The sequence below is a fragment of the Citrobacter sp. wls706 genome (assembly GCF_005281305.1).
Classification (GTDB): Bacteria; Pseudomonadota; Gammaproteobacteria; order Enterobacterales; family Enterobacteriaceae; genus Citrobacter; species Citrobacter werkmanii.
In genome coordinates this window covers 337,534-381,807 of sequence record NZ_SZXG01000031.1, presented here as the reverse complement: position 1 = coordinate 381,807, position 44,274 = coordinate 337,534, and the positions used below count along the sequence as shown (strand labels likewise).

At 52.3% G+C, this 44,274-nt stretch carries 40 protein-coding genes and 2 tRNA genes; 20 read left to right on the top strand and 22 right to left on the bottom strand.

Annotation, left to right across the window (positions count from 1 at the left end; genetic code table 11):
* The first annotated feature begins 91 nt into the window (after positions 1 to 91).
* From FDW92_RS12455 to FDW92_RS12430, 6 genes are all read left to right on the top strand, one after another.
* Positions 92 to 1,876, top strand: coding sequence for a diguanylate cyclase (locus tag FDW92_RS12455; RefSeq protein WP_042308687.1), 1,785 nt, complete (start codon positions 92 to 94; stop codon positions 1,874 to 1,876).
* 218 nt (positions 1,877 to 2,094) lie between these two features.
* Complete coding sequence (gene trpS / locus FDW92_RS12450) at positions 2,095 to 3,099, top strand: tryptophan--tRNA ligase (RefSeq protein WP_042308689.1); 1,005 nt, start codon at positions 2,095 to 2,097, stop codon at positions 3,097 to 3,099.
* Between the two features lie 401 nt (positions 3,100 to 3,500).
* Positions 3,501 to 3,577 (top strand) — tRNA-Val (locus tag FDW92_RS12445).
* A gap of 4 nt (positions 3,578 to 3,581) precedes the next feature.
* Positions 3,582 to 3,658: transfer RNA gene (locus FDW92_RS12440), tRNA-Val, on the top strand.
* Between the two features lie 215 nt (positions 3,659 to 3,873).
* Positions 3,874 to 5,481 carry an FAD-NAD(P)-binding protein gene (locus FDW92_RS12435; protein WP_042308692.1) on the top strand — a complete coding sequence of 536 codons (1,608 nt, stop codon included), beginning with the start codon at positions 3,874 to 3,876 and terminating at the stop codon, positions 5,479 to 5,481.
* Between the two features lie 4 nt (positions 5,482 to 5,485).
* Complete coding sequence (locus FDW92_RS12430; protein WP_042308694.1) at positions 5,486 to 6,208, top strand: substrate-binding domain-containing protein; 723 nt, start codon at positions 5,486 to 5,488, stop codon at positions 6,206 to 6,208.
* Here FDW92_RS12430 and FDW92_RS12425 read toward each other — a convergent pair.
* The 4 genes from FDW92_RS12425 to puuE form a co-directional block, all read right to left on the bottom strand.
* On the bottom strand, positions 6,195 to 6,947 hold the full coding sequence (locus tag FDW92_RS12425; RefSeq protein WP_042308696.1) for an ABC transporter ATP-binding protein: 753 nt from the start codon (positions 6,945 to 6,947) through the stop codon (positions 6,195 to 6,197). The genes FDW92_RS12430 and FDW92_RS12425 overlap by 14 nt on opposite strands.
* A complete protein-coding gene (locus FDW92_RS12420; RefSeq protein WP_042308699.1) occupies positions 6,944 to 7,948 on the bottom strand; it encodes an iron ABC transporter permease in 1,005 nt (334 codons plus the stop codon). The genes FDW92_RS12425 and FDW92_RS12420 overlap by 4 nt, the downstream gene beginning before the upstream one ends.
* Positions 7,935 to 8,990, bottom strand: a complete 1,056-nt coding sequence (locus FDW92_RS12415) for an ABC transporter substrate-binding protein (protein WP_042308702.1) — start codon at positions 8,988 to 8,990, stop codon at positions 7,935 to 7,937. Before FDW92_RS12415 ends, FDW92_RS12420 begins: the two co-directional genes overlap by 14 nt.
* Before the next feature lie 176 nt (positions 8,991 to 9,166).
* On the bottom strand, positions 9,167 to 10,429 hold the full coding sequence (gene puuE, locus FDW92_RS12410; RefSeq protein ID WP_042308703.1) for a 4-aminobutyrate transaminase: 1,263 nt from the start codon (positions 10,427 to 10,429) through the stop codon (positions 9,167 to 9,169).
* A gap of 106 nt (positions 10,430 to 10,535) precedes the next feature.
* On the opposite strand from puuE, the gene FDW92_RS12405 reads away from it, so the two are divergent.
* Entirely contained in the window at positions 10,536 to 12,011 is a 1,476-nt protein-coding gene (locus FDW92_RS12405; protein WP_042308705.1) for a PLP-dependent aminotransferase family protein, read from the top strand.
* Positions 12,012 to 12,047: 36 nt separating this feature from the next.
* Here the strand turns inward: FDW92_RS12405 and FDW92_RS12400 are convergent, their stop codons facing one another.
* The 4 genes from FDW92_RS12400 to FDW92_RS12385 all read right to left on the bottom strand — a co-directional run bounded on the left by FDW92_RS12400 (position 12,048) and on the right by FDW92_RS12385 (position 17,148).
* A complete protein-coding gene (locus tag FDW92_RS12400; protein ID WP_042308708.1) occupies positions 12,048 to 13,256 on the bottom strand; it encodes a cytochrome c in 1,209 nt (402 codons plus the stop codon).
* Positions 13,257 to 13,259: 3 nt separating this feature from the next.
* Complete coding sequence (locus FDW92_RS12395; RefSeq protein ID WP_042308710.1) at positions 13,260 to 15,152, bottom strand: FAD/NAD(P)-binding protein; 1,893 nt, start codon at positions 15,150 to 15,152, stop codon at positions 13,260 to 13,262.
* 83 nt (positions 15,153 to 15,235) lie between these two features.
* Positions 15,236 to 15,709, bottom strand: a complete 474-nt coding sequence (locus FDW92_RS12390; protein ID WP_052511180.1) for an ester cyclase — start codon at positions 15,707 to 15,709, stop codon at positions 15,236 to 15,238.
* Positions 15,710 to 15,720: 11 nt separating this feature from the next.
* Entirely contained in the window at positions 15,721 to 17,148 is a 1,428-nt protein-coding gene (locus tag FDW92_RS12385; protein WP_042308712.1) for a gamma-aminobutyraldehyde dehydrogenase, read from the bottom strand.
* A 314-nt stretch (positions 17,149 to 17,462) separates the two neighbouring features.
* On the opposite strand from FDW92_RS12385, the gene FDW92_RS12380 reads away from it, so the two are divergent.
* Together FDW92_RS12380 and FDW92_RS12375 are read left to right on the top strand one after the other, a co-directional pair.
* On the top strand, positions 17,463 to 18,188 hold the full coding sequence (locus FDW92_RS12380; protein WP_042308714.1) for a GntR family transcriptional regulator: 726 nt from the start codon (positions 17,463 to 17,465) through the stop codon (positions 18,186 to 18,188).
* Between the two features lie 24 nt (positions 18,189 to 18,212).
* Positions 18,213 to 18,911: a cache domain-containing protein gene (locus FDW92_RS12375; RefSeq protein WP_042308717.1), complete on the top strand. Its 699-nt coding sequence runs from the start codon at positions 18,213 to 18,215 to the stop codon at positions 18,909 to 18,911.
* Positions 18,912 to 18,930: 19 nt separating this feature from the next.
* Here the strand turns inward: FDW92_RS12375 and FDW92_RS12370 are convergent, their stop codons facing one another.
* A complete protein-coding gene (locus tag FDW92_RS12370; RefSeq protein ID WP_042308718.1) occupies positions 18,931 to 20,412 on the bottom strand; it encodes an APC family permease in 1,482 nt (493 codons plus the stop codon).
* Between the two features lie 332 nt (positions 20,413 to 20,744).
* On the opposite strand from FDW92_RS12370, the gene FDW92_RS12365 reads away from it, so the two are divergent.
* Positions 20,745 to 20,885, top strand: a complete 141-nt coding sequence (locus FDW92_RS12365; RefSeq protein ID WP_003832695.1) for a hypothetical protein — start codon at positions 20,745 to 20,747, stop codon at positions 20,883 to 20,885.
* A gap of 53 nt (positions 20,886 to 20,938) precedes the next feature.
* Here FDW92_RS12365 and FDW92_RS12360 read toward each other — a convergent pair whose 3' ends face one another.
* Entirely contained in the window at positions 20,939 to 21,832 is an 894-nt protein-coding gene (locus tag FDW92_RS12360; RefSeq protein WP_042308719.1) for a LysR family transcriptional regulator, read from the bottom strand.
* Positions 21,833 to 22,044: 212 nt separating this feature from the next.
* On the opposite strand from FDW92_RS12360, the gene FDW92_RS12355 reads away from it, so the two are divergent.
* The 4 genes from FDW92_RS12355 to FDW92_RS12340 are packed head-to-tail and all read left to right on the top strand — an operon-like array spanning position 22,045 to position 25,150.
* The gene (locus FDW92_RS12355) at positions 22,045 to 22,878 is read left to right on the top strand and encodes an ABC transporter substrate-binding protein (RefSeq protein ID WP_042308721.1); all 834 of its coding nucleotides are present in this window, start codon (positions 22,045 to 22,047) and stop codon (positions 22,876 to 22,878) included.
* A 1-nt stretch (position 22,879) separates the two neighbouring features.
* The gene (locus FDW92_RS12350; RefSeq protein ID WP_042308723.1) at positions 22,880 to 23,698 is read left to right on the top strand and encodes an amino acid ABC transporter ATP-binding protein; all 819 of its coding nucleotides are present in this window, start codon (positions 22,880 to 22,882) and stop codon (positions 23,696 to 23,698) included.
* Positions 23,698 to 24,483 (top strand): amino acid ABC transporter permease, encoded by a 786-nt coding sequence (locus FDW92_RS12345; RefSeq protein ID WP_042308726.1) that lies wholly within the window; start codon positions 23,698 to 23,700, stop codon positions 24,481 to 24,483. Before FDW92_RS12350 ends, FDW92_RS12345 begins: the two co-directional genes overlap by 1 nt.
* Positions 24,473 to 25,150, top strand: a complete 678-nt coding sequence (locus FDW92_RS12340; RefSeq protein WP_042308727.1) for an amino acid ABC transporter permease — start codon at positions 24,473 to 24,475, stop codon at positions 25,148 to 25,150. Before FDW92_RS12345 ends, FDW92_RS12340 begins: the two co-directional genes overlap by 11 nt.
* 9 nt (positions 25,151 to 25,159) lie before the next feature.
* Here the strand turns inward: FDW92_RS12340 and ydhT are convergent, their stop codons facing one another.
* The 9 genes from ydhT to ttrS form a co-directional block, all read right to left on the bottom strand.
* Positions 25,160 to 25,972: a protein YdhT gene (gene ydhT, locus FDW92_RS12335; protein ID WP_042308728.1), complete on the bottom strand. Its 813-nt coding sequence runs from the start codon at positions 25,970 to 25,972 to the stop codon at positions 25,160 to 25,162.
* Between the two features lie 3 nt (positions 25,973 to 25,975).
* A complete protein-coding gene (gene phsC, locus FDW92_RS12330) occupies positions 25,976 to 26,761 on the bottom strand; it encodes a thiosulfate reductase cytochrome B subunit (RefSeq protein ID WP_042308729.1) in 786 nt (261 codons plus the stop codon).
* On the bottom strand, positions 26,758 to 27,426 hold the full coding sequence (locus FDW92_RS12325) for a 4Fe-4S dicluster domain-containing protein (RefSeq protein WP_042308731.1): 669 nt from the start codon (positions 27,424 to 27,426) through the stop codon (positions 26,758 to 26,760). Before FDW92_RS12325 ends, phsC begins: the two co-directional genes overlap by 4 nt.
* A gap of 64 nt (positions 27,427 to 27,490) precedes the next feature.
* Positions 27,491 to 28,156 (bottom strand): YdhW family putative oxidoreductase system protein, encoded by a 666-nt coding sequence (locus FDW92_RS12320; RefSeq protein ID WP_042308733.1) that lies wholly within the window; start codon positions 28,154 to 28,156, stop codon positions 27,491 to 27,493.
* 10 nt (positions 28,157 to 28,166) lie between these two features.
* Positions 28,167 to 30,269, bottom strand: coding sequence for an aldehyde ferredoxin oxidoreductase (locus tag FDW92_RS12315; RefSeq protein ID WP_038640295.1), 2,103 nt, complete (start codon positions 30,267 to 30,269; stop codon positions 28,167 to 28,169).
* Between the two features lie 112 nt (positions 30,270 to 30,381).
* The gene (locus FDW92_RS12310; RefSeq protein ID WP_038640293.1) at positions 30,382 to 31,008 is read right to left on the bottom strand and encodes a ferredoxin-like protein; all 627 of its coding nucleotides are present in this window, start codon (positions 31,006 to 31,008) and stop codon (positions 30,382 to 30,384) included.
* 475 nt (positions 31,009 to 31,483) lie between these two features.
* On the bottom strand, positions 31,484 to 31,693 hold the full coding sequence (gene fumD, locus FDW92_RS12305; RefSeq protein WP_003029345.1) for a fumarate hydratase FumD: 210 nt from the start codon (positions 31,691 to 31,693) through the stop codon (positions 31,484 to 31,486).
* 92 nt (positions 31,694 to 31,785) lie between these two features.
* Complete coding sequence (gene ttrR, locus FDW92_RS12300; protein WP_042308736.1) at positions 31,786 to 32,370, bottom strand: tetrathionate respiration response regulator TtrR; 585 nt, start codon at positions 32,368 to 32,370, stop codon at positions 31,786 to 31,788.
* Complete coding sequence (gene ttrS, locus FDW92_RS12295; RefSeq protein ID WP_137400641.1) at positions 32,345 to 34,078, bottom strand: tetrathionate respiration histidine kinase TtrS; 1,734 nt, start codon at positions 34,076 to 34,078, stop codon at positions 32,345 to 32,347. The genes ttrR and ttrS overlap by 26 nt, the downstream gene beginning before the upstream one ends.
* Positions 34,079 to 34,305: 227 nt before the next feature.
* On the opposite strand from ttrS, the gene ttrB reads away from it, so the two are divergent.
* From ttrB to ttrA, 3 genes are read left to right on the top strand one after another with little or no spacing between them, the layout of a single operon-like run.
* A complete protein-coding gene (ttrB, locus tag FDW92_RS12290; RefSeq protein WP_042308740.1) occupies positions 34,306 to 35,040 on the top strand; it encodes a tetrathionate reductase subunit TtrB in 735 nt (244 codons plus the stop codon).
* Positions 35,041 to 36,063 (top strand): tetrathionate reductase subunit TtrC, encoded by a 1,023-nt coding sequence (gene ttrC, locus FDW92_RS12285; RefSeq protein WP_042308742.1) that lies wholly within the window; start codon positions 35,041 to 35,043, stop codon positions 36,061 to 36,063.
* Complete coding sequence (gene ttrA, locus FDW92_RS12280; protein ID WP_042308744.1) at positions 36,056 to 39,121, top strand: tetrathionate reductase subunit TtrA; 3,066 nt, start codon at positions 36,056 to 36,058, stop codon at positions 39,119 to 39,121. The genes ttrC and ttrA overlap by 8 nt, the downstream gene beginning before the upstream one ends.
* Before the next feature lie 78 nt (positions 39,122 to 39,199).
* Here the strand turns inward: ttrA and FDW92_RS12275 are convergent, their stop codons facing one another.
* The 3 genes from FDW92_RS12275 to FDW92_RS12265 are packed head-to-tail and all read right to left on the bottom strand — an operon-like array spanning position 39,200 to position 41,717.
* Complete coding sequence (locus FDW92_RS12275) at positions 39,200 to 40,012, bottom strand: MetQ/NlpA family ABC transporter substrate-binding protein (RefSeq protein ID WP_003029358.1); 813 nt, start codon at positions 40,010 to 40,012, stop codon at positions 39,200 to 39,202.
* A 21-nt stretch (positions 40,013 to 40,033) separates the two neighbouring features.
* A complete protein-coding gene (locus FDW92_RS12270; RefSeq protein ID WP_042308747.1) occupies positions 40,034 to 40,702 on the bottom strand; it encodes a methionine ABC transporter permease in 669 nt (222 codons plus the stop codon).
* Positions 40,695 to 41,717: an ATP-binding cassette domain-containing protein gene (locus FDW92_RS12265; RefSeq protein WP_042308749.1), complete on the bottom strand. Its 1,023-nt coding sequence runs from the start codon at positions 41,715 to 41,717 to the stop codon at positions 40,695 to 40,697. The genes FDW92_RS12270 and FDW92_RS12265 overlap by 8 nt, the downstream gene beginning before the upstream one ends.
* 375 nt (positions 41,718 to 42,092) lie before the next feature.
* Here FDW92_RS12265 and FDW92_RS23250 point away from each other — a divergent pair, with 375 nt between their 5' ends.
* The 3 genes from FDW92_RS23250 to lpp all read left to right on the top strand — a co-directional run bounded on the left by FDW92_RS23250 (position 42,093) and on the right by lpp (position 44,253).
* Positions 42,093 to 42,287, top strand: a complete 195-nt coding sequence (locus tag FDW92_RS23250) for a hypothetical protein (RefSeq protein ID WP_249357174.1) — start codon at positions 42,093 to 42,095, stop codon at positions 42,285 to 42,287.
* A gap of 7 nt (positions 42,288 to 42,294) precedes the next feature.
* Positions 42,295 to 43,707 carry a pyruvate kinase PykF gene (gene pykF, locus FDW92_RS12260; protein WP_006684766.1) on the top strand — a complete coding sequence of 471 codons (1,413 nt, stop codon included), beginning with the start codon at positions 42,295 to 42,297 and terminating at the stop codon, positions 43,705 to 43,707.
* A 309-nt stretch (positions 43,708 to 44,016) separates the two neighbouring features.
* Positions 44,017 to 44,253 carry a murein lipoprotein Lpp gene (gene lpp / locus FDW92_RS12255; protein WP_003029373.1) on the top strand — a complete coding sequence of 79 codons (237 nt, stop codon included), beginning with the start codon at positions 44,017 to 44,019 and terminating at the stop codon, positions 44,251 to 44,253.
* The last annotated feature ends 21 nt before the right edge of the window (positions 44,254 to 44,274 follow it).

Sequence of the window (44,274 nt, the reverse complement as noted above, 5' to 3'; positions counted from 1 at the left end):
TGGGCCGCCTTTTTTATTTTCACGCAAAATCATACGTTTCCTATAATTTCAATCATGCTAATTGATTAATCGTCGCAGAAGGATGTCATCAGTGCGAATAGCCACAATCACCAACTGGGCCTACAGCGCGACGGTATGCCTGACCATCGCCTCCGGCGTTGTCATGCTGATGGCGTCCAACGCCGATAACACCGAACGCCAGGTGGTGGAACAACGTTACAAATTTGATCAACTGACCGAAGAAGTGGAGCTCGACGCCTGGTCGCTGTCCGATATGGCGCGTCTCTACGTGGTCAGTAAAGACCCGGATGCTTTGAACAACTATCGTCAGAAAGAGGCATCACTGAAAGCCGTTGAGCATCGACTGGCGGCGTTGAAAGCTGCCGGAGCTACAGGTGAAGAGCTGGCGCTATTGCATGAAGGATTGCAGATTGTTGATGCCCTGCAGGACGAACAAGCTGCGGCGCTGGCCAGCGTCGCGCGGGGAGAACACACACAAGCTATTGCCCTGCTCTTCAGCAAAACCTATGAACAGGAACTGGAGCAGGCACAGGACCGGATCGACCATTTCCGCCAGTTGCTCGACAATCGTGTACTCAATGCCATTGAAGATGCCACTCAGGCGTCACGTACACTACGCACAGCCTCTGAAGTGATGGTCGGTCTTACGGCGCTGCTGTTTTTGTTCGTTCTTGGATTTATATTGAAGCGCCGCGTGCTGCGCCCGGTGGTGCGTTTGAGCGATGTAGTAAACCGTCTGGCATCGCAAGATTATGCTGTCGAGACCCCCAGCTTTAACCAGATCGATGAAATTGGCGATATGGCCCAGGCGATCCGGATTTTTCGCGAGAACGGCCTGGCCCGTCAGCGGCTGGAGAAAGAGAGAGACGCCGACTGGGGGATCCGTGAGCTGTTGGCGCGTATGACGCAGCGTCTGCAGGGGTGCGAGAGTTTTGCCGATGTCATTAATGTGGCAGAACTTTTCGCGCCAAATATTGCCCCAGGTATTGCCGGCCGACTGTACATACTGGATCGGGAACCCTGGCAAATGCGCTGCGTTGCGCAGTGGCTCTCACCAGAGGGCAAAGCCGATGCGTTCCACCCGGACGAATGCTGGGCAGTACGCCGCGGCCAGAGCCATCCACCGGTACAAGGCGAACCGGATATCGCCTGCTACCATCTGCCAGAGTCATGCCAGCGGCATACCTTATGCGTTCCGTTGATTGCCCAGGGGGAAGCCATCGGCCTGCTCTCATTCCAGAATCTCAGCGAGGATTCCACCTCATCTCGCGCCTACCTGGAACTGATGGCGGAAGCACTCGGCCTCGCATTAGCCAACCAACGCTTGCGCGATGCGCTGCTGGAGAAAGCGCTGTACGACCCACTAACCGGTCTGCGCAATCGTCATCATCTTGAAGATACTCTCCGTACCCAGATGAGCCAGGCAGTTCGTAGCAAAGAACCGATCAGTTGCCTGATGATCGATATCGACCATTTCAAAAACATCAATGACCGCTTTGGCCATGAGGCGGGCGATAGTGTGATAAAAAGTATCGCCGCCATTATTCAGCGCGTTGTCCACGACAGCGGCATGGCTTTCCGTTACGGGGGAGAAGAGTTTCTGGTACTGCTGGCAGGTGCGGATGAACAGACGGCCAATAGCTTTGCGACAGACATTTACAACGGCGTACGCGAATTGTCACTGCGCTTTGGCGTATCCGATATTGGTCATGTGGATGTCTCTATCGGTGTTGCCAGCTACCCGCAGCATGCCCAGAGCGATAATCTACTGCGTGCCGCAGACGTAGCGCTGTATCGCGCAAAAGAACTGGGGCGTTCGCGCATTGTGAGCTTTGGCATGCTGGAAGCAAGCTGAATTATGTCAGCTGTCGGCGCATTGCTTTACCTCCACTTCAGGTAGTGGTAAGTTGACAGCATGAACACCAAACACGATATCAACGGTTTTACTCATAACCTGTGGTGGCTGCCTTCTTAAAGGCGGTCAGAATGTGTTTTCCCCATTTCAAATAACCGCCGAAAGGCGGTTATTTGCATTTGAAGACCCCTTTCGGTTTTACGCTTAAGGAGTCTTATATGAGCAACAAAACCATCATCCTCACAGGCGATCGTCCTACTGGTCCGCTGCACCTCGGCCACTATGTTGGCTCGTTGCGCCAACGCGCCACACTGCAACACGATTATCGGCAGTTTATATTAGTCGCAGACCTGCAAGGACTGACCGATAACGGCAGTACACCACAAAAGATCCAAAACAACATTCCCGAAGTGCTGGCTGATTATCTCGCCGCGGGTATAGACCCTTCACTCACCACCATCTGTTTGCAATCGGCCTTGCCCGCCCTTGCCGAACTGACCGCGCTTTATATGAACATCGTTACTGTGGCGCGCGTGGAGCGTAATCCTACGGTCAAAAACGAAATTGCGCAGAAAGGATTCGCACGCTCGTTACCGGTTGGTTTTCTGGTTTATCCCATCAGTCAGGCGGCAGATATTTCAGCCTTCAAAGCTGAAGTGGTTCCGGTCGGCGACGATCAACTGCCAATGATCGAACAGACCAATGAAATCGTGCATAAGATGAATAGCCTGTTACCTGCCCCAGTATTGTCGCATTGCAAAGCGTTGCTGAGTGAAACCAGTCGTCTGCCCGGTATCGACGGTAACGCCAAGATGTCGAAGTCCCTTGGTAATACAATTCTGTTGTCCGCCAGCGAGGAAACTATTCATCGCGCCGTCAGCGCAATGTTCACCGACCCTAACCACTTGAAAGTGTCCGATCCGGGGCAAATTAACGGCAATATCGTATTCACCTACCTCGACGCATTTCACCCAGATAAAATCAAAGTGGCGGAGATGAAAGCGCATTATCAGCGCGGCGGATTAGGTGACAGGACATGCAAAAATGAGCTGGAGATGTGCTTGCAAGAACTCATCGCGCCGATGCGTGAGCGTCGGGCAACTTACATTCAGGATAAAGGCATGCTGATGGCGATGCTGAAAAAAGGGAGTCAACAAGCGCACGAAATCACACAGCAGACATTAAGAGAAGTGAAACAAGGCCTGGGTTTACCGGTGTTCTGAACACGAATAGAAAAACACAGGATGACTGATAACTCCCGCTAAACTTAAAAAATGTGGTTACGCTTAAGTTTTTCAATGGCATAACCGCTACTAAGAGAGTGAGATGTAACTATCTTACTATTACGCCTCATTATAAAAAGTTCGAATTCTCTTCTTTACGCCTGCCTGGGTCCGTGCCCATGCAGGCTTTTTTTTCACTATCAGCTTTTCGGATATCAGTTAACCACTAATGCCCAGTCCATCGCCCCCTGAGTAAAAAACACGCTGCAAAATCAACAAAATATAATCAACTTGCTTAATTACTCTGCAAACGCGTGAGATCGGGAAGAAAAATGCTATTTCCCTCTTGCCTCATTCGGTCTGTGCCGCTAATATTCGTCCCCGTTGTCACCTACAACGTTGCGTTCATAGCTCAGTTGGTTAGAGCACCACCTTGACATGGTGGGGGTCGTTGGTTCGAGTCCAATTGAACGCACCATATTGCGTCCGTAGCTCAGTTGGTTAGAGCACCACCTTGACATGGTGGGGGTCGGTGGTTCGAGTCCACTCGGACGCACCATATCATCTTTGATGTGGTGCTTTTCTCCTCATTCTATTCTCGATAATATCCCCCAATTTTTGTTGCCGTCCTGAACGACTTCGAAATTCTTACTGTCTATCCCGTTTGTCTCCAGCGCTGTTATCGACCACACTTATCCTGCTTCGCTTGTTTTTGGCACAATGCCGACACAGAACATCGATCACAGGGCATAAAAATAATATCAGGTGGATAAGATGAACAAGATCGCTATCGTCGGTACGGGACCGACAGGAATCTATACGTTACTCGCGCTCCTCAAGCATCAAACCCCGCTTTCAATTAGTCTCTACGAACAATCAAATGAAGCTGGGGTTGGCATGCCCTATAGCGATGAAGAAAACTCGCGATTGATGCTGGCAAATATCGCCAGTATTGAAATTCCCCCTATTACCTCTTCTTATCTCGACTGGTTACGCCAACAGAGCGTTGAACATTTAGCCCGTTATGGCGTGAAACACGACTCACTGCATGACCGACAATTTCTGCCGCGAATTCTGCTTGGTGAATATTTTCGTGACCAGTTTTTACGCCTTGTAGACCTTGCGGACAAACAGGGGTTTAACGTCACCGTACACGAGTCCTGTCAGGTCAAGGATGTCAAAGCCACAACGGATGGCGTTGTTATTTGCAGCGATCATAACGACCCGGAGCATTTTGATCTTGCTGTCATCGCCACGGGTCACGTCTGGCCTGACGCACAAAGCGCGTCACGTACCTTCTTCCCGAGTCCGTGGACTGGACTAATGGAGGCCAAAATCCCGGCATGTAATGTAGGAATTTTGGGTACATCGCTGAGCGCTATCGATGCGGCTATGGCTGTCGTAGTACAACACGGTAGGTTTGTATTAGATGATGCGCAAGGTGTTCATTTCGAAAGAAATGAAGGCAGTCAGGATCTCAACATTCTCCTCATGTCCCGTTCTGGCATTCTACCGGAAGCCGATTTTTACTGCCCTCTCCCCTACGAACCACTCTCCATTGTGACTACTGAGGCTCTAGAACAGTGTATTGCAGATGGTCCTGCTGGGCTGCTGGACAGGATCTTTATGCTCATAGCCAAAGAAATTGAGCTGGCTGACCCTATCTGGAGCAAAGAAGTCGCCCTTTCTTCCCTGAACGCCGACAGCTTTACGGATGTCTGGTTCGCTGCCCGTAAAAAGCACGATCCGTTTCACTGGGCCGCAGCCAATCTTGAAGAGGTCGAACGCAATAAACGTGACAAACATACGGTTGCCTGGCGTTACGCTATTCTGCGACTGCATGAGGCCGTACAGGAAATTGTTCCGTGGCTGGATGAGAAAGACAGAGAGCGGTTTGACAATGGACTTGCTCGCGTCTTTATCGATAACTATGCAGCCATTCCTTCACAATCGATCCGTAGATTACTGGCACTGCGTGAGGCCGGGATCCTGAATATTCGCGCGCTCGGTCAGGATTATCAGTTAGAGCAAAAAGAAAAAATGACGGTAATACGCGCTCAGGGCGAAACCTATGAGTTTGACGTTTTTATCGATGCCAGAGGCCAGAAAGCGTTAAAAATTAAAGATCTGCCATTTCCATCGCTACGGGAGCAACTGCAGTCCACGAGTGAGGAAATACCGGATGTCGGCGATGACTATACGTTACAGGCGCCTGATATCGTCCGGGGACGCATTGCGCTCGCCGCACTTCCCTGGCTGATGCACGATCAACCTTTCGTGCAAGGGCTTACTGCCTGCGCAGAAATTGGGCAGTGCGTCGCGCAAGCCATTTCCCGGCCAGCCACGCGTCTTCGTCGACGCTTACCCTATTACGAGGCGTGACACGATGTCTTCTTCCATCACTCTACTTGCTGCCGGCAGTTTACGCCCGGCACTGACTCCGTTGATAACCCATTTCACGCGCATCAGTGGAACAGATGTAAAGGTGGAATATGGTCCAGCCGGTTTATTGCGTGAGCGGATTGAGGCAGGTGAACCCTGTGCGCTGTTTGCTTCGGCCAATCGGGAGCATCCGCAGCGCCTTCTGGCTGAGCATATAGCCCTCTCGACGCATACCTTTTGCTGGAACCAGCTGGGTCTGGTTACCACCCGGACCGGTGAATGGCTGGATTTGCTACGAAACCCTGCCCTGCGCATTGGTACCTCTACGCCCGGCTGTGATCCTTCCGGAGATTATACCTGGGCATTTTTTGACAAGCTGGATGCGCTGGAGACGGGCCTCGGGCAGCAGTTGCGCGAAAGGGCCATTCCCCTGGTTGGTGGTCGCGACACCGTGAGGATCCCGCAGGGAGAACTTGCCAGCGCCTGGGTCCTGCGTCAGGGACTGGCCGATCTGTTTATCGGCTACGCGCATTATGCAAAAACGCTCCGCGCACTCCCCGACGTTCGTTATATAGCGATTCCGGCTGAATATAACATTCAATGTGAATACCAGCTGGCGGTGCTGGAAACGTCCAAAGATGCGCTGGCGCTGGTTGAGTTTATACTCGGCAACGGCGGCCAGGAATTTCTGATCGCCGCTGGTTTTGTATCACTTACCGACGAATAGAAAACAGCGGCGCAATAAACGGCGTCTGGTAATGGTCAACGTTCACTTTTCGCAGCGGTAATCCGTAGGCCTGGGACAGATTATCTTCCGTCACGATGCTGTCCGTCGGCCCTGCCCGCCATTTTCCTTCAGGAAGCAGCAGCAGCGTATGCGTGGCTATCTGTAGCGCATGCTGCGGATCGTGGGTTGAAAACAGCACGCTGCAGCCTTGTTGGCGAGCCAGATCGCTGATGAGCTGCAGCACCACCTGCTGATTAGCGAGATCCAGCGCGGAACACGGTTCATCAAGCAATAACGTCTGACATTCCGTGACCAATGCCCGGGCTATCATCACTAACTGTTGTTGCCCGCCAGAAAGTGAACCAAACGAGCAGGCGCCAAGATGTGCGATATTAAGTTGCTCCAGCGCCTGCGCTGCCCTTTTTTGATCCTGCTGGCTGGGCTGCGCAAATAACTTCACGTGCTGTGCCCGCCCCATCAGCACCACATCGCTAACCGTATAGGGAAACGGCAGATGACAATGTTGCGCCACAATCCCAATTCCACCGTCATTTTCAATACTGCCGTCCAAAGTAGGCAACGTGCCGGTTAGCGTATCGAGCAGCGTAGTTTTACCCAGACCGTTACGTCCCAGCACCGCCCAGACCTCACCTTTCCGGCAACTGAACGTAAGCGGCTCAAACAGCGGTACGCGATACCCGTAAGTCAGCTGATTTACGCGCAGTGCGACAGATTTCATTGTTTCCTCCGACGGCTGTTGTGGATGAGTAAAAAAGCGAACAGCGGCGCACCAAATAATGCAGTGATGATCCCCAGCGGGATCTCCGCAGGCAGCAGAGTGCGCGCAATATCATCCACCACAATCATAAAACCGCCCCCCAGCCAGAAGGCACAAGGGAGCAAACGACGGTGATCGACCCCCACCAGCAAACGTGCCAGATGCGGGATAACCAGCCCGACCCAGGCAATACTGCCGCTGACCGCCACCTGAGCGGCGACTAAAAAAGCGCAGCACACCAGAACGCTGCGTCGCAGAGGAACCACCGCCACGCCCAGCGCTCTGGCATCTTTGTCATTCAGCGATAGCAGATTTATCCGCCAGCGTAACTGATACAAAACCGTCGCGGCGATACCCACCGGAATCGCCAACAGCAGAACTTTATGCCAGCTGGCCGTCGCAAAACTACCCAGCAGCCAGAACACAATGTTCGGTAACGTCTCTTCGGTATCCGCCTGATACTGAATCAGACTCACCAGTGCGGCAAAGAAACCGCTCAGAATGATACCCGACAGGATCAGCACCAGCGTATTCTCCAGCCCCTGCAATGTAGCGATGGAATACAACAGAATCAGCGCCGTCAGACCGAAGAAAAACGTTGAACCCATCATCAGCCACGGCGACAGACCGAGCAGAATCGCCAGCGTACCGCCAAAAGCAGCCCCCGACGTTACGCCGATAATATGCGGGTCGACCAGTGGATTATGAAATACCCCTTGCAGCGTCGCACCGCATAAACCCAACGCGCCCCCCGCCAGCAACGCGATCAGAATTCGTGGTAACCGCACCGTCCAGACAATCTGGCTGGCAATCCCTTCGGCATCGCTATAGTGCGTCAGATGGTAAAATACCTCGCTTAACGACAGTGGATATTGCCCGAGGCACAGCGAGCTGACGCCCAGTAACAAAACCGCCGCCATTAGCAGTGGCTGCTGGGGTAAAGTGCGGTTACTTAGCTGCATCAGACTGCCAGTTCACACGATAAAAACGCTGATAGTAGTCTTGCGCCTGCGCATCGACATCCACGTCTTTATAGGCGTCCGGATACAGTTTTTTGGCCATCCACAGTTCACCTATCGCCAATGCTTCCGGCATCGGATACCCCCAGGCTTTGGCGTATTCCGGCATCAGCCAGATACGATGATTTTTCACCGCATCGATTCCCTGCCAGTTGGGATCGTTTTGGATTTCAGTCACCACCTGCGGGTAACGGTCCTGAACAAAAATCACCTGCGGATTCCACGCCAATACCTGCTCAAGCGCGACCTGACGGGCGCCTTTCACACTGGCCGCCGCCACGTTTAATCCTCCCGCATGCTGCATCATCAGTCCCGTATACTTCCCGGAGCCGTAAGTCATCAGGTCGGGGTTAGCCATATAAACACGGACCTTTTGCGCATCAGGAATGTTGGCAACTGGCGCATTAAATTTTGCCCGCGCCGCAAAAACGTAGTCGATCAACGTCTCTGCCTGCAGTTTGCGCCCAACGACATCCGCAATCAGGCGAATTCCCTGCTTTAACCCTTCGTTGTAGACCTGCTCTTCATCGGCCATAGTCGGATTCATTTTATTCTGCTGACCATCAGCATCCTTACGCAATGAGATAGCGACCACCGGAATTCCGGCGTTCTGAATCTGCTGAATCATCTCCGCTGGCGCATAGTTGGCTACAAAGACAACCTGTGGGTGAATCGCCAGCAGGCTCTCGATATTCACGCTGGTGAGATCGCCCGGCGTCGGCAATGTCGTTATCTTTGGCATAAAACGCGCGAATTCAGGCCCGAGCTGTTTTTTCCAGCTCGACATGACACCAACAATGTCCTTCTGGGCGTTGAGTTGTACCAGAATATTCAGCGTCTGGTGTTGCAGCACCACCACCTTGTCGACATGGTCAGGAATCGTGACCTGACGACCAAGCTGATCGGTAATCGTACGCTCGGCCTGTGCCGAGAACGCCACAAAGAAGCTGGCGCAAACCAGCACAAAAGAACGGAGAGTTAACATGGGATACCATCTGGATGAGGAGTAAAAACGATATATATTAAATTATATAACGATATAACTGGCAACCCATTACCGATAATTACCGCGCTGCACACGAGGAAGATCAATTTTTGTGGGCAAAAATAAAGCCGACGGCAATGACCACCGTCGGCTTTCGTTGATACTGAGTGGCTAGACTATTTCGTCGCAGCTTTAATGATATCAAGCGCTTTGGCGAACTGATCCTGCGGAATTGTCAGCGGGTAAAGGAAACGAATAACGTTGCCGTACTGACCACAGGTTAACAACAACAATCCCTGCTCAAGGGCTTTCTTCTGCACGCGTTGCGCGACCGCAGCGCTGGGTTCGCCCGTCGCTGCATCACAAAATTCAGCAGCAACCATTGAGCCTAAGCCACGCACTTCGGCCAGTTCAGGACACCATCCTTGCGCGTCAGTCAGGGTGGCGCGCAGTTGTTCACCGAGAGCCGCTGCCCGTTGGCACAACTGCTCATCACGAATAATATCCAGTACCGCATGAGCCGCCGCAATCGACAACGGGTTGCCAGCGTAGGTACCCCCCAGCCCACCCGGCGCAGGCGCATCCATAATTTCTGCCTTGCCTACCACCCCAGACAACGGCATCCCACCCGCAAGGCTTTTCGCCATCGTCATCAGGTCCGCTTTGTCGGCGTAGTGATCCATCGCAAACAGTTTACCCGTGCGAGCAAAACCACTTTGCACCTCATCGGCAATCATCACGATGCCATGCTCATCACAGATGCGGCGGATCCCGGCAACAAACTCCGACGGCGCCACCACGAAGCCCCCTTCGCCCTGGACCGGTTCGAAGATAATCGCCGCAACCTGGGTTGGATCGATGTCGGCTTTAAACAGGCGTTCAATCGCTTTTAACGAATCAGCCGTGGAGATACCCTGCAATTCAGAAGGATATGGCGCATGGTAAACGGAACCAGGGAACGGGCCGAACCCTTTTTTATAAGGCGCTACTTTGCCGGTCAGCGCCATCGTCATGTAAGTACGTCCATGAAAACCGCCGCCAAAAGCGATAACACCGGGACGACCGGTATGCGCGCGGGCGATTTTTACCGCATTTTCCACGGCTTCAGCGCCGGTAGTGAAGAATGTGGTTTTGCGTTTACCGTCAATCGGCGCAACGGCGTTGATTTTCTCAGCCAGAGACACATAGCTTTCGTACGGTACAATCTGATAAGCCGTGTGGGTAAAAGCCTGCAGTTGGGCTTCAACCGCCTGCACCAGACGAGGATGACGGTGCCCGGTGTTCAGCACGGCAATCCCGGCGGCAAAATCAATATACTGATTGCCCTCAATATCGGTAATCGTGCTGTTTTCTGCCGACTGGGCGTAAAAGTCACACATGACACCCACGCCACGCGGGGTGGCATCCAGACGACGTTGTTGCAGGTTTTTATTGTTCATTCGCTACACCTTGTCCATAACTACATTTCAGTTGAATTACCCTTTAAATTTAGACGCCATCTGGTACTTTAATCGAGAGCCAAATCGTTTTATTTTAAGGATCCAAATGCGTTCACTTGCCGGAGATGTGATCAAGCAAGCATTTAGCCAGCAGACAGATGAAAAACTGCATCGTCGTCTGTATGCCGCCATTTGTAATTGCATCCTTGAGGGCAGCCTGAAACCGGCTACCCGCATGCCTCCCTCACGGGATCTGGCGGGCGAACTGACGTTATCGCGTAACACCGTCTTGCGGGTTTACGAGCAGTTGCAGGCCGAAGGCTATATCTCTGCGCGCACCAGCAGCGGCACCTTTGTTACCGACAGCGTGCTCGACAATCTCGATCTACGCCCCAACAAAGAGCCAGTGGCTGTTGCGCTTGAGGATCACACCCGCTTATCTGCCCGCTGCCTTGAACTGCTGGGGCATGCCAGCGCCAGTCCCCGGCAATGGGGAGCCTTTATTCCTGGCGTGCCTGATGTTCAGCATTTTCCTCACCGGGTGCTCAAAAAAATCCAGGATCGGCTGGCAAGGCGACTGCGCCCGGAGTTTCTCACTTACGATGCCGCAGGCGGGGTGAGTGAATTGAAAGAAGCGCTGGCAGACTATCTGCGCACCGCCCGGGGTGTACGTTGTTCGCCTGATCAAATTCTGATTACTGAAGGTATTCACCAGGCGCTGGATCTGGTAACGCGCGCTCTGTGCAATCCGGGTGACAGTGCCTGGATTGAGGAGCCAGGCTATTGGGGGATAAAAAATATTCTACGCATCAACGCGGTTAACTTTTCGGCGATCCCGGTTGATGAGCAAGGTATGATTCCGCCAGGCACAACAGAACCCGCACCAAAGCTGATTTTTGTGACACCGTCACATCAGTATCCTCTCGGTTCGGTAATGAGCCTGAGTCGTCGGCAACAGCTTCTCTTGCGCGCCCGCGAAACGCGAAGCTGGATAATAGAAGATGATTACGATAGCGAGTTTCGCTTTTCCGGCCAGCCTATTCCGTCATTACAGGGACTGGAGGATGAAACGCCGGTTATCTACATCGGAACATTCAGCAAGACACTCTATCCCGCACTACGACTCGGGTATGTGGTATTGCCCAAACCACTAGCCGCGCCGCTTAAAAAGGTTCATAACGACCTCTATCGCGGCGGACATTTATTGATTCAGGCCGCGCTGGCGGAGTTTATCCGCGAGGGATATTACGCGGCGCATATTCGGAAAATGCGCCAGTTGTACAGCCGTCGTCGACAGATGCTGGTGGAACTTATCACCCGCCAACTTGGCGAACATTACCTTGGCTCCTTCAGCAGTAACGCCGGGCTGCATATGATTTTACAGTTACCCGCCGGAAGCGATGACATCGCCATTGCTCAGCAGGCGAATGCGCAAGATTTGCTGGTGCGTCCGCTGTCTCGCTACTACGTGAATGAAGAGAAATGCAGCGGCCTGCTGCTGGGGTTTGCCAGTATAGAAGAACATGAAATGGCGGCGGCGTTTACCCGACTCGCGACGATTATCAGGGAAAACGCCGTATAAGCACTGCCGGATGGCGGTGCTTATACGGCATGCTGTTTAATGTGACGCTTTTTTAACGCCAGCCAGATCCTCCTGGCTTACTTCACCATTCCCTTCCCCCCAACTTTTACGCACGTAGTTAATTACGTCGCGCATTTCGTTGTCGCTTAACATGCCGCCGTAGGCTGGCATCTTAAAGGAGACGCTGCCCCGTGTTGTCGGTGTTTCTGCACCATAGGCAATCACTCTGTACAGCGGTGTCGGGTCATCCACCATCACCAGTGGATTGTGGATCAACGAAGGTGCATTATCATCCGTACCTTTGCCTTCCAGACCGTGACACGTTGAGCAGTAGCGGTTATAGGTCACTTTGCCCGCCTCGGCTGAATTCGACCACAATGCCGTAGCCGCTGCGGTACGCCCAGCTTCAGGCTGCGCGCTCTTCAGGCTCAGCAGATATTGTGCGATCGCCGTGGCATCTTCGTCCGTCAGATACTGTGTACTTTGCGTAACGACTTCAGCCATCGAACCAGAAACCGCGGCATGCTTGCTTTTACCGGTCAGCAACAGCGATTTTAACTCCAACTCCGACATTCCGGTGCCCCGCAACGACGGTGCATACCAGCCGTCGATCATCGCGCCGCTCAGATACTCGGGATCGGCATTGCTATACGCTTTTTCGTTCATCGCCACACCTCTCGGTGTATGGCATGAACCGCAGTGTCCCGGGCCTTCCACCAGATAAGCGCCTCGTTTCACCTGGGCCGCATTTTCATCCGTTTTCGCGCTCTCAGCAGCCGTCTCTGGCGCGTCGGTAAACAACCAGTTCCAGATATGCAGCGGCCAGCGGGCGGAGAGTAGCCACGGAATGGCATTCTCTTTATTGGGTTGTGCCGACGGCGTGACGTCATGCATAAAATAGCGGTACAGCGCCTGAACATCCTCGTCAGAAAGCTTCGCGTAAGAGGGATAAGGCATAGCCGGATAGAGCGGATGACCATCTTTGGCAATCCCCTGACGGACCGCCTTTTCAAAATCCTCGTATGAGTAGCTACCAATCCCCTGCGTCTTATCCGGAGTAATATTGGTCGAATAAATATCCCCTAGTGGAGTGGGAAACTTTTTGCCCCCTGCCATCGCCGCGCCACCTTCCGTCGTGTGACAGGCTACGCAGTCAGAAATCCTCGCGATGTATTCGCCATGAGTTTCAGCCGCAGAAACCGTGGCGGTAAATAAACAGGCGGCAAGAACGGTTACATTACGCATAGATCACCCCATCTCCTTGAGTTCATTAACCGCTCGCCATGCCTGATCGATCGCCGTATGAGCATAAGCCCCCCAGTCAGAATCGGAGTTAGCAATGGTAATACGACCGACAGGCTTGCGCGCCCGCTCGATAATCTCGGGCATTTTATCCATATCGTCGAACAGAGAGTTAGGGTAATACGCATAGCCATGCGCCCAGCGGTTAACCGTAATGGCGGCAATATCGCGTTGATTATCAAAGCCTGTTGAGCCAAACATCTCCTGCAACTGGGAGCGAATCATCTCTTCATGCGCCGCAAACGTAGTCCCCAGCAAATAGGCCCGCCCCAAACGGAACTGCTCTCTTGCCGAGAGGTTACTGCCAGGATATGTGGGCACGTAAACCATATGAATCACCATCGGATCGTCTGGTGAGGCTGGGTGTTGATACCCGCCGATACTGACCGGATAGTCGAGTTTGACCCGGCTGTAAGGGGCTGCCGGAGAGTAAAATTCATGCACGCCAAGCTGTTTAAATGCCTGCCAGTTTTTAACCACCACGTTGGTGTATACCAGCGGCGCTTTCACGTTCAGTTTGAGATCTGCCTGCTGCTGTTCCGGCATCTCTGGTACCAGATACGGAATCAACATGTTATAACCTGCCATAATGGTGTTCTTACCACGAACGCGATGCATTTTGCCGTCGCGCAGATAGCTAATAACAACACCACCCTGTACGTTGGCGGCGTTAATCACCGTGCTGTTCAGGCGCAGACGCGTAGTGTTTTCCGGCAGGTCCAGTTTTTCATAATGCAGTCTGGCGAGGACCGAGTCCTCCATGGTGGTGCCCGGTAGCGCATCCGGCAGCATATATCTGACCAGCAGTCGGGCCAGGCCGGCATTCCCATCCGGAAAATGGTAAACATACGGTTCTTCGAGGTCGGCCAGCGACTCTCCATCCAGCGGGGGTAATCCCAGTGCTTCCATACCCGGTAAGGCGCACGCCCGGGCATCGCTACAGGAAATCCCTTCAATGCCGATGGCAAAGAAGTCGTTAGAACGCTGCTGAAAATAGAGCAACGCCATTTTGCTCAAACCGACTTTTGTCGCCAGAAATTCGCTGTAGCTGTGGGTATCCAGCCATTCAGTTTTCTCATCAACCGTCATACCTGGAAGGTAGTCCGCAGGACGTACATGCAGATCGATTAACGCTTTTCTGTCGTTCTCGCTTAGCGGAAAATCATGGATAAAGTCTTCTATCTTGCGTCCATTCAGTCTGTCCGGCGGAATATCATCAGATACCGCCCGTCCCGGATCGCCGCTGACGATTTTTGTTTCGCCAAAATTCTTTTTATCGAAGAAAACGCCGCGACTGAGCTGCCAGTCGGGATAGAAGTTTACGTCAAAACTCTCTTTCAACCTCGTGACGCTGACGCCCACGGTTTCCATCAGCTTTTGCACTTCCGGACTGAAATTATGCGCAGGCGACTGGAATGCTTCGCTGCCGCCATAGCCGAGTAGTTTCTTGCCCGAGCTGGTAAACTCGTTCCGTTTGGCATGCCCCCCAAAATCGTCATGATTATCGAGGATCAGAATCCGGCTATTTTGCCCGGCAAGTTGACGCCAAAAACAACCGGCAGCCAGGCCGCTGATACCGCCGCCCACAATCACCAGATCGTACTCTTCCTCAATAGGCAGAGCGTTTAAATCAAAATGTTTATGCTCACGACCCACGGCATGCGCCATTTCAAACGATCCCGGATGATTGCCCCGCAGCCCCGTCAGCGCAGGCGGATAATAACTTCCATCTATAAATGCGTTTTCCTTCCCTGCCGCCCTGACCCATTCCAGCGGGGTAAGCCCCGCCGCAACGGTCACCGCGACGCCGTTGAGAAAATCACGTCTGGTAATTGCCATTACTTTTTTCCTTATTGCTACACTGCCCTTAACACGACACAAATAAGAGGCATTCCCTCCTCAACAAAAAGGGGGATCGCCATCTATTTCACTGGCTTTAATTCTTCATCCAGTTTTTTAGAATCATAATAATCACCCTGCCAGGTGATTTTTCCTGCTTTAACATGAATATAGCTAACACCTTCAAATCTTATCAGATTATTTGTCGGTGGGCTCCCTGCCCATTCACCACTATTTTTTCCTGAGAACTGCCAACGAAAAGCCACGGTATCCTCGTCATAAACGGGTTTGCCGATCATTTTCCAGGTCAGATCCGGGACCGCCTTAATAAAGGCCCCAATAACTTCTTTTTCTGCTTTTTCCCTGCCGGTAATCGGTTCTCCCGCGGCGGCATCATAATAGACTGCATCATCTGCAAGATATTGAGCCGCTCGCGAAGCATCATGCGCATTCCACGCCGCCATATACTCTTTCACGGTATTCAGCGAGGAACTTTCTGCCAGGCTATAGCCCGAGAGCATCACCAATGAAAGCACCGCCACTTTTAATGTTTTCATCACCACCCTCTCTATTCAGAAATGTCGCACATGATATGTTTCACCCGAGTGTATTCTTCGAGCGAATAGGATGAGAGATCTTTGCCATAACCCGATTTTTTGAAGCCACCGTGTGGCATTTCGGCGCACAGGGGAATATGGCTGTTAATCCATACCGTGCCAAAATCAAGGTCAATGCTGAAGCGCTGCGCGCGACTGTGATTGCTGGTCCAGACGCTCGCCGCCAGACCATATTCCACATCATTGGCCTTAAGTAATGCATCTTCATCGCCAGAAAACGACTGAATAGTCATTACTGGACCAAATACTTCATGCTGGATAGCTTCATCGTGCTGTTGCAGACCAGAGACGATCGTCGGCTCAAAATAGAAGCCTGGGCCAGATCCGGCGCGCCCGCCGGTCTCAATTTTTGCATGTGCCGGTAAACGCTCGATAAAGCCTTTCACTTGCTCGAGTTGATTCCGGCTATTCAAAGCGCCATACAATGCATCCTGATCTTCTGGCGGCCCAAATTTAATACTCTTTGTTTTCTGTACCAGTTTTCCCAGGAATTCAGCGTAGACGGACTGTTCGACCAGAATACGCGTGGCCGCCGTGCAGTCCTGCCCGGCATTGAAAAAGCCAGCCGTGACAATCGTCGCAATCGCCTTGTCCATATCCGCATCGGCAAATACCACCGCGGGCGCCTTCCCACCTAATTCCAGATGCGCCCGGGTCAGGTTCGCCGCTGCCGAGGCCGCAACCTGCAGACCTGCACGGACCGAACCGGTAATCGAAACCAGTGAGGCTTTCGGGTTTGAGACCACCAGAGAACCGGTACTGGCTTTGCCTAAAACCACGTTAAATGCCCCTCTCGGGAACAAGGGCGCCGCCAGTTCCGCCAGCAGCAGCGTACTGACCGGCGTGGTATCGCTTGGCTTTAACACTACCGTGTTACCCGCCGCCAGTGCCGGCGCAATTTTCCATACCGCCATCATAAACGGGTAATTCCACGGCGTAACTTGCCCGACAATGCCCAGCGGTTCCCGGCGAATAGTTGAGGTAAATCCAGCGGAATATTCGCCTGCTGCCTTGCCTTCAAGACAACGTGCAGCCCCGGCAAAAAAACGGATGGCATCGCAGGATGCCGCGATCTCTTCCTTCTCAATAAAATGGCGAAGCTGACCGGTCTCCTGGCTCTGGGCATTGACCAGTCGCTCCACATTGCGTTCTATTTCGTCCGCAAGGCGCAATAACGCTATTTGTCGCTGGGCCGGTGTCGATTTTCTCCAGATGCTAAACGCCGCTTCAGCTGCAGAGTAGGCCTGCTCCACCTCTGCCGCGCTGGCATTAGGAGATAATGCGTACGTTTCACCGTCAACCGGACTCACCAGTTCGAAGGTCTCTTCGCTGCCACCTGCTACATATTGCCCATTAATAAAATGCTTCAGGGTTTTCATGCCTGTCTCCCACCCATTAATACATAAAGAATCTTATGTAATATATATATTGTAAAAACTTTTCAAATACGCAACATTGACACTATGATAAGCCTCGCATTTTTAACTTATTTTTTACATTGTTCAGGGTGAGGCTTGCCACTGGTAGCTGACGCGGCGCGCTCAGCTCCAGAGGTTATCGGGACACACATCCGTCAGTGCGGCAGATTTTGCGCATGGGCATGTAAAATAACGCGGCCATTCTTACCTTCCTTGCCCAGCGGGCATGTGTTAGAAAGGGTCGTTGTTTCAGGGAATTGAGTGCAGAAAAGATTATGATTACTCACGCAGTCATATTTGCGCCTATCGGGCAGGTCAGTCGTTCAGACCAGATAGTGCAACGCCTTTCAAACGCTATTATCACGGGATTGTTGGAGCCGAAAGAACAGCTTCCCAACGAAACTGATTTGGCAAAGATGATGGGTGTCTCACATATCACTATCAGAGAAGCGCTAAACACGCTTCGGGCTAATAATCTTATCCATACTGTTCGTGGTCGTAATGGTGGCAGCTTCGTTTGCGAAAATATCGATGGCAAAAATAGCCCTCTGCATCCGTTCAAAGCGATCAGTACCGATTATCTTTCGGATCTGGGGGAAATGCATTGCGCCATCATTAGCCATAGCGCAAGACTTGCTTCAAGACGAATGACCGGCGCGGATATCGCCAAATTTCGCGAGTTTGTTGAGGTGCTTAGAAAGGCAAAATCACCTGAGCTGATGACCCAGGCCGATATGCGATGCCTGCTGGCGATAGCCGCCAGTTCACATTCGGCACGGCTGGCGAACCAGGAGCTTCAGGTGCAAGCTGAATGGGCATCGTTGGTGGCGATTCTCTATCGCACGGACAGCATTCATGCCGAAATTATCGCGCTTTATTCAGCGCTGGCCGATGCGCTGGCAGCCCACAACGAGGCGGAATCAGTACAGCTTGCCACGCGGATCATCGACACCTTTACCTATTACCTTATCGAAAAAAAGCTGAAATATAACTCGAACTGACAACCCGTGAAGGCAGGACAGACAATGAGCTCTTCGACATCCTTAAGCGCATTAATCCATAAAATTGATGATATTACCGTCTCTACCGTAGATTCTACCGTGGCGCTGGCGAGGAGCATCCATGAGGCGATTGCCGGAATACAGAAAGCTTCAGCCGAGGTTGTCCTCGATCCCTCTGTGAGATCCACCGTTCAAGGGCATATTAAGCGCACGCTCAATGACAACCATTACTGCTCTGGAGCCGGATTTGCCAGCCATATAGAGAGCACTACCACCACCAAAGAGTATTGGCTTTTGGAGTGGTGGTATAAGAAAGATAATGGTTTGAGCCAGGCTCACCTCGATTTGGATCAGGCCACGCAGCAACGACTGGATTTCAGAACCTTCGAGTGGTTTAAACATTCGCCACCGGCAGGGAAAGCTTATATCCACGGCCCGTACGTCGATTATATCTGCAATATCTCCTATACCCTGACTTCGGCAGTGCCGGTCTACTACAACGATCAGTTCCTTGGCGTCGCCGCCGTCGATCTGCTGGTCAGCCAAATCGAAGCCGAACTGCTCTCCTGCGCTCATCCTGACTACGTCATACTGACCAATCTGGAAAACAGGATTATCTTCTCCAGTTGGCCTCGCTTTCGCGTGGGGGAGTTACTGTCACCCGCCAACAGCACCGTGGTATATCAGAGCGACTACTTTATCCTTTATCACTATCAAAACTAAGGGCCCGAAGGCCCTTGTTTTAGTTATCCTGCCCCATATTGAGCTTATTGGCGTAAGCAATAGCATCATTTTCCGGCGCCGCAGAGCGCCCAAACGGTCGGGTCAGGAACATATAGATAAGCCCCGACCCAACGACAATCGCCAGTCCGAACAGCACTGTCCAACGGTCAATGAAGTCGCTGCTATCTGCCGGTTGAGCCAGCAACCAGATCCCACATAATCCATAGGCTAAGGCCAGTACGTTTACAATCACGCCCCAACCGCCAATGGTCCACTCCCCGGCCGGTTTCCAGCCCTTCAGACGCTGACGTAACGCAGCAAGCACGACCATCTGGAACGAGATATAGATACCGATTACGGCAAACGCGGTAATACGCGACAGGTTGTCTGGCTGGAAATAGACCCAAACGCAGATGATCACCGGCAGTAGGCAACTGACGACCATCGCATTATCCGGAACGCCGTTTTTCGAGATTTTGGACATCCATTCACTTCCCGGCAGCATTCTGTCGCGGGAGAAAGAAAAAATGAGACGACTTAACGCAGCCTGTAGAGACAAAATGCACGATAACATCGCCACAATCGCGACGATGATAAAGATAGTTGCGCCTGTTTCCCCCAAGGCTTCATTGAGAATGGCGGGGATTGGATCGGACGTTTTACCATTCACGATACTGACCAGATTCGGTGAAGCCAGCAGATAACCCATCACGGAAATGATGGCGGAAATCGCACCAAATACGATGCTTAAAATCATCGCGACCGGGATCTTTTTGCTCGGGTTCTGCACCTCTTCCGCTACGTTACCGCAGGCTTCAAAGCCAAAGAACATAAACAGCCCCATCAGCGCGGCGGACATAAACGCGGTGGAGTAGCTTCCGTCCTGAGCAAGCACGCCCATCGAGTCGAAGATGACGGAGAAAGGCTGAGAACGGTGAAAGATCAGCAGATAAATTCCCAGCGCAATCACGCTGACAATTTCACACCAGAAGCCAATTTTGGCGACCCTGGCCAGGTTTTTGGTCCCGGACATATTAACAGCCATCATCAACAGCAGTAGCAGGACAGACGTCAGCAACATGGTGGCAGGCGTTTGACCATAGTGGAACAGCGACTCAACAAACGTCGAGGTATATTCCGCAATTGACGTAATGGTGACCACCAGCGCCCACAGGTAAATCCAGGCGGCAATCCAGGCATATTTCTTGCCCCATAATCTTCTCGCCCAGGGATACAGTCCACCAGTTATCGGATACTGGGAAGCGACCTCACCAAACACCAACGCCACTAAAAGCTGGCCACATGCGACGATTAAGATCCACCATACTGCGGGCGGCCCCGCCAGCGTTACGGCCAGCGCAAACAGCGAATAGACGGCAGTGAGCGGCGAAAGGTAGGTAAACCCCAACGCGAAGTTAGAAATTAAACCGATTGAGCGATTGAACTGTTCTTTGCCATCTTTTTGAAAATTATCGTTTTTCTTATCAGGTGTCTGTTCCATATATCTTTCTCTTTTGTGGAATAGTCGCAGGGTTGAACAATTAATGTATAAAAGATATTAAGTTATATGTATAGTGATTTTGTCACGCATTTGTTAAAAATGATCGCGCATCACGTTAATGAAAAAGTAGAGATAAAACGGTAGAACGCGCTGGCGTTTAGCGGTATTTATGACCAACAGCTCTTCGCAGCCGCCATCTGTGGGCCACGCTGCCGGAAAAATATGCGCATCTGATTTAAGTTCGGGGCTAAGTAGCAATAATCGCTGCTGTTAAGCAACATTTTTGCAATATAATAGTGTGATGTTAAACGCTGAACCTGAGCAGGTGAATGATGGAAATTGATCTCGATAATCTGGTCTTTGATGGACTGGAAGAAGCGCAAGAGCGTAATGCTGAACGTCTGGAAGATGCAGATAAGAAAGCGCAGGAAATTATTGCTGATAATGACTGCGGCGACGCCTGCAAAATCTGATTTCCGAACCGGCGCAATGCCGGTTTTTTTATCGCCTGTTAACCCTTCCCATTTCAGCCCGTATACCGTAAAGCCTCAATCAATTTGGCAAAAGCGGCGGTGTGCTGCCTGCGGCTGGGGTAGTACATATAATAGCCCTGGAAAGGTTCGCACCAGTCCTCCAGCACTTTTTCCAGCGCACCGTCAGTCACCGCCTGTTCGACAGTGTCTTCCGGCACAAATGCCAGCCCCATCCCGGCAATCGCCGCGCTAATCCGCGGGGGGAGATTGTTAAAAATAAGCTGCCCTTCAACCCGCACGCGCAAATCTTGTCCGCCTTTGCTAAATTCCCAGGCATATAGCCCGCCCAACGTCGGCATGCGCATGTTGATGCAGTTATGGTTTTGCAGATCGTGTGGGGTGAGTGGTTTACCATGGCGGGCAAAATAAGCGGGTGAACCGACCACCACCATGCGCCAGTCCGGGCCAATTCTGACAGCAACCATATCTTTTGCCACCTGCTCGCCGAGACGAATACCCGCGTCATAACGGCCAGCCACAATATCCGTCAGGCTGTTGTCGAGGGTCATTTCCACTTTCACTTCAGGATAAGCCTGCAAAAAAGGCGCCAGCGCGGGCCAGACAGTCGATTGCAACGCATGTTCACCCAAAGTAAGGCGAATGTTACCCGCCACCCGCTGACGGATGTCGGTTAATGCCAGCAGTTCCGTTTCAATGTCATCAAAACGCGGACTGATACTGTTGATGAGCCGTTCTCCGGCTTCAGTCGGCGCGACGCTGCGCGTGGTGCGGGTAAGGAGTCGTACATCCAGCCGCTCTTCGAGTCCACGTATCGCATGGCTTAACGCTGACTGCGAGACCCCAAGCTTTGCCGCAGCCCGCGTAAAACTCCGCTCGCGGGCGACGATAATGAGATAATAAAGATCGTTAAAATTATCACGCAGCATGCTTGTCCCCAGCCCTTAACTTTATTGACCTATGGTACAGGTCATGAGGGTAATCACGTAGCGTTTGTGAACGTTCGCGCACATCACTCCTGATCTCCCCCCCTTCACTAATAACATTTTGTATATAGATAAGAATTTTTTCTTATTTTGTCTGAATCGTAAGTTATGGGAGCGTAAAAAGCACAAACCAAAAACTACAGGGATTTCATACAATGATGGCAACGAAAATTCACAGCGCTAAAAAAACACTTCTGGCACTCAGCGTGCTGCTGGCCTCTGGCATGAGCGTTTCGCAAGCTCAGGCCGACCAATTGGCCGATATCAAAGCCGCAGGCGTAGTAAAAGTGGCGACATTCGACGCCAATCCGCCGTTCGGTTCAGTTGATGCAAAAACGCATAAGATTGTCGGCTACGACGTCGATTTTGCCGAAGCGCTGGCAAAATCACTGGGGGTAAAACTGGAGCTGGTAGCCACCAACCCGGCCAACCGTATTCCGCTATTACAATCCGGTAAAGCCGATTTAATCGTAGCGGATATCACGATCACACCTGAGCGCGCACAGGTGATCGATTTCTCTGTGCCCTATTTTGTCACCGGCCAGCAGTTCCTTGTACCGGCAAAATCTCCGGACAAGCTCGATGAATACGGAAAAGCGCGAATCGGCGCGGTAAAAGGGACTACCGGTGAGCAGGCGTTACATCAGCGCTTCCCGCAGTCGCGCGTACTGGCCTATGACGATATTCCCCTGGCATTAACCGCATTACGCAACGGTAATGTGCAGGCCATCACCCAGGACAGTACAATTCTGGCGGGCTTGTTAAGCGGTGCGCCGGATAAAGCGGATTTCAAAATTTTGCCGGACCTGCTGAGTAAAGAAGAGATCGGCGTGGGGGTAAAAAAAGGCGAACCCGCGCTGTTAAAAGCCGTCAACGATGAACTCTTGAAGCTGGAGTCTACCGGTCAGGCGGCAAAAATTTATGATGTGTGGTTCGGCCCTGAAACCAAAAACCCGCAGCCCCGCGCCTTTAAAATAGAAGCCAAGTAATATGCTCTCAGCTCTTTTTCATCGTTCCGCAGCTTCGGCTGCGGATTCTACCCAATTGGGTCAGGCAAGCGTCAAACTGCACAAAGTGTTTAAACAGTATGACGCTCATACCGTACTTAACAGCGTCAGCCTGGCAGTTGAACCTGGTGAAGTGGTGACCATTTTGGGTCCCTCTGGCTCTGGAAAATCCACACTTATACGTCTTATCAACCAGCTTGAGTCGCTCAGCGGTGGCGAAATTTTCATTGATGGTAAACCGATTAGTCAGTTGCGCGGGGCGGCATTACGCCAGTTACGCAGCCGTATCGGTTTTGTATTTCAGCAATTCAATCTCTATTCGCATCTGACCGCGCTGCAAAACATTGCGCTGGCGCTGGAATATGTTCACGGCTGGAACAAAGCGGAAGCAAAAGGCCGGGCACTCGAATTGCTGGATCAAGTGGGACTGCTCGAGAAAGCCGATGCCTATGCCGCTCAGTTATCCGGCGGGCAGCAACAGCGCATTGCCATTGCCCGCGCGCTGGCTTCATCGCCACAAATCATTTTGTTTGATGAACCCACCTCCGCGCTGGATCCAGAAATGATCGGCGAAGTGTTACAAGTGATGAAAAATCTGGCTCACAGCGGTATCACGATGATCGTCGTGACTCATGAAATGCACTTCGCCCGTGAGATTGCCGATCGTGTGGTATTCATTGATGGCGGCGATATACTGGAGGTCGCCTCGCCGGAGGATTTCTTCACCCGCCCACAACATCCCAGAACCCAGCGTTTCCTGAAAAAAGTGCTCGACCCGTTACACCAGGAGTTACCGTTATAATGCTGATAATGGACTGGCAGGGGGTGCTGAGCGGGCAACCTCTACAATGGATAATTTCCGGTTTTCTCACCACGCTATGGGTGACGCTGGCAGGCGTCGCGGTCGCCACTCTCTTTGCTCTCCTACTACTCGGCTTACGTTTGACAGGCAATCGCATTGCCACCGCGGTGGTCGGCATGTGGGTCTCAGTGTTTCGCAACACGCCTTTACTGGTGCAACTGATGTTCTGGTATTTCGCCGCATGGAATTGGCTCCCCCGTGACGTGATTACCTTTATTAATGCTGAACACCCGTGGTCTGTTCTGCCGGGTGACGTCTGGTGGTTAACGCCGGAGTTTCTTTGTTCTGCATGGGGGCTGGGTGTTTTTACTTCAGCCTTTTTGGTCGAGGAGATTGCCTCTGGTTTGCAGGCGGTTTCTGCCGGACAACGCGAGGCGGCCATTGCTCAGGGCTTTTCCGCCTGGGCGGTTTTTCGTCACATTCTCCTTCCCCAAGGGCTGGCGAACGCATGGCAGCCCATCGTTGGGCAATATCTCAACCTGATGAAACTCTCCTCGCTTGCCAGCGGTATTGGATTTGCAGAGTTGACCTATCAGGTGCGGCAAATTGAGAGCTATAACGCGCATGCACTGGAAGCCTTTGCCGTTGGAACAGCCCTCTATCTGTTTATCGGCATCGTGCTAGGCATGCTGCTTACGCGTCTTGGTCCGAAATCTGCGTCAGGTAAACCGTTCAGAATAAGAACGCGTCCATTAAGTTTCAGGAGTATCCCACATGATCGCTAATATTTCGGTCATTACTGACAATCTGGACTATCTCCTGTGGGGACGCGTGACCGAAGGCCAACCCGGCGGCGTGCTACTTACTTTGCTGATGGCCATCGGCGCGGCATTGCTGGCACTGCCCGGGGGGATAGTTCTTGCCTGCTGCGCCTGGCGTTTTCCGGGCGCGGTTCGCAAAGGACTGTTTATCTGGGCCGAGTTTATTCGCGGCATTCCGTTAATCTTTGTGATTTTCTGGATGTGGTATTTGCTCCCCATGCTTACCGGAAGCGATCTGCCCGGCGCAGTTACCGTGACGTTAGCGCTGGCATGGTTCACTGCCGCCTCGGTGATGCACTCGGTGTATGCGGGAATTAGCGCGTTACCTTGCGGGCAATATGAAGCGGCAGTAGTGCAGGGTTTTCGCCCGTACCAGGCCCTGTGGCTTATTTTATTGCCGCAAGTGCTGCGTAACATTATGCCGTCATTGACAGGGATTTTTATTGGACTACTGAAGGACACGTCGCTGGCGTTTATCGTCAATGTGCCAGAACTCACGACGGTTGCCGGTCAGGTTAATAGCCGGGTGCAAATCTATCCGGCGGCCATTTTTATCTTTACCGGACTGGTCTATTACCTGCTGTGCTTTAGCCTGGAAAAAATCACCCAGCGACGGTTCGCGCTAAAATGACCTCAGGGCTCAACATTCCACGAACTGGTGGTCTTCGTTGAGCCGATATTTCACGCCAGCCCGGATATTATTTTCGCCCTCAACCGCAAGCGCAAAACGCATTCTTTCGCCATCATGATAGGCCAACGCCGCGCATCCGCCAGGTCCGAGTATGATCGAATCGACAGCGCCGGTACTGGCAACAACCGCGTTCTCTCCACTGGCAATAATATGGATATTATCTGCACAATTGGCGATTTTCGATTCCGCGCCGAAACAGGCTAGCTGGGTTAAATCACCGCTGCAGGCAATACGGTTTCTGTCGCCCAGAGAACTGATGCGTACACGCATGCCGGTACTGGCGATACGCGTCCCGTCACCCACGCTACTGATACGCGCTGAATTTCCCGCGACCGCAATTCGCCCGCGATCGCCCGAGCTGCCGATATGCGCGTTATAGCCTACGCTGCCTATACGTACGCTGTAACCTGCACTGGCAATTTGCGCGGCATAGCCAGCGCTGGCGATTTTAACGTTATCATCCGCACAGCCAAAGCTGACATTATCTTCCGCACTCGCCAGCGGACTGCGGGTTCCCCCCGTCGTTTGCACGCGGGAAATATTTCCCATCGCCCGGATATCCTGCCGGACAAAACTCTCCTCTTCCCGCCATTTTGACCAACCATATTCCACCAGACTATTTGCCCAGTCGATATACCCTTCCCGCTGGAGCGCACGATGTACATCGGCATAACTTCCCCCGGCAGGAAAAGTACGTAGAAACCAGCGATACATTACGGGCCCAACACGCCAGGCCCGTAAGTCATTACGCGTAATCATCATCGCTTAATGCCGGTGATAGCCATCCACCATACACTTGAAGGTTTCGCCCGGCGTGCGGCCCGTAGTGCAAAGATACAGATGCCCAAAAATGAAAAACAGACTGACTATTGCCAGCGCAAAATGCGCCTGTAACAACCAGTAACGCACGCCCGGGAACAGATCGCCGACAGCCATCGGATAGAGCGATAACAGACCCGATATCAACAACAGCGGCAGCAAACCATACATCACGGCAACATAGGCCGCCTGCTGAAGCGGATTGAATTTCGAACGTGGCGATGCCGGGAACGGATGTGACTCTCCATGCATAATGCCAAACAGGTAAAAACGCGTTTGTCTTTGCGCTCGTCCGATCCAGCCCTGACGTTGAATAATATAATGATGCCCGTTACCGCCAAACAGGTTGATCAGGACAAAACCAATCCAGCAGGCGAGCAGCAAAAAGCCACAGACTTCGTGTACGGTGAGCAGGCTTTTCATCACCGACGCGCTGACGGCCGAGAAGTGATTGACGAGTCCACTCACCAGAAGAAGCAGAAACAGCAGCGCATTCGACCAGTGCCACAAACGAACGGCCTTCGAGTATAAGTAGACCTTCTCACCGTGCCCTGCCGACGCTTTATGCGCGGCACGAAAGCGCAGCATGGCGTGTAGCGCCAGCACCAGCCACATTCCCACCAGCATTAATCCGGCGATGACCAACCACACAGGCCAGTAGTCAGGTGAAAACATAGGGACATATTGCGCAAGCTGGGCGTGAAACTGTTCGGCATTCTGCGACGCGTTCATACATTTTCCTTTTTAATCAAATGTTGACCGAACCGACGATACAGATGGGGTTTCCCGGCGCCTGCAAGTTGATACTCGTAATACTTGTTTTCCCGCAGCCAGGTCTGAATCTCCGGGCTATCTTCACGACCAAAAATCAGCGCGTGTTCCGGGCAGGCGTTAACACAGATCGGAGGGAAACCTTTCGCCAGACGTGATTCAGCGCAAAAGTCGCATTTATCAGCCACTTTGGTGCGCGGATTGAGATAGCGTACCTGATAAGGGCACGCGCCTATGCAGTAACTGCAGCCGATACACGAAGACGTATCTACCCGCACAATGCCATTCTCATCTCGCCAGGAGGCGCCGGTTGGACAGACCTCGATACAGGGCGCATCATCACAATGCTGGCAGGACTGACGAAAATAGTGATACAGCGTTTCGTTGTCGTTATCCGAAACCGGAATATGCGCTATCGACAAACGGCTGCCCTGGTCAGGAACATGATTGGTTTTCCTGCATGCGCGGGCGCAAATATTACAGCCGTTACACAGAGATTCGTCGTGGATCATGACATAACGAACGCCTTTAGTGCTCCTGGGACTTGCTAACAAACTTTGACCTGGGCCGGTAAAAAAAATCACCGTCCCCATGCCAATGACAAATTTACGTCGGGTGAAGGACATCGGGTTATCCTCTAATGCTGTGACAGTGGTCGTCCACACATTCCATGACATCAACCTGAAGAATTCAGGGGTTCTGATACTGCTCAACCTCAAACCATTCGCACAGGCCGTACGCTTTGCCATAACTCATAAAACGTTCGCTAAACAAATAAGGTTCCGCATTTGACGATTCCACAGTGCGTATATCTGCGTAATCCGGGTGCGTTTCCATTGCCGAGAGCGCCGCTGCAACCTGCTGAGATTCAAAGCTATACGGCGGTTGCGTCAACATCGCGACCTTATAGGGGCGCGGATACGTTTGACAGTCGAAGCGTACCGCCTCGGCAATCGCGCGACAGATGTCGTTTTCCACCACCTGCACACACATGCTGGCGTAGTTTGCCGTCATGGTTTGCGTTGAAAAGAAATATGCCTCTTCAGCGCCGTGCACACAGGTAATATCCGCCCCATTCGCACCGTGACACAGGGTATCCAGCAACACGGTAAGGTCGGTTTCAGGAACCGAATACGGTGGCTGCAGGAAGGCACTGCGTGCCACCAATTGACCCGCTGCTGAATGCTGGCGGATAAACTCCGCCACTATCGACTCCGGGCTGGCAGGTTCCTGAACCTGCGTCGCGTTCACCTGTTCTGCAGGCAGCTGTAGCGCCTGCAGCCAGTGTCTCTTTTGGCTATCTACCTCATCAGGAAACGCCTCAATGGGTGCCTGAACGTTGCTCACGTTAGTCATCTCGCGTTCCTTACGCTGGCAACAGATCTTGTGCCGCCAGATCGGCTGCCACATCCTCAAGTCCTAGTCGATTCAGCGTTTCGCGCGTAGGGCAGCCCAGCTCCGGATCCCAGCCCATTTCCTGATAGAACATCGTCAGTGACAGGCGCATGTCCTCCCGGTCCATCTTGTCGGTCCCCTCGGTGAAGACCGGGATCTTCGGATCTTTATCAAACACCCAGGAGCAGATGAGATCATGCTCATTGCGCATATCTTTGGTTTGCATCAGTTTGACCGTATAGGCGCGATGCAGGGTAAAGATACGTTCAGCGGCCAGATCCAGACTCGCCTGCGTGGTTTCATCGCCAGTAACTGCCTGGAAGAATTTCGCTTCCAGATCCAAATCTCCGCGATAATTACGGCTCTTGAGCGGCGAAACCGTCATCGGCCAGACCCAGTTGCATAGCGTGACCGCGTTATGCAAACAGACTTTCAGCAACGTCCATTTGGCATATTTGATCTTCGCGGCATTGATCGGGGTGTAGTTTTTGGTTTCGTCGTATGCATCCTGCGAACCAAACAGTTCGCCCGCCACTTCGCGCTGTAATTTCAGCGGCAAACCGGAACCGATGAAGTTAATATGGGTATGCGTCATGCAGTCACGGTTAAACATACAGTTGGTGATCGCCCCAACCTGTGCTGAAGCCTCGTTAGCGTGGTGGACAGGAAAACCAAACGGCGACCACAGTTTGTTTTTGGCATAACCCCAGTACTCTTCGCCCAAATCCCAGCGTTCAGCAATGGCATATGATCCGTCCGCAAGGTGGCTGAGTTCCCCCACGCGATGCGCCAGCCGATAGTAAAAATCCTTAATAAAATTAGGATCGCCAGCTTCCAGTTGATCCCAGCGGATCTCCGCATACTCTTCCGCCGGCAGTACGCGCTTAAAAACACCTTTCGAGTAGCAATAAGTAAAATCACGGTGCAACTGCCCGTAGTTACACCAGATGCCATAATCGTCGAACAGGTTCAGACCAATCAGGTTTCCCACCACCCGCCCATCGTCTTTATCGTCAAAATCTTTCGGGCCATTGGGGAAAATGGTGGTGTGCACAAAGTTCGCCACGCAGGTGTTGCCACCGGTACTCGGTACGCCAAAATCTTTCACCCGCGGAACATTGAGCTGTGACATACAACGAATGGGGCATGAATGGCAGCCGCTCATTTTTACCGTGTATTTCTCAGCGGCAGGTCCGAGATCGAACACGGATTTATAGGTACGGAAACCGACGGTATTCTGGTTACCCGGCGGGATTTCACCCGTTTCGATTGGCCCGCCTTCCGCCGCTCCCCAGAACAGTCCCTTGCGGGCCGTCCAGCGCGAGTTTGGCGAAGAGTATTCTGCCCAGGCCTGCGGGGTGCTCGGTACAACGTGGTTGTTGTTGGCGCCGATAAGCTCGGTCATCATATAGTCATTGAGCCGCTTCATCTCTTTGCGGTCGGCGATATTGACCCCTTTGGTCCCTTCTACCGCAATAGCCTTCAGATTTTTCGAGCCCATCACCGCGCCAGTACCGGCGCCTCCGCTGTGGTTGCGGCTGTTGATCATGCAGGAGAGCGGTACCAGATTTTCCCCCGCCTGGCCAATCGCGGCGACGCAAGTCTCAGGGCTGGTAATGCGGCAAATCTCTTCGGTTGTGGCGCGCGTGCCCTTGCCCCACAGGAAATCGGCTTTTTCGATGCTGACCTTATCGTCTTTAATATTGATCCAAACAGGTGACGCGGACTTACCTTCGATAATAATGGCGTCGTAACCGGCAAATTTCATCTGTGCGGCAAAGAAACCGCCCATGTGGGCATCTACGACTAAATTACCTTTGGTAAATGTTGACAAGGAGGTGATATTGACGCGGGAGCTACAGGGTGCGCCCGAGCCGGTTAATGGCCCGGTGGCGAAAACCAGCTTATTCCCTTCATCAAAAGGCATGGTGCCTGGCGGGACTTCGTCGTACATAATTTTATACCCAAAGCCCATCCCACCGATAAATTTCTTAAATTTACTGGAATCTTCATGGGTGATATTACCCGTGGTGAGATTGATCCGTAAAATATTACCTGTCCAACCATTAGCCATCATGTTTTCCTTTGCAAGAAGGTTTAATAGATATACCCGTCAGGCAGTTTTTTATTCAAAACTGCGCTATTTTTGGCAATTAATGACGCGTATCAGGCATGCCTGCCCTCTATCAAACGGTAATATCTTTCCACTCGATAATTTTTAATGCCCCAGTAGGACAAGCATTGGCGCATTCCCCGCATAACACACATTTTGAGGATTTTTTCGTTTCTGTGTTAACGGTCGCCATCATCCACGGGCAGGCTGTGGTACAAGCGCTACAGCCAATGCAACGTTTGTGGTCTACGGCAATACAGCCGTCTTCCTGCTTCCAGGTAATGGCGCCAATTGGGCAGACCTTCATGCATTGCGGATCTTTGCATTGGCGGCAGGTATCCGCGGTATAGTTTAAATCACCATACAGTCCGCCACCGGACCCGACGCCATCATCGCCAAAGAAGTAATTACGATGAATTTTGATGCGGGAAAAGAAGGTGCCAACGGCCCCATCGTTATAATTGGTACAGGAAATTTCGCAGCGATGACAACCGGTGCAGCGTGCTCGCTGCGTTACCAGCACCCCTTTCGGCGTATTGATAAGGCCAACTGTACCGCTGTCGATATCTTCCTGCTTACAACCAAAAAGTGATAACAACGCGGGTGCAATGGTCAGTCCTGCCAGACCCTTTCCGGATATACGTAAAAATTCCAGCCGCGTTAAACCACAATCTAAAAATGGACGATCAACCTGGTTCATTTATTTCGCATCCTCTTCGCAAACGCAGTGGCAGCAACACATCCAGGCTAATTTTTGCACGCAGATCGGCCGATTCGGCCATTAATGTTGCCAACAACACGTGAATATTTGCCCTAACCTGATCGTATAAATGACGGTGGTTAAACTGAATGAATCTAATCCTTTAGGGTTAGGCACAAAGATAATGTGGTTATTTAGGGATCGTCGTTTTGATCGTCATCAATTAAAAAACGGAAGGGAAATAATTAATGCGGAGTGAGATTTATTATCATTAAGATAAGTTGAAATAACATTTCATATGGCTTGCAAATATTTGTGACTCTACTCGCATATATATTTTTATATATCAATCGATATACAACAAAATATACAACGATGCAATTCTTTAATTGCAGTCCTGAATTATATATATTGATAGAATAACGTGACGAGAATAAGAGGATGGCGCAAGAAACTACCCTCCTCTTTTGATGGATTATCCGGCCAATGCTTTAATTACGGTCTCAATGGCTTGTTTTTCTAGCTCACTGCGCTTTACACGCTGGTTGGCGAGGGTGGTTCTCAGCACACCTGCAATGACGATATGCTTTGGCTCTTGTCCCAGATCGCGCATTTCCAGTACTACTTTACCGACTACTCTGCACATTTCACGGTACAACTCGTCGTCTTTGGTCTGATTTCCCATATTTGCCCGCTCGTCATTAACTCAAACCAACAGCATATATCACTCTGGCTAATTAGACAAAATTCAATGAAAATCAAACAAATGTCATAAATCTACTGGATCCGCTGTAGTCGGTTTACCAACTCAGCAAGGCTCCGCGCCTGCATTTTTTCCATCACCCGCGCGCGATGAACTTCAACCGTACGCACCGCAATATTCATGGCGTCAGCAATTTCCCGATTCATTAACCCTTTTGCTACCAGTTGCGCCAACTCTCGTTCCTTTGGCGTGAGCATCTGATAGCAGGCCACGATCTCTTGTCGCGAGAAGGCGGCGTGAGAAATCTGCAACGCATGCTCTAACGCCGCCTGAAGCGGCTCGGCGGACACCGGCTTTTGCAAAAAATCGACCGCGCCACGTTTCATTTGTTCAACCGCCATCGGCACATCGCCATGCCCGGTAAGGAACACCACTGCCAACGAACTTTCTCGTTGGCGCATCGCTTCATGCACAGCGCGCCCATCCATTACCGGCATACGCATATCCAGCAACAGTACGCCGACCTGATACAGGTTTGCCTCAGCGAGGAATGTTTCGCCTTGATCCCAACAACATACCTCGTATCCCAGGCTTTCCAGTAAAAACGCACAGGCCTGAGTGACGGCAATGTCGTCATCCAGCAGATGAATTATTGCCACTACGGCCTCCCTCCCGGTTTTGCTTAAAATGTAATGTCACCACCACGCCCGCTTTTTCATCAGGAGCCTGATGATTTTTGATCCCAATCTCTCCATTCGCGTAACGCACCAGCCGCTGACAAATGGCTAATCCCAGCCCCATGCCCTCTTTACGGGTGGTCATAAACGGCTGAAAAGCCTGGTACAACTGTGCCTCATCAATACCGCCAGCGTTATCCTGCACCCAAATACGCACATCCCCCTCCTCACGCTGGGCGCTGAACCACACCGTGGTTGCCCCTGCCTGGGCCGCATTAAGCACCAGATTGGCCAGCACCTGCTCAAGCAGAACGCTCGGCAGCGTTAGCGTTAACGTCTTATTTACCTGAGCTTGTAGCGCTACCCCCGGAAATTGCTGGGGCATACGCAATAATTGCCAGACGTGATGAATAGCATCATGCACGTTGACGGCTCGCCAGTCATCGGTCATCACCGGATTACCCTGCGCCTGACTGACCCACTGGCGCAGATTGTGCAATGTGTCAGCCCCCCGCTGCGCCTGGGCATCAATGTTCTCCAGCGCAGGTAATAACGGATGCTGCTTATCCTGACCGCGCAGGCGGATCAAACAGCCCTGCGCATAATGGCGGATAGCCGACAGCGGCTGATTGAGTTCGTGGGCAAACCCGGAGGTCATCTCGCCAAGTACACTCATTTGGCGAGCGGTTTCCAGCGCCTGTTCTTGTTTGCGCAGCAGAATGCTGTTCCGCTCCAGTTGCCTGCCGCGACGACGAACCAGCAGCATCACCCAGATATAATTGAGCGTCAGCAGCAACAGCACAACGGCCACAGCCCCCATAGCGAGCCGGTGCTGGATAAACCAACTTTTGACGTCCAGCCAAAGCTGGCGCTGCTGCGGATGCTGGCGGACATCACGCAGCAACGCTTCTACCTCGCGTGTCGAGGCAGGCGCCCCCCAGCGAAACGTTGCATTCTGCGGCGCATTGAACAGCACCCGTGTGACGCGATCGGCCAACTCGTCGCTCACTGCAGGCAGTGCCGCAAACGACCAGTCAGGATACAGTGGCGTACTGGTTAAACAGGGAATCGAGGTGGGATGGTTGAGTACAGCCCTAAAGTCCGTTTTATGAATGAGCCCTTCCTCATCCATGTTTTCCAGCAGACACACCGGCACAATCACCGCCTGCACGGCTTTTTCGCGTAATAGATAGAGTAAGGCATCGGCAGGAAAACCGGTAAACGTCAGGCGTAAATCGCGTTCCGGGCGCAGACCGGCATCGCTAAGTGCTTTATACCCCAACAAATAGCCGCCAAAAGCCTGAGCATCAATGGCGCCAACCGTTTTACCGATCAGATCATGCGCGGAAGCGATCCCACTATCGCGCCTGACGAGAATCGCGCTGCCAATCACGTTACTGGCGGCTTTGCCTCCACGGGTAGAACGTAACGACGCCAGCCAGCGTAACGCAGAACGGCTGTTTAGCTGTACAAACTGCGCCGGATTGGTGACCACAAACTGTACCGTGCCACGATTCACTGCCTCCTGCATCTGCCGTAGGTCCAACGGTTGTATATGAAACTGCTCACCGGGAATTTGCTGATTCAACAGGGTTTCCAACGGCTGCCAGTGCTGACGTGTGGAGATCTCCCCACGCATTGCCAACACGCCAATGTTCCATGTCTGCGCCGCAACCGTGCCGCTTAGCATCCACAGCGACGCCAGCACCGTCAGGCATCTTACTACGTTGCGTCCCACTCAATTATCCCTGTCAATTATGTTGTTTTAGATCAACAACAAGCCGGGTATGTGGTTAACCACAATAGAGTACCCCCCGTCACGATTTTTACACTGTAAATCATTGGAATTCTTTATTCATCACACTCAAATCAACGGCGTGACCAATGTTTCGTTGTTGAACCGTGACGGGAGAAAATATGGACAGCAGTAAACGGCAGTTTCTCCAGCAACTGGGCGTCCTGACCGCTGGCGCTTCACTGGTTCCGCTGGCTCAGGCGCAATTCCCCTTCTCGCCTGAACGCCATGAAGGCTCACTCAAGCATCGCTACGCCATGCTGATTGACCTGCGACGCTGTATTGGCTGCCAGGCCTGTACCGTCAGTTGCGCCATTGAGAACCAGACGCCGCAGGGGGATTTCAGAACCCTCGTTAACCAGTATCAGGTGCAGTTGACAGGCCAGCAAAGCGTCACCAACGTCCTGCTGCCGCGCCTGTGCAACCATTGCGATAATCCACCTTGCGTACCCGTTTGTCCGGTGCAGGCCACCTTCCAACGCGAAGACGGCATCGTAGTCGTCGACAACACCCGCTGCGTGGGTTGCGCTTACTGCGTGCAGGCCTGTCCATATGATGCGCGGTTCATCAACCACGAAACGCAAACCGCCGATAAATGCACTTTTTGCGTACACCGCCTGGAAGCGGGCCTGCTCCCGGCCTGCGTAGAATCCTGCGTCGGCGGCGCGCGTATCATTGGCGATATCAAAGATCCGCACAGCCGGATTTCTCAAATGCTGCACGAACACCATGAGGCCATCAAGGTGCTGAAACCCGAAAGCGGAACATCACCGCACGTGTTTTATCTGGGTCTGGATGAAGCGTTTGTCACCCCGTTAATGGGACGTGCTCAACCCGCTCTCTGGCAGGAGGTTTAAATGAACCATTCACTGATTATCGAAGAGGTTCTGGCCCATCCACAGCATGTAAGCTGGTTACCCTGGGCCGTACAGTATTTCTTTTTCATCGGTATTGCCGCCTGCGCCGCGCTGTTCGCCTGCGTGCTGCACTGGCGTAAACAGAAGACGGCAGAACTGGAAAACCTGACGCTGTTAATCGCCCTGACCTGTGCAATAACCGCCCCGTTGGCGCTGACCGCTGATTTACACCAAACCGCCCGCGTCTGGCATTTTTATGCTTATCCGACGCCATGGTCCTGGATGCCATGGGGCGCACTGTTTTTACCGCTGTTTACCGGCTTCCTGGGCCTGTGGTTTCTGGCACAGCACGTTAAGCAGTTAACACTTAAAAGTTACAGTGTAACTAAATGGTTGGCCGTCGGTAGCGCCTTGTCTGCTATCGGACTACTGGTTTACACCGGTCGCGAAGTGTCGGTGGTGCAGGCGCGTCCCGTCTGGTTCAGCTACGCCTTTCCGGTTGCAATGTTCCTCAGCGCGCTGCAAACGTTCCTCGCCTTGCTCATCGCTGCAACAAAAAGTGAAGGATCTTTGCTGCGCAAACTGGCGTGGGGACAAATTGTCGCCTTGAGCGCGCTGGCTATCGTGGTGGCAATTTGGGTGAGCAGTAATACGCTATCCGGTTCAGCAATCCGCCAGTGGCTGGATGTCGCCTCTTCGGCACGGCACTACGCCATCGGCTGGGTTGCGCTATGGCTTATCTCGCTTGGCCTTTGCGGGCTGGTGCTGCGTTTTCCATTATCGCGGCCGCTGCACATATTACTGGCGTTTAGCGCCATGGCGTTGTGCTGGCTGATGCGCTGGACGTTACTCATCCAGGTACAGACCGTACCGAAATTTAACGCCCAGTTTAATCCTTACACCCTGCCCGGCGGTACCGATGGCTGGCTGGCCATTGTGGGCACCTTCGGCCTGTGGATAGCACTGATTATTATTGTTCGTGAAGCCCTGAACGCGATCGCAAGGAGAATGCAACATGGCTAATTTAACCCGTCGTCAGTGGCTTAAAGTCGGTCTTGCTGTAGGTGGCATGGTGACGTTTGGTCTGAGTTATCGGGATGTAGCAAAGCGCGCGCTGGACGGTTTGTTGGACGGTACCTCTGGTAAAATTACCCGCGACCGCATCTTTGGTAATGCGCTCATCCCTGAAGCCAATGCCCGGCCGCAATGGCAGCAAAATCCGCAGCAGGTGATCTCAATGACGCAGTGCTTTGGCTGCTGGACACAGTGCGGTGTGCGGGTACGCGTTGATAGTGAGCAAGGCAAAGTGCTGCGCATTGCCGGTAACCCTTATCATCCATTATCTCACGAGCACCATATTGACGCCTCGGTTCCCTTTGCCACGGCAATGGCGCAACTGGCGGGCGAGTCGGGTCTGGACGCGCGCTCCACCGCCTGCGCTCGTGGCGCAACATTACTTGAAGGTTTGTACAGTCCACTGCGCATTCTGCAGCCCATGAAACGCGTTGGCAAACGCGGTGAGGGAAAATGGCAGCGCATCAGCTTCGAACAATTGATCAAAGAAGTGGTGGAAGGCGGCGATCTGTTTGGTGAGGGCCATGTTGACGGCCTGCGGGCTATTCACGATCCCCATACACCGCTTGATGCCAGACATCCCAGCTTTGGGCCAAAATCCAATCAGTTGCTGGTCACCAATACCAGCGATGAAGGACGTGATACGTTTTTACGTCGCTTCGCGCTGAACAGTTTCGGCAGTAAAAACTTCGGCGCACATGGCGCTTACTGCGGCCTGGCCTATCGAGCCGGTTCTGGTGCGCTAATGGGGGATCTGGATAAAAACACCCACGTGAAACCCGATTGGGATAATGTCGAGTTCGCGCTGTTTATGGGAACCTCTCCAGCGCAATCCGGTAACCCGTTTAAGCGCCAGGCTCGCCAGCTCGCCAGCGCCCGTTTACGCGACGACTTCCGCTATGTGGTGGTAGCGCCAGCCCTGCCATTAACCACGGTACTGGCTGACGATCGCGGCCGCTGGCAGCCCGTGCGTCCGGGAAGCGACTCCGCGCTGGCGATGGGTATGATCCGCTGGATAATCGAAAAACAACGCTATAACGCCGATTATCTCGCCATTCCCGGCGTGCAGGCCATGCAGCAGGCCGGAGAAAAAAGCTGGAGCAACGCCACGCATCTGGTGATTACCGATGAGATCCCAAATCTTGCCGGACAGCATTTAACCCTCGCGCATCTGAACGCAAACGCCGCCCAGGAGCCGGTGGTCGTTAACGAGGCCGGCGATATTGTCGCTGCCAGCGGTTGCCCACGCGCGCAGTTGTTTGTCATCCGCGAAGTTACGCTGGCAGACGGTCAGACAGTAACGGTAAAAAGCAGCCTCCAGTGCCTGAAAGAATCCGCCGAAAAACTAACGCTCGCGCAATACAGCCAGCAGTGCGGCGTGTCTGAAGCAGACATTGGCACCCTGGCCGACGCGTTTACCCGCCACGGACGTAAAGCGGCGGTGATCGCTCACGGCGGAATGATGGCAGGCAATGGATTTTATAACGCCTGGTCGGTAATGATGCTCAATGCGCTGATTGGCAACCTGAGTCTTGAAGGCGGCGTGTTTGTCGGCGGCGGTAAGTTCAATGGCGCCACCGATGGACCACGCTACAACATGGACAGTTTCGCCGGGAAGATTAAACCAAAGGGATTAAGCATCGCACGCAGTAAAACCGCGTATGAGTCTTCCGAAGAGTATCGCAATAAAGTGGCCGCCGGCCAATCACCCTTCCCGGCAAAAGCCCCGTGGTATCCGTTTGTGGCAGGTCAACTTACTGAGCTTCTTGTCTCGGCACTCGAAGGCTACCCTTATCCGCTAAAAGCCTGGATCTCCAACATGACCAACCCGTTTTACGGCATCGCTGGGTTACGCGGAGTGGCGGAGGAGAAGCTTAAAGATCCTGCGCGTTTGCCGTTATTTATCGCCATTGATGCCTTTATGAACGAAACCACAGCGCTGGCAGATTACATCGTGCCGGATACCCATAACTTCGAAAGCTGGGGATTCAGCGCCCCGTGGGCGGGCGTCGCCAGCAAAGCCACCACCGCTCGCTGGCCCGTGGTCAGAGCCGCAACCAGTAGTACCACTGACGGTCAACCGGCTTCAATGGAATCTTTCTGTATTGCGGTAGCGAAACGCATTGGCTTGCCTGGTTTTGGTGATAATGCGATTACCGACTCGCAAGGCAATCAGTATCCGTTAAATCGAGCGGAAGATTATTATCTGCGCCTCGCCGCCAATATTGCGTTTATGGGCAAAGCACCGGTCCCGGAAGCACAGCCGGAAGACATTGCCTTGACCGGGGTGCAACGGATCATGCCGGTGATAACGCAAACGCTGAAAGCCGATGAAGCCAGCCGGGTGGCATTTGTATATTCACGCGGTGGGCGTTTCGCTCCAGCCAGCAGTGGCCGGGTGGAGAATCGCGTCGGCAATGCGTGGGAAAAACCGTTGCAAATCTGGAATGCGAATGTCGCCGCGCACCGCCATGCGATAACCGGAGAACGCTACAGCGGCTGCCCGGCCTGGTATCCTTCTCGCCTGTCGGATGGACGTATGGTCGAGGAGTTGTTCCCGGAACAAGAATGGCCACTGAAATTGATCTCCTTTAAATCCAATACCATGTCCAGCGCCACGGCGGTGATCCCGCGCCTGCATCATCTGAAGCCGGTTAATCTGGTGGCGCTCAACCCGTATGACGGTAAGCGGTACGGTTTAGCACATGGTGATACGGTACGTATCACCACGCCTGGCGGTCAGGCACTGGCGCAAATAAGCCTGCTGCATGGCGTGATGCCGGGAGTTATCGCCATTGAACATGGCTATGGACATAAAGAAATGGGCGCGGCGCAGCATACGCTCGACGGCGAGCCGATGCCATTTGACGCGCAGATAAGGTCGGGAATTAATCTTAACGATCTTGGCTTTGCGGATCCTACCCGGCAGGTAACCAATACCTGGCTTGACTGGGTGTCGGGTGCGGCGGTACGCCAGGGGCTGCCGGCAAGAATTGAGCGAGTGTAACTTTCGCGTCGGGTGGCAACACTAACGCGTTTTATCCGGCCTACAGGACGTTGTAGGCCGGATAAGGCAAGAAGCGGATCAGTTATTTACCGGGATCACCGCGCCTTTGTATTTCGTGCGGATCCAGTCCTGAATCTCTTTTGAATGCAGTACGTCTACCAGCGCCACAATATCCTTTTTCTTCTCATCGCCACGATGTACGGTAATGATGTTGGCATACGGGTTGTTTTCACCGCTTTCGACGGCAATCGGATCTTTCACCGGATCCAGCCCCGCATCGATAGCATAGTTCGCGTTAATCACCACCGCATCGCCTTCGTCGTTGTTGTACATCTGCGGTAACAGCGCCGCTTCCACGTTAGGCAGGAACTTCAGTTTTTTCGGGTTTTCCACGATGTCGCTAATGCGCGCGGTAACTTTATCCACCCCCGGCTTCAGCTTGATCACACCCTCTTTTTCGAAAATCGACAGAATACGGCCTTCCTCAGATACCGCATCGCGCATGATCACCTTACCACCTTCCGGCAGATCTTTAAGTGATTTCACCTTCTTCGAATAGATACCAATCGGCTCAATGTGGATCGCTCCGGCGCTGACGAAGTCGTAGGTTTTATCGCCTGCATGATCTTTAATCACGCTGTTCAGATACGGAATATGCTGGAAGTAGTTAGCGTCAATCTCACGGCCAGCCAGCGCGGTATTCGGCAGGATGTAATCCTGGAACGGTTTAATTTCCAGGTCGATCCCCTGCTTTGCCAGAATCGGTTTGGCCTGCTCAAGGATCTCCGCATGCGGTACGTTTGATGCGCCAACGGTTAGCGTATCAGCCCAGGAGGCGAAACTAAGGGCGCTTAAGGTTGCTGCGGCGAGTAATGTCAGTGATTTTTTCATGATAATGGTATCCGTATTTTATTAGCGTTTATCTAACAGAGAGGTGATCACATCGCCGCAAAGCTGGATGATGAAGACGATGAGCAGAATCGTCACCGTCGCCACCAGCGTGACGTCGCTGTGGTTGCGCTGGAATCCTTCCAGATAGGCCAAATTCCCTAAACCCCCGGCACCAATGACTCCCGCCATCGCGCTGTAGCTGACCAGCGCAATCAGCGTCACGGTGATCCCGGACACCAGAGCGGGAGAAGATTCCGGCAGTAAAACCCGAAAAATAAGCGTACTCAGACGCGCGCCCATCGAACGTGTCGCTTCAATAACGCCTTTATCGACTTCACGCAGGGCAATTTCGACCAGACGCGCATAAAACGGCGCGGCCCCCACGATCAGCGCAGGCAATGCAGCATTGGCGCCGAGAATGGTGCCAACCATCGCTTTGGTAAACGGGATCAGCAGCACGATCAAAATGATGAACGGGATCGAACGGAAGATATTCACCACCAGCGAAATCGCGCTATACACGGCGCGGTTTTGGAACAATGCACCGCGTGCGGTCAGAAACAGCGCCAGGCCAAGGGCGACGCCAAGAACAAAGGTCGCCACGCCAGAAAGCGCTGTCATATAGAGCGTTTCCTGCGTTGCTGCGAATAATTGATCCCATTTCAGATGGGGGAACAGTTCTTCAGCCATGTTGAATCACCTCACCTTCAATGTCGCTATGGCGCAGGTCGGCCAGAATATTGCTCAGTTGCTCTCCGGTAGCCACAACGTGCACCCATAGCTGACCAAACACGCCGTGTGCGGTTTGCGTCATCTTGCCGTGCAAAATGTTAAACGGCAGGCCGTAGCGCAGGGTCAATTCTCCGACCACAGGACGGTGGGTGCGTTGCCCGGTAAACGTTAGCTTGATCACCACGCCGCCCAGTTCGCTTGCCAGTTGTGGGTTGAACTCGTCTTCTTCGGCGTATTGGCTCACCTGACGAACGAATTGTCGGGTAATCGGCTGTTGCGGATGGGTAAAGACGCTGAGCACGTCACCTTCTTCAACGACTTTGCCGTTCTCCATCACCGCCACACGGTCGCAGATTTTGCGAACCACGTGCATTTCATGGGTGATCAACACAATGGTTAATTTGAAGCGACGATTAATATCGAGCAGTAAATCAAGGATCTGATCGGTGGTTTGCGGATCCAGCGCGGAGGTGGCTTCGTCGCACAGCAGTACGTCAGGGTTGTTCGCCAGTGCGCGGGCAATGCCCACCCGCTGTTTTTGTCCGCCGCTGAGCTGGGACGGATAAGCATTCTCGCGACCACTCAACCCAACCAGCGTAATCAGTTCGGCAACCCGCGCTTTGATGGACGCCTTTGGCGCCCCCGCGATTTGCATAGAGAAAGCAATATTTTCGCTAACCGTGCGCGACCACAGTAAGTTGAAATGCTGGAACACCATACTGATTTTCAGTCGCGCCTGGCGCAGAGATTCTCCGCGGGCGGCAGAGATATCGTGGCCGTTAATCGTCACACTGCCCGAGGTCGGCTTTTCCAGACCATTAAGCAAGCGAATTAAGGTGCTCTTACCCGCCCCACTGTAACCAATAATTCCGTAAATCTGCCCCTGCTCAACCGTCAGATTGACGTTATCGACAGCGGTAATAGCAAGCCTGCCTGGCGTAAACACTTTTGAAATATTTTTCAGGACAATCATGTCGTTTGGGTATCCGCTGCTGTTTTAGTTATCCTGCTAGCGCCTTTAGCTGTTTAGCAGTATGGATGTCCAAACGAGTGTAATGAGTGAAATTGGCTTTTAGAATGAATTAAAACGTATTTGATATAATTTTTAGGAATATGTTCTCAACATTGAAAACACCCGTATAAATCTGCTTATTTGGGACGGCAAACGCAGTTTGTTGCGCAACAAATTACTTCTGTGCTCAACGCCTTTATCCATACCGATGAACAAATTAATGAATATTTTTTGTCAAACTGCACAGAAGTGTTTTGAAACAGCGTTTCCATTTTCCTTTTAGATAAAATTCAGCGTATAATGCGCGCCAATTGTCTCTTGAATGGTTTCAGCACATTGACCTGTAAAACTCAACGACTACAAAACTCACCTTCCCGTTGGGCTGAAACGCAAGCACATATTCCTCTGCACGCTCTTTCGATGTCACCTATCCTTAGAGCGAGACATCACCACTTTCGTAACTCAGGTTTAGCTTCCCGTCCGTGCGCGATGGGAGCCAGATTTCCCAATCCTTCTCAACTTAAAGACTAAGACTGTCATGAAAAAGACGAAAATTGTTTGCACCATCGGTCCGAAAACCGAATCCGAAGAGATGTTAACCAAAATGCTGGACGCGGGCATGAACGTCATGCGTCTGAACTTCTCTCATGGCGATTACGCAGAACACGGTCAGCGCATCAAGAATTTGCGCAACGTGATGAGCAAAACCGGCAAAAAAGCTGCCATTCTGCTCGACACCAAAGGTCCGGAAATTCGTACCATTAAACTGGAAGGCGGCAACGACGTTTCTCTGAAAGCAGGCCAGACCTTCACCTTCACCACCGACAAATCCGTTGTCGGCAACAGCGAAATCGTTGCTGTGACTTATGAAGGCTTCACGAAAGACTTGTCCGTTGGCAACACTGTACTGGTTGACGACGGCCTGATCGGCATGGAAGTTACCGCTATCGAAGGTAACAAAGTTATCTGTAAGGTGCTGAACAACGGCGACCTGGGCGAAAACAAAGGCGTTAACCTGCCGGGCGTTTCTATCGCGCTGCCAGCACTGGCTGAAAAAGACAAACAGGACCTGATTTTCGGTTGCGAACAGGGCGTTGACTTCGTTGCGGCATCCTTTATCCGTAAACGTTCTGACGTGGTTGAAATCCGCGAGCACCTGAAGGCGCACGGCGGCGAAAACATCCAGATCATCTCCAAAATCGAAAACCAGGAAGGCCTGAACAACTTCGACGAAATCCTCGAAGCCTCTGACGGCATCATGGTTGCTCGTGGCGACATGGGCGTTGAGATCCCGGTTGAAGAAGTTATCTTCGCGCAGAAGATGATCATCGAGAAATGTATCCGCGCACGTAAAGTCGTTATCACTGCGACCCAGATGCTGGACTCCATGATCAAAAATCCGCGCCCTACCCGCGCTGAAGCTGGCGACGTAGCTAACGCCATCCTCGACGGCACTGATGCAGTCATGCTGTCTGGCGAATCCGCAAAAGGTAAATACCCGCTGGAAGCGGTCACCATCATGGCGACCATCTGCGAACGTACCGACCGTGTAATGACCAGCCGTCTGGATTTCAACAACGACAGCCGTAAACTGCGCATCACCGAAGCCGTTTGCCGTGGCGCGGTTGAAACTGCAGAAAAACTGGATGCTCCGCTGATCGTGGTTGCAACCCAGGGCGGTAAATCTGCTCGTGCAGTGCGTAAATACTTCCCGGATGCCACCATCCTGGCGCTGACCACCAACGAAACTACCGCGCGTCAGCTGGTGCTGAGCAAAGGCGTTGTGGCTCAGGTTGTCAAAGAAATCAGCTCTACCGATGATTTCTACCGTCTGGGCAAAGAAGTTGCTCTGGAGAGCGGTCTGGCGCAGAAAGGTGACGTTGTGGTTATGGTTTCTGGCGCGCTGGTTCCAAGCGGCACGACCAACACTGCATCCGTTCACGTACTGTAATAATTCCACCGCGAATTAATTTGCTTAAAAAAGCGCCCTCGTGGCGCTTTTTTTATTTTATCGATAGCCACAATTAATAAAAAATCAAATCGGATTTCACTATCCAATCCGTGATTATCTAAGATGAATCCGATGGAAGCTTTCTGTTTTCACTCGGTTTTTTAGCCGTTTTTGCACAATTCGATGCTTCTTTGAGCGAACGATCAAAAATAAGTGCATTCCCATCAAAAAAATATTCTCAACATAAAAAAGTTTGTGTAATACTTGTAACGCTACATGGAGATTAACTCAATCTAGAGGGTATTAATAATGAATCGTACTAAACTGGTACTGGGCGCGGTAATCCTGGGTTCTACTCTGCTGGCAGGTTGCTCCAGCAACGCTAAAATCGATCAGCTGTCTTCTGACGTTCAGACTCTGAACGCTAAAGTTGACCAGCTGAGCAACGACGTGAACGCAATGCGTTCCGACGTTCAGGCTGCTAAAGATGACGCAGCTCGCGCTAACCAGCGTCTGGACAACGCAGCTACTAAATACCGCAAGTAATAGTAACTGTGTAATAAAAAT

Bases quoted from the DNA above. Each gene is read 5' to 3' on its own strand.
- FDW92_RS12315 (WP_038640295.1), bottom strand. From the start codon at position 30,269: ATGGCTAATGGTTGGACAGGTAATATTTTACGGATCAATCTCACCACG.
- FDW92_RS12350 (WP_042308723.1), top strand. From the start codon at position 22,880: ATGCTCTCAGCTCTTTTTCATCGTTCCGCAGCTTCGGCTGCGGATTCT.
- FDW92_RS12275 (WP_003029358.1), bottom strand. From the start codon at position 40,012: ATGAAAAAATCACTGACATTACTCGCCGCAGCAACCTTAAGCGCCCTT.
- ydhT (WP_042308728.1), bottom strand. From the start codon at position 25,972: ATGATGATTACGCGTAATGACTTACGGGCCTGGCGTGTTGGGCCCGTA.
- FDW92_RS12345 (WP_042308726.1), top strand. From the start codon at position 23,698: ATGCTGATAATGGACTGGCAGGGGGTGCTGAGCGGGCAACCTCTACAA.
- pykF (WP_006684766.1), top strand. From the start codon at position 42,295: ATGAAAAAGACGAAAATTGTTTGCACCATCGGTCCGAAAACCGAATCC.
- FDW92_RS12270 (WP_042308747.1), bottom strand. From the start codon at position 40,702: ATGGCTGAAGAACTGTTCCCCCATCTGAAATGGGATCAATTATTCGCA.
- ttrC (WP_042308742.1), top strand. From the start codon at position 35,041: ATGAACCATTCACTGATTATCGAAGAGGTTCTGGCCCATCCACAGCAT.
- FDW92_RS12395 (WP_042308710.1), bottom strand. From the start codon at position 15,152: ATGGCAATTACCAGACGTGATTTTCTCAACGGCGTCGCGGTGACCGTT.
- phsC (WP_042308729.1), bottom strand. From the start codon at position 26,761: ATGAACGCGTCGCAGAATGCCGAACAGTTTCACGCCCAGCTTGCGCAA.
- FDW92_RS12385 (WP_042308712.1), bottom strand. From the start codon at position 17,148: ATGAAAACCCTGAAGCATTTTATTAATGGGCAATATGTAGCAGGTGGC.
- FDW92_RS12415 (WP_042308702.1), bottom strand. From the start codon at position 8,990: ATGTTAACTCTCCGTTCTTTTGTGCTGGTTTGCGCCAGCTTCTTTGTG.
- FDW92_RS12310 (WP_038640293.1), bottom strand. From the start codon at position 31,008: ATGAACCAGGTTGATCGTCCATTTTTAGATTGTGGTTTAACGCGGCTG.
- fumD (WP_003029345.1), bottom strand. From the start codon at position 31,693: ATGGGAAATCAGACCAAAGACGACGAGTTGTACCGTGAAATGTGCAGA.
- trpS (WP_042308689.1), top strand. From the start codon at position 2,095: ATGAGCAACAAAACCATCATCCTCACAGGCGATCGTCCTACTGGTCCG.
- FDW92_RS12320 (WP_042308733.1), bottom strand. From the start codon at position 28,156: ATGACTAACGTGAGCAACGTTCAGGCACCCATTGAGGCGTTTCCTGAT.
- puuE (WP_042308703.1), bottom strand. From the start codon at position 10,429: ATGAACAATAAAAACCTGCAACAACGTCGTCTGGATGCCACCCCGCGT.
- FDW92_RS12325 (WP_042308731.1), bottom strand. From the start codon at position 27,426: ATGTCCTTCACCCGACGTAAATTTGTCATTGGCATGGGGACGGTGATT.
- FDW92_RS12360 (WP_042308719.1), bottom strand. From the start codon at position 21,832: ATGCTGCGTGATAATTTTAACGATCTTTATTATCTCATTATCGTCGCC.
- ttrB (WP_042308740.1), top strand. From the start codon at position 34,306: ATGGACAGCAGTAAACGGCAGTTTCTCCAGCAACTGGGCGTCCTGACC.
- FDW92_RS12420 (WP_042308699.1), bottom strand. From the start codon at position 7,948: ATGCAGCTAAGTAACCGCACTTTACCCCAGCAGCCACTGCTAATGGCG.
- FDW92_RS12365 (WP_003832695.1), top strand. From the start codon at position 20,745: ATGGAAATTGATCTCGATAATCTGGTCTTTGATGGACTGGAAGAAGCG.
- FDW92_RS12430 (WP_042308694.1), top strand. From the start codon at position 5,486: ATGTCTTCTTCCATCACTCTACTTGCTGCCGGCAGTTTACGCCCGGCA.
- FDW92_RS12405 (WP_042308705.1), top strand. From the start codon at position 10,536: ATGCGTTCACTTGCCGGAGATGTGATCAAGCAAGCATTTAGCCAGCAG.
- FDW92_RS12400 (WP_042308708.1), bottom strand. From the start codon at position 13,256: ATGCGTAATGTAACCGTTCTTGCCGCCTGTTTATTTACCGCCACGGTT.
- FDW92_RS12370 (WP_042308718.1), bottom strand. From the start codon at position 20,412: ATGGAACAGACACCTGATAAGAAAAACGATAATTTTCAAAAAGATGGC.
- ttrA (WP_042308744.1), top strand. From the start codon at position 36,056: ATGGCTAATTTAACCCGTCGTCAGTGGCTTAAAGTCGGTCTTGCTGTA.
- FDW92_RS12425 (WP_042308696.1), bottom strand. From the start codon at position 6,947: ATGAAATCTGTCGCACTGCGCGTAAATCAGCTGACTTACGGGTATCGC.
- ttrS (WP_137400641.1), bottom strand. From the start codon at position 34,078: ATGCTAAGCGGCACGGTTGCGGCGCAGACATGGAACATTGGCGTGTTG.
- FDW92_RS12355 (WP_042308721.1), top strand. From the start codon at position 22,045: ATGATGGCAACGAAAATTCACAGCGCTAAAAAAACACTTCTGGCACTC.
- FDW92_RS12340 (WP_042308727.1), top strand. From the start codon at position 24,473: ATGATCGCTAATATTTCGGTCATTACTGACAATCTGGACTATCTCCTG.
- FDW92_RS12380 (WP_042308714.1), top strand. From the start codon at position 17,463: ATGATTACTCACGCAGTCATATTTGCGCCTATCGGGCAGGTCAGTCGT.
- FDW92_RS12435 (WP_042308692.1), top strand. From the start codon at position 3,874: ATGAACAAGATCGCTATCGTCGGTACGGGACCGACAGGAATCTATACG.
- FDW92_RS12375 (WP_042308717.1), top strand. From the start codon at position 18,213: ATGAGCTCTTCGACATCCTTAAGCGCATTAATCCATAAAATTGATGAT.
- lpp (WP_003029373.1), top strand. From the start codon at position 44,017: ATGAATCGTACTAAACTGGTACTGGGCGCGGTAATCCTGGGTTCTACT.
- FDW92_RS12390 (WP_052511180.1), bottom strand. From the start codon at position 15,709: ATGAAAACATTAAAAGTGGCGGTGCTTTCATTGGTGATGCTCTCGGGC.
- FDW92_RS12265 (WP_042308749.1), bottom strand. From the start codon at position 41,717: ATGATTGTCCTGAAAAATATTTCAAAAGTGTTTACGCCAGGCAGGCTT.